At 31.4% G+C, this 54,282-nt stretch carries 55 protein-coding genes, 3 tRNA genes, 1 pseudogene and 1 riboswitch; of the genes and pseudogenes, 28 read left to right on the forward strand and 31 right to left on the reverse strand.

Annotated features, from left to right (window positions below; genetic code table 11):
- Window positions 1-2: 2 nt before the first annotated feature.
- The 4 genes from HXZ69_RS04170 to dnaE all read right to left on the reverse strand — a co-directional run bounded on the left by HXZ69_RS04170 (window position 3) and on the right by dnaE (window position 5,164).
- Window positions 3-76, reverse strand: a tRNA-Asp gene (locus HXZ69_RS04170).
- A gap of 57 nt (window positions 77-133) precedes the next feature.
- Window positions 134-207, reverse strand: a tRNA-Asp gene (locus tag HXZ69_RS04175).
- A gap of 127 nt (window positions 208-334) precedes the next feature.
- Window positions 335-652, reverse strand: coding sequence for a thioredoxin (gene trxA, locus HXZ69_RS04180; protein ID WP_038331009.1), 318 nt, complete (start codon window positions 650-652; stop codon window positions 335-337).
- Between the two features lie 111 nt (window positions 653-763).
- Window positions 764-5,164, reverse strand: coding sequence for a DNA polymerase III subunit alpha (dnaE, locus tag HXZ69_RS04185; protein WP_286495125.1), 4,401 nt, complete (start codon window positions 5,162-5,164; stop codon window positions 764-766).
- A 102-nt stretch (window positions 5,165-5,266) separates the two neighbouring features.
- On the opposite strand from dnaE, the gene HXZ69_RS04190 reads away from it, so the two are divergent.
- Entirely contained in the window at window positions 5,267-5,791 is a 525-nt protein-coding gene (locus HXZ69_RS04190) for an NADPH-dependent FMN reductase (RefSeq protein WP_115001941.1), read from the forward strand.
- 270 nt (window positions 5,792-6,061) lie between these two features.
- Window positions 6,062-6,565, forward strand: coding sequence for a hypothetical protein (locus HXZ69_RS04195; protein WP_038331001.1), 504 nt, complete (start codon window positions 6,062-6,064; stop codon window positions 6,563-6,565).
- Between the two features lie 15 nt (window positions 6,566-6,580).
- Here HXZ69_RS04195 and HXZ69_RS04200 read toward each other — a convergent pair whose 3' ends face one another.
- Complete coding sequence (locus HXZ69_RS04200; protein ID WP_038331000.1) at window positions 6,581-6,949, reverse strand: MerR family transcriptional regulator; 369 nt, start codon at window positions 6,947-6,949, stop codon at window positions 6,581-6,583.
- Between the two features lie 9 nt (window positions 6,950-6,958).
- Entirely contained in the window at window positions 6,959-7,909 is a 951-nt protein-coding gene (locus HXZ69_RS04205) for a M23 family metallopeptidase (protein WP_038330999.1), read from the reverse strand.
- 99 nt (window positions 7,910-8,008) lie between these two features.
- Between HXZ69_RS04205 and alaS the strand changes: the two genes are divergently transcribed.
- The 3 genes and pseudogenes from alaS (at window position 8,009) to HXZ69_RS04220 (ending at window position 12,109) form a co-directional block, all read left to right on the forward strand.
- Complete coding sequence (gene alaS / locus HXZ69_RS04210; protein WP_286495128.1) at window positions 8,009-10,618, forward strand: alanine--tRNA ligase; 2,610 nt, start codon at window positions 8,009-8,011, stop codon at window positions 10,616-10,618.
- Window positions 10,619-10,721: 103 nt separating this feature from the next.
- Window positions 10,722-11,633 (forward strand): annotated as a pseudogene (locus HXZ69_RS04215) (DMT family transporter).
- Window positions 11,634-11,713: 80 nt separating this feature from the next.
- Window positions 11,714-12,109, forward strand: a complete 396-nt coding sequence (locus tag HXZ69_RS04220) for a DUF805 domain-containing protein (RefSeq protein WP_244958051.1) — start codon at window positions 11,714-11,716, stop codon at window positions 12,107-12,109.
- Between the two features lie 15 nt (window positions 12,110-12,124).
- Here the strand turns inward: HXZ69_RS04220 and HXZ69_RS04225 are convergent, their stop codons facing one another.
- On the reverse strand, window positions 12,125-12,652 hold the full coding sequence (locus tag HXZ69_RS04225) for a hypothetical protein (RefSeq protein WP_219033790.1): 528 nt from the start codon (window positions 12,650-12,652) through the stop codon (window positions 12,125-12,127).
- 174 nt (window positions 12,653-12,826) lie between these two features.
- Here HXZ69_RS04225 and HXZ69_RS04230 point away from each other — a divergent pair, with 174 nt between their 5' ends.
- Together HXZ69_RS04230 and HXZ69_RS04235 are read left to right on the forward strand one after the other, a co-directional pair.
- Window positions 12,827-13,243, forward strand: coding sequence for a nucleoside-diphosphate kinase (locus tag HXZ69_RS04230; RefSeq protein ID WP_038330990.1), 417 nt, complete (start codon window positions 12,827-12,829; stop codon window positions 13,241-13,243).
- A 100-nt stretch (window positions 13,244-13,343) separates the two neighbouring features.
- On the forward strand, window positions 13,344-13,802 hold the full coding sequence (locus tag HXZ69_RS04235; RefSeq protein WP_180905775.1) for a copper resistance protein NlpE N-terminal domain-containing protein: 459 nt from the start codon (window positions 13,344-13,346) through the stop codon (window positions 13,800-13,802).
- A 214-nt stretch (window positions 13,803-14,016) separates the two neighbouring features.
- Here HXZ69_RS04235 and HXZ69_RS04240 read toward each other — a convergent pair whose 3' ends face one another.
- From HXZ69_RS04240 to HXZ69_RS04265, 6 genes are all read right to left on the reverse strand, one after another.
- Window positions 14,017-14,757, reverse strand: a complete 741-nt coding sequence (locus HXZ69_RS04240; protein WP_219033792.1) for an acyl-[acyl-carrier-protein] thioesterase — start codon at window positions 14,755-14,757, stop codon at window positions 14,017-14,019.
- 30 nt (window positions 14,758-14,787) lie between these two features.
- On the reverse strand, window positions 14,788-15,285 hold the full coding sequence (ribH, locus tag HXZ69_RS04245; RefSeq protein ID WP_114998794.1) for a 6,7-dimethyl-8-ribityllumazine synthase: 498 nt from the start codon (window positions 15,283-15,285) through the stop codon (window positions 14,788-14,790).
- Between the two features lie 114 nt (window positions 15,286-15,399).
- Window positions 15,400-16,107, reverse strand: coding sequence for a tetratricopeptide repeat protein (locus HXZ69_RS04250; protein WP_280045471.1), 708 nt, complete (start codon window positions 16,105-16,107; stop codon window positions 15,400-15,402).
- Window positions 16,108-16,181: 74 nt separating this feature from the next.
- On the reverse strand, window positions 16,182-16,781 hold the full coding sequence (locus tag HXZ69_RS04255) for a porin family protein (protein WP_286495129.1): 600 nt from the start codon (window positions 16,779-16,781) through the stop codon (window positions 16,182-16,184).
- A 21-nt stretch (window positions 16,782-16,802) separates the two neighbouring features.
- Complete coding sequence (locus HXZ69_RS04260) at window positions 16,803-17,573, reverse strand: ABC transporter ATP-binding protein (protein WP_280045469.1); 771 nt, start codon at window positions 17,571-17,573, stop codon at window positions 16,803-16,805.
- Entirely contained in the window at window positions 17,573-18,319 is a 747-nt protein-coding gene (locus HXZ69_RS04265; RefSeq protein WP_171622564.1) for an MlaE family ABC transporter permease, read from the reverse strand. The genes HXZ69_RS04260 and HXZ69_RS04265 overlap by 1 nt, the downstream gene beginning before the upstream one ends.
- Before the next feature lie 53 nt (window positions 18,320-18,372).
- Between HXZ69_RS04265 and HXZ69_RS04270 the strand changes: the two genes are divergently transcribed.
- The gene (locus HXZ69_RS04270; protein WP_180905771.1) at window positions 18,373-18,963 is read left to right on the forward strand and encodes a SprT-like domain-containing protein; all 591 of its coding nucleotides are present in this window, start codon (window positions 18,373-18,375) and stop codon (window positions 18,961-18,963) included.
- A 9-nt stretch (window positions 18,964-18,972) separates the two neighbouring features.
- Complete coding sequence (locus HXZ69_RS04275; RefSeq protein WP_286495130.1) at window positions 18,973-20,067, forward strand: mannose-1-phosphate guanylyltransferase; 1,095 nt, start codon at window positions 18,973-18,975, stop codon at window positions 20,065-20,067.
- A gap of 59 nt (window positions 20,068-20,126) precedes the next feature.
- On the opposite strand, the gene HXZ69_RS04280 is transcribed toward HXZ69_RS04275, so the two are convergent.
- Window positions 20,127-21,101 (reverse strand): DUF8428 domain-containing protein, encoded by a 975-nt coding sequence (locus HXZ69_RS04280; RefSeq protein ID WP_286495133.1) that lies wholly within the window; start codon window positions 21,099-21,101, stop codon window positions 20,127-20,129.
- 118 nt (window positions 21,102-21,219) lie between these two features.
- A complete protein-coding gene (locus HXZ69_RS04285; protein ID WP_286495135.1) occupies window positions 21,220-21,654 on the reverse strand; it encodes a hypothetical protein in 435 nt (144 codons plus the stop codon).
- Window positions 21,655-21,786: 132 nt separating this feature from the next.
- Between HXZ69_RS04285 and HXZ69_RS04290 the strand changes: the two genes are divergently transcribed.
- The 4 genes from HXZ69_RS04290 to HXZ69_RS04305 all read left to right on the forward strand — a co-directional run bounded on the left by HXZ69_RS04290 (window position 21,787) and on the right by HXZ69_RS04305 (window position 27,415).
- Window positions 21,787-22,641 (forward strand): glycerophosphodiester phosphodiesterase family protein, encoded by an 855-nt coding sequence (locus HXZ69_RS04290; protein WP_286495136.1) that lies wholly within the window; start codon window positions 21,787-21,789, stop codon window positions 22,639-22,641.
- Window positions 22,642-24,240, forward strand: a complete 1,599-nt coding sequence (gene bshC / locus HXZ69_RS04295; RefSeq protein ID WP_286495138.1) for a bacillithiol biosynthesis cysteine-adding enzyme BshC — start codon at window positions 22,642-22,644, stop codon at window positions 24,238-24,240.
- Window positions 24,241-24,282: 42 nt separating this feature from the next.
- Window positions 24,283-26,130, forward strand: a complete 1,848-nt coding sequence (locus HXZ69_RS04300) for a LysM peptidoglycan-binding domain-containing protein (RefSeq protein WP_114998740.1) — start codon at window positions 24,283-24,285, stop codon at window positions 26,128-26,130.
- 115 nt (window positions 26,131-26,245) lie between these two features.
- The gene (locus HXZ69_RS04305) at window positions 26,246-27,415 is read left to right on the forward strand and encodes a dicarboxylate/amino acid:cation symporter (RefSeq protein ID WP_286495141.1); all 1,170 of its coding nucleotides are present in this window, start codon (window positions 26,246-26,248) and stop codon (window positions 27,413-27,415) included.
- Window positions 27,416-27,514: 99 nt separating this feature from the next.
- Here the strand turns inward: HXZ69_RS04305 and HXZ69_RS04310 are convergent, their stop codons facing one another.
- Complete coding sequence (locus tag HXZ69_RS04310; RefSeq protein ID WP_280049370.1) at window positions 27,515-29,923, reverse strand: TonB-dependent receptor domain-containing protein; 2,409 nt, start codon at window positions 29,921-29,923, stop codon at window positions 27,515-27,517.
- 300 nt (window positions 29,924-30,223) lie between these two features.
- Between HXZ69_RS04310 and HXZ69_RS04315 the strand changes: the two genes are divergently transcribed.
- The 5 genes from HXZ69_RS04315 (at window position 30,224) to HXZ69_RS04335 (ending at window position 33,729) form a co-directional block, all read left to right on the forward strand.
- Window positions 30,224-30,988: a Rossmann-like and DUF2520 domain-containing protein gene (locus tag HXZ69_RS04315; RefSeq protein WP_114998736.1), complete on the forward strand. Its 765-nt coding sequence runs from the start codon at window positions 30,224-30,226 to the stop codon at window positions 30,986-30,988.
- A complete protein-coding gene (locus HXZ69_RS04320; RefSeq protein ID WP_114998734.1) occupies window positions 30,985-31,509 on the forward strand; it encodes a KdsC family phosphatase in 525 nt (174 codons plus the stop codon). The genes HXZ69_RS04315 and HXZ69_RS04320 overlap by 4 nt, the downstream gene beginning before the upstream one ends.
- Before the next feature lie 11 nt (window positions 31,510-31,520).
- Window positions 31,521-32,105, forward strand: a complete 585-nt coding sequence (locus tag HXZ69_RS04325) for a Maf family nucleotide pyrophosphatase (protein WP_286495145.1) — start codon at window positions 31,521-31,523, stop codon at window positions 32,103-32,105.
- A gap of 75 nt (window positions 32,106-32,180) precedes the next feature.
- Complete coding sequence (gene nadD, locus HXZ69_RS04330) at window positions 32,181-32,747, forward strand: nicotinate (nicotinamide) nucleotide adenylyltransferase (RefSeq protein WP_286495146.1); 567 nt, start codon at window positions 32,181-32,183, stop codon at window positions 32,745-32,747.
- Between the two features lie 541 nt (window positions 32,748-33,288).
- Window positions 33,289-33,729, forward strand: coding sequence for a GNAT family N-acetyltransferase (locus HXZ69_RS04335; protein WP_286495147.1), 441 nt, complete (start codon window positions 33,289-33,291; stop codon window positions 33,727-33,729).
- Here HXZ69_RS04335 and HXZ69_RS04340 read toward each other — a convergent pair.
- The 3 genes from HXZ69_RS04340 to pth are packed head-to-tail and all read right to left on the reverse strand — an operon-like array spanning window position 33,726 to window position 34,925.
- Window positions 33,726-33,956 (reverse strand): DUF3820 family protein, encoded by a 231-nt coding sequence (locus HXZ69_RS04340; RefSeq protein WP_038336390.1) that lies wholly within the window; start codon window positions 33,954-33,956, stop codon window positions 33,726-33,728. The genes HXZ69_RS04335 and HXZ69_RS04340 overlap by 4 nt on opposite strands.
- On the reverse strand, window positions 33,956-34,369 hold the full coding sequence (locus HXZ69_RS04345; RefSeq protein WP_286495149.1) for a rhodanese-like domain-containing protein: 414 nt from the start codon (window positions 34,367-34,369) through the stop codon (window positions 33,956-33,958). The genes HXZ69_RS04340 and HXZ69_RS04345 overlap by 1 nt, the downstream gene beginning before the upstream one ends.
- Window positions 34,359-34,925 (reverse strand): aminoacyl-tRNA hydrolase, encoded by a 567-nt coding sequence (pth, locus tag HXZ69_RS04350; protein ID WP_038336392.1) that lies wholly within the window; start codon window positions 34,923-34,925, stop codon window positions 34,359-34,361. Before pth ends, HXZ69_RS04345 begins: the two co-directional genes overlap by 11 nt.
- Before the next feature lie 112 nt (window positions 34,926-35,037).
- Between pth and HXZ69_RS04355 the strand changes: the two genes are divergently transcribed.
- The 3 genes from HXZ69_RS04355 to HXZ69_RS04365 all read left to right on the forward strand — a co-directional run bounded on the left by HXZ69_RS04355 (window position 35,038) and on the right by HXZ69_RS04365 (window position 38,728).
- Window positions 35,038-35,556 (forward strand): TlpA family protein disulfide reductase, encoded by a 519-nt coding sequence (locus tag HXZ69_RS04355; RefSeq protein WP_286495151.1) that lies wholly within the window; start codon window positions 35,038-35,040, stop codon window positions 35,554-35,556.
- A 188-nt stretch (window positions 35,557-35,744) separates the two neighbouring features.
- Complete coding sequence (gshB, locus tag HXZ69_RS04360) at window positions 35,745-36,725, forward strand: glutathione synthase (protein ID WP_286495152.1); 981 nt, start codon at window positions 35,745-35,747, stop codon at window positions 36,723-36,725.
- Entirely contained in the window at window positions 36,722-38,728 is a 2,007-nt protein-coding gene (locus tag HXZ69_RS04365; RefSeq protein WP_286495153.1) for a flavohemoglobin expression-modulating QEGLA motif protein, read from the forward strand. The genes gshB and HXZ69_RS04365 overlap by 4 nt, the downstream gene beginning before the upstream one ends.
- 38 nt (window positions 38,729-38,766) lie before the next feature.
- Here HXZ69_RS04365 and HXZ69_RS04370 read toward each other — a convergent pair whose 3' ends face one another.
- The 5 genes from HXZ69_RS04370 to HXZ69_RS04390 all read right to left on the reverse strand — a co-directional run bounded on the left by HXZ69_RS04370 (window position 38,767) and on the right by HXZ69_RS04390 (window position 45,045).
- The gene (locus HXZ69_RS04370) at window positions 38,767-40,053 is read right to left on the reverse strand and encodes an APC family permease (RefSeq protein WP_286495154.1); all 1,287 of its coding nucleotides are present in this window, start codon (window positions 40,051-40,053) and stop codon (window positions 38,767-38,769) included.
- A 69-nt stretch (window positions 40,054-40,122) separates the two neighbouring features.
- A complete protein-coding gene (locus HXZ69_RS04375) occupies window positions 40,123-42,510 on the reverse strand; it encodes a TonB-dependent receptor plug domain-containing protein (RefSeq protein WP_286495155.1) in 2,388 nt (795 codons plus the stop codon).
- Window positions 42,511-42,563: 53 nt separating this feature from the next.
- A riboswitch (SAM riboswitch) is annotated at window positions 42,564-42,667 on the reverse strand.
- Between the two features lie 58 nt (window positions 42,668-42,725).
- Window positions 42,726-43,325 carry an aminotransferase class IV gene (locus HXZ69_RS04380; protein WP_286495156.1) on the reverse strand — a complete coding sequence of 200 codons (600 nt, stop codon included), beginning with the start codon at window positions 43,323-43,325 and terminating at the stop codon, window positions 42,726-42,728.
- The gene (locus tag HXZ69_RS04385; protein ID WP_286495157.1) at window positions 43,309-44,268 is read right to left on the reverse strand and encodes an aminodeoxychorismate synthase component I; all 960 of its coding nucleotides are present in this window, start codon (window positions 44,266-44,268) and stop codon (window positions 43,309-43,311) included. The genes HXZ69_RS04380 and HXZ69_RS04385 overlap by 17 nt, the downstream gene beginning before the upstream one ends.
- A 15-nt stretch (window positions 44,269-44,283) precedes the next feature.
- Window positions 44,284-45,045 carry a DUF2189 domain-containing protein gene (locus tag HXZ69_RS04390; protein ID WP_286495158.1) on the reverse strand — a complete coding sequence of 254 codons (762 nt, stop codon included), beginning with the start codon at window positions 45,043-45,045 and terminating at the stop codon, window positions 44,284-44,286.
- 73 nt (window positions 45,046-45,118) lie between these two features.
- Between HXZ69_RS04390 and HXZ69_RS04395 the strand changes: the two genes are divergently transcribed.
- Together HXZ69_RS04395 and HXZ69_RS04400 are read left to right on the forward strand one after the other, a co-directional pair.
- Window positions 45,119-45,691, forward strand: coding sequence for a nitroreductase family protein (locus HXZ69_RS04395; protein ID WP_286495159.1), 573 nt, complete (start codon window positions 45,119-45,121; stop codon window positions 45,689-45,691).
- 111 nt (window positions 45,692-45,802) lie between these two features.
- Window positions 45,803-46,636, forward strand: a complete 834-nt coding sequence (locus tag HXZ69_RS04400; protein WP_286495160.1) for an alpha/beta hydrolase — start codon at window positions 45,803-45,805, stop codon at window positions 46,634-46,636.
- Between the two features lie 50 nt (window positions 46,637-46,686).
- Here the strand turns inward: HXZ69_RS04400 and HXZ69_RS04405 are convergent, their stop codons facing one another.
- Together HXZ69_RS04405 and HXZ69_RS04410 are read right to left on the reverse strand one after the other, a co-directional pair.
- Entirely contained in the window at window positions 46,687-47,184 is a 498-nt protein-coding gene (locus HXZ69_RS04405) for a GNAT family N-acetyltransferase (protein WP_171622578.1), read from the reverse strand.
- Between the two features lie 32 nt (window positions 47,185-47,216).
- Window positions 47,217-47,678, reverse strand: a complete 462-nt coding sequence (locus HXZ69_RS04410) for a DinB family protein (RefSeq protein WP_038336414.1) — start codon at window positions 47,676-47,678, stop codon at window positions 47,217-47,219.
- Between the two features lie 134 nt (window positions 47,679-47,812).
- On the opposite strand from HXZ69_RS04410, the gene HXZ69_RS04415 reads away from it, so the two are divergent.
- The 3 genes from HXZ69_RS04415 to HXZ69_RS04425 all read left to right on the forward strand — a co-directional run bounded on the left by HXZ69_RS04415 (window position 47,813) and on the right by HXZ69_RS04425 (window position 50,099).
- Window positions 47,813-48,913: an Mrp/NBP35 family ATP-binding protein gene (locus HXZ69_RS04415; RefSeq protein ID WP_114998705.1), complete on the forward strand. Its 1,101-nt coding sequence runs from the start codon at window positions 47,813-47,815 to the stop codon at window positions 48,911-48,913.
- A 15-nt stretch (window positions 48,914-48,928) separates the two neighbouring features.
- Window positions 48,929-49,219, forward strand: coding sequence for a NifU family protein (locus HXZ69_RS04420; protein ID WP_114998704.1), 291 nt, complete (start codon window positions 48,929-48,931; stop codon window positions 49,217-49,219).
- Window positions 49,220-49,328: 109 nt separating this feature from the next.
- Window positions 49,329-50,099, forward strand: a complete 771-nt coding sequence (locus HXZ69_RS04425; protein WP_286495162.1) for a DUF3108 domain-containing protein — start codon at window positions 49,329-49,331, stop codon at window positions 50,097-50,099.
- 53 nt (window positions 50,100-50,152) lie between these two features.
- Here the strand turns inward: HXZ69_RS04425 and aat are convergent, their stop codons facing one another.
- Both aat and HXZ69_RS04435 read right to left on the reverse strand, forming a co-directional pair.
- A complete protein-coding gene (aat, locus tag HXZ69_RS04430; protein ID WP_286495163.1) occupies window positions 50,153-50,785 on the reverse strand; it encodes a leucyl/phenylalanyl-tRNA--protein transferase in 633 nt (210 codons plus the stop codon).
- 82 nt (window positions 50,786-50,867) lie between these two features.
- The gene (locus HXZ69_RS04435) at window positions 50,868-51,239 is read right to left on the reverse strand and encodes a DUF3127 domain-containing protein (RefSeq protein WP_019976879.1); all 372 of its coding nucleotides are present in this window, start codon (window positions 51,237-51,239) and stop codon (window positions 50,868-50,870) included.
- Between the two features lie 117 nt (window positions 51,240-51,356).
- Here HXZ69_RS04435 and HXZ69_RS04440 point away from each other — a divergent pair.
- Window positions 51,357-51,438 (forward strand) — tRNA-Leu (locus HXZ69_RS04440).
- Between the two features lie 341 nt (window positions 51,439-51,779).
- Here the strand turns inward: HXZ69_RS04440 and HXZ69_RS04445 are convergent.
- Genes HXZ69_RS04445 through HXZ69_RS04455 form a run of 3 tightly spaced genes read right to left on the reverse strand, consistent with a single transcriptional unit; the run spans window position 51,780 to window position 53,343 of the window.
- Entirely contained in the window at window positions 51,780-52,532 is a 753-nt protein-coding gene (locus HXZ69_RS04445) for a hypothetical protein (RefSeq protein ID WP_286495164.1), read from the reverse strand.
- On the reverse strand, window positions 52,519-52,977 hold the full coding sequence (locus HXZ69_RS04450) for a hypothetical protein (RefSeq protein ID WP_286495165.1): 459 nt from the start codon (window positions 52,975-52,977) through the stop codon (window positions 52,519-52,521). Before HXZ69_RS04450 ends, HXZ69_RS04445 begins: the two co-directional genes overlap by 14 nt.
- 3 nt (window positions 52,978-52,980) lie before the next feature.
- Window positions 52,981-53,343, reverse strand: coding sequence for a hypothetical protein (locus tag HXZ69_RS04455; protein WP_286495166.1), 363 nt, complete (start codon window positions 53,341-53,343; stop codon window positions 52,981-52,983).
- Window positions 53,344-53,444: 101 nt separating this feature from the next.
- On the opposite strand from HXZ69_RS04455, the gene HXZ69_RS04460 reads away from it, so the two are divergent.
- On the forward strand, window positions 53,445-54,059 hold the full coding sequence (locus HXZ69_RS04460; protein WP_286495167.1) for a hypothetical protein: 615 nt from the start codon (window positions 53,445-53,447) through the stop codon (window positions 54,057-54,059).
- The last annotated feature ends 223 nt before the right edge of the window (window positions 54,060-54,282 follow it).

Raw genomic sequence — 54,282 nt, forward strand, 5'->3', positions numbered from 1 at the left:
TGCGATCCGGACGGGACTCGAACCCGCGACCACTTGCGTGACAGGCAAGTATTCTAACCAACTGAACTACCGGATCAGTCTGTTTTTTTATTTATAATTTTCGATCGCACTAAAATAGAAAAAGAAATAGATGCGATCCGGACGGGACTCGAACCCGCGACCACTTGCGTGACAGGCAAGTATTCTAACCAACTGAACTACCGGATCAAAATCTGTATCGATTTCGGATTGCAAATATAGGCGGTTTTCTGATAAAACCTAAACTTTTTTCAAAAAAAATCTCGGAAATTTTGCATCCGAGATTCTTTTATTTCAAAATCAGCGATTTAATTTATTATAAAATCGCGTTTAATTTTTCTACTAATTGCTCTTTTGGAACAACTCCAACAACTTTGTCTACTACTTCTCCGTCTTTGAAGAATAAAATTGTAGGAATGTTGCGAATTCCATATTTTGCTGCAACTTCTTGGTTTGTGTCTACATCAACTTTACCAATAACTGCTTTTCCTTGATATTCTGTAGCAAGCTCTTCCACAACTGGACCAACCATTCTACAAGGACCACACCAAACAGCCCAAAAATCAACCATTGCTGGTTTTCCTGACTCTATAATATCTGATGCAAATGATGCGTCTGTTACTTCTAATGCCATAATCTTATATTTTTTTTATCTAATCTTAAGTTTACAAATCTACATAAAATTTTATTCTTGAAAAATTTCGTTCATATTATCTATCAATTATTCAATAGATGAAACGAATAATTAATTCAGTTTGAATGTAATTTCCTGCAATTCATCTAATTCTTTCAACAAATCTCGACAAATGTTAATTTTGATTTTACTTGCTGGTAAATCTAAATTATTCAAATAATCTTTTGGATCAATTAATTGAATTTTTAATAATTTATCTCCTTGATATTTGAACATAATATCTGATAATTTGCTAAATGTTTCTTCCGAAAATTCTGGAACTTCAATCTTCACCGTCATTTTTTCGGCTTGTTTTTCAACAATTTCATTCAACAACAAAATATTTGTGATGTTTTTATACACACGACCTTGCGTTACATTTCCTTCTTTGTCTTTGAATTCTTTTTTCGAGATATTCAATTTCAAATTCAAGAACATATTTTCCTGCATAAAGTGTCTATATTTCATATAATCGCTACCAAAAACCATGATATCCATCGAATCGGTGTAATCACTAAACGTAAAAATACCAAATTCGTTTCCATTTTTGGCAATTCTATGTTGAATATTTGACATCATTCCACAAATCGAAACTTCTTTGTTAACAAAGTTATCTTCATTCGCATTGATATCAGAAATACTACAATTTGAAGCCATTTTCAATTCATGTTTAAAATCATCCAAAGGATGCGAAGAAATATAAATTCCGACAACCTCTTTCTCTTTCGACAAACGTTGCAACATATTCCATTTCTCACAATCTGGCAACATCGGAACCACATCTTCTACAACAGAATCACCACCAAAATCGCCAAATAAAGAGGTTTGAGCAGAGTTTTTTTGCTCTTGAAAATTTGCTCCGTATTTGATTAGTTTTTCCAAATTAGTTGTCGTATTTTCGATATAAAAATAACGTCCACGATGAAATTCAAACGAATCAAAACCTCCAGCTAAAACTAAGTTTTCGATTGTTTTTTTGTTCACTGTTCGCAATTCGACACGTTTAACAAAGTCGTATATATCTTTGAACGGACCATTTGCTTCACGTTCAGAAATTATCGAGTTTACTGCGGCTTGCCCAACACCTTTTACAGCTCCCATTCCAAAACGAATCTCGTAATTTTCGTTTACATTAAATTTTGTAATGGATTCGTTGATATCTGGTCCAAGTACAGCTAATCCCATTCGCTTACACTCTTCCATAAAGAAGGTCACTTGCTTGATATCATTCATATTATTTGAAAGAACAGCCGCCATATATTCTGCTGGATAATGTGCTTTCAGATAAGCTGTTTGATACGCTACCCATGCATAACACGTCGAGTGCGATTTATTGAAGGCATAGGATGCAAAGGCTTCCCAGTCTGTCCAAACTTTTTCTAAAATCTTAGGATCATGCCCTTTTTCTGAAGCTTGCGCAACAAATTTTGGTTTCATTTTATCCAAGACAGTTTTTTGCTTTTTCCCCATTGCTTTACGCAAAACGTCGGCATCACCTTTCGAGAAACCTGCTAATTTTTGCGAAAGCAACATTACTTGCTCCTGATAAACCGTAATTCCGTAGGTTTCTGATAAATATTCTTCCATCGCATCCAAATCGTACTGAATTGGTTCTTCACCATTTTTACGGCGAACAAACGACGGAATATATTCGATAGGCCCAGGACGATAAAGGGCATTCATGGCAATTAAATCCGCGAAAACTGTCGGACGTAAATCCTTCATGTATTTTTGCATTCCGGGTGACTCGTATTGGAAAACCCCAACCGTTTCGCCACGCTGGAAAAGCTCATATGTTTTTTCGTCGTCAATCGGAATTTCATCCGGATTGATTTCGATTCCTGTTCTCGCTTTTACTAATTTGATGGTATCTTTAATCAAGGTTAAGGTTTTCAACCCCAAAAAGTCCATCTTCAATAATCCGGCACTTTCTGCAACCGAGTTATCAAACTGCGTTACATATAAATCTGAATCTTTAGCTGTTGTTACAGGTACGAAATTCGTAATATCATCTGGCGTAATAATTACCCCACACGCGTGAATTCCCGTGTTACGAACAGAACCTTCTAAGATTTTTGCTTGCTGAATAGTTTCCGCAGCTAAATCGTCTCCATTCGATAAACGTTTTAATTCGCTTACAGCATCAAACTCTTCTGGTTTTAAGGCTCCTTTTAATGCAGCTTCATCTAAATTGAAGATTTTAGATAACTTCATATTCGGAATCAAACCTGCAACACGGTTCGCATCAAACAATGGTAAATCCAATACACGCGCCGTATCTTTAATCGAAGATTTCGCCGCCATTGTACCATAAGTGATGATTTGCGCTACTTGATTTGCTCCATATTTATCAATCACATAATCCATTACCAACGATCGACCTTCGTCATCAAAGTCGATATCGATATCGGGCATAGATACACGATCAGGATTTAGGAATCGCTCAAAAAGTAAATCGTACTGAATTGGATCTAAATTGGTAATCCATAAACAATAAGCAACTGCTGATCCTGCCGCCGAACCACGACCTGGACCAACCGATACGCCCATTTTACGCGCCGCAGCAATAAAATCTTGTACAATCAAGAAATAACCAGGATAACCTGTTTTTTCAATTGTGGCTAATTCGAAATCCAAACGTTCTTTAATTTCGTCTGTCAATTCTGGATAACGAATTTTTGCACCTTCGTAGGTTAAATGTTTTAAATAAGCATTCTCACCTCTTTTCCCTCCATCTTCATCATCTTCTGCGTGATGAAATTCTTCGGGAATATCAAATTTTGGAAGTAATACATCTCGATAAAGCGTGTATTCTTCTATTTTATCAACAATTTCTTGAATATTAATAATTGCTTCGGGAATGTCTTGAAACAATTGTTTCATTTCTGCTTCCGACTTAAAATAATATTCTTGATTTGGCAAACCAAAACGGAATCCACGACCACGACCAATTGGCGTTGATTGTTTTTCTGCATCGCGCACACACAACAAAATATCGTGTGCATTCGAATCGTCTTGATTGATATAATACGTATTATTTGTCGCAACAACTTTTACATTGTGTTTACGCGCAAACGCAAGCAAAGTCTGATTAACACGATCTTCATCTTCTTGTCCGTGGCGCATCAATTCGATGTAAAAATCATCACCAAACTGCTCTTTCCACCAAAGTAAAGCTTCTTCGGCTTGCTTTTCACCAAGATTCAAAATTTTGTTTGGAACTTCACCTTGTAAGTTTCCAGACAAAACAATTAAATCTTCTTTATATTCTTCAATAATCGCTTTATCAATTCGAGGCACGTAGTAAAACCCATCAGTATAAGCCTTCGATGCCATTTTTGCTAAATGATGATAACCATTTTTGTTCTTTGCAAAAATTACAATTTGATAGCCATTATCCTTTTTTGTTTTGTCTAAATGATTTTCACAAACAAAGAATTCGGAACCAATAATAGGTTTTAAGATAACTTCCGTTGGTTCTGCTCCGTCAGCAATTAACTCTTCATTCTTTACTTTTGCAGCTTTATTATGATTTTGTACTTCTGCATTAAAATGAAAAGCTCCCATCATATTTCCATGATCGGTAATTGCAACTGCAGTCATTTTATTTTTTGCCGCAGCACTCACCAAATCGTTTACAGAAATAGTCGATTGAAGAATTGAAAATTGTGTGTGATTATGTAAATGTGCAAATTTTGCTTTCTCGAATTGTGCTAAAACTTCTTCCGAAATATCAATAACCTCATCTCCTCCATCTTCTTTGGCTTTAATTTTCGCAATTTCTTGTGAAGCTTTTTTAAGATTTACGTGATTTAGTCCAACTGGCTGAATATTTGTTTCATTAATTGCATTAAATCGAACAAAATATTCATCTTCAACTTCTAACTCGTTTTTTGTAAAAATACCTTTACGAATCAACTCGAAAAAACAACGCGTAGTTGCCTCCACATCGGCAGTTGCGTTATGCGCTTCGCCAAACGAAACACCAAAAAGATATTGATGCAATTCCGTTAACGTTGGTAATTTGTAACGACCTCCACGACCTCCAGGAAGTTTCAATAACTCAGCAGTCACCTCGGTACAGGTATCCAAAACAGGTTTTTCGGCTAAATTATTTTCATAATTCAGACGATAAAATTCGGCTCCCATAATGTTAATATCGAAACCTAAATTTTGTCCAACAATAAATTTAGCTTTACCTAAAGCTTCGTTGAATTTATCTAAAACTTCTTTTAATGGAACACCTTTTTCGGTTGCTAAATCAGTTGAAATTCCGTGAATACGTTCAGAATCATACGGAATATCAAAACCATCTGGACGCACCAAATAATCTTGATGTTCAATAATTTGCCCCATTTCATCGTGCAATTGCCAAGCGATTTGTATACAACGCGGCCAGTTGTCGGAGTCAGAAATCGGCGCATTCCAATCTTTCGGAAGACCAGTTGTCTCTGTATCGTATATTAAGTACATTGAGTTTTCGTTTGAATCTGTAAATTTACGAAATCTTAGCAGAAGATTTTCTTAAGATAAGTTAAGAATAATTATCTATTTTAGATGTTCAAATCAACGAAAATGAAAAATATTTTCATCATTAATGGAAGCACAAGCGAAAATTCATCTAATCAAAAAATCATAGAAAATTTTATTTCTTCTACATCTCAATATTTCAAATGTACTGTTTTTGATGAATTAAAAACTCTTCCTCATTTTGATCCAGAACGTTCTATCGAAAATACGCCGCAAGAAATACTTGGTTTTAGAACTGAAATAGAAAAAGCTGATGGAATAATTATTTGTACGCCCGAATATATTTTTAGTATTCCGAGTGGATTAAAAAATGTATTAGAATGGTGCGTTTCTACAACCATTTTTGATGGAAAACCTTTAGGAATTATCACTGCGTCTGCAAATGGAGAAAAAGGACATGAAGAATTGCAATTGATAATGAAAACGTTGATGACAAACTTCAATAATGAAACAACTTTACTCATTCAAGGTGTTAAAGGAAAAGTAAATTCGGAAGGAAAAATTATTGATAAAGTAACTTTACAACAATTGGAAGAGTTCATCGTAGCTTATAACCAACTATTAACCTAAAATATGTTTTACGTTTATACTATTGCAATACCACTTTTGATTATTTTGACTTTTTATTTCGTTGAACGAAAAATATTCAAAATAAATAACCTTCTCATTTTAGTTTTTTTATTCTGGCTTTACTTGATTAGCTTATTTTTTTTACAATATTTTAAAATTTTAAATGATTTTTGGAGTTTATACTCCATTTTACTCTTCTTACTTCCAATCACTATTATTGTATTAATTATAAAAATTGTAATGATTATTCTAAATAATTTTAAAAAATAAATGAAACAAAAACTAATCTATATACTTTATTGGTCAGCAATATTTACGGTTTCAATATCAATGTTTGTGTATGGAATTGTAAAACCTACTCAATTCACAAATATGGATAACAGCATTAATAATCATCTTTCTGAAGGTCATCGATTGATGTGGAATTTTTATAGTTTTACCAAAGGGTATCCAATAATCATCGGAATTTTTGAAGTGATTGGTGCAATCACATTACTTTTTAGAAGGACAAGAATTTTTGCATGCTTGTTATTAACTACAATTTTAATCAATATTATTCTACAAGATTATTTCTATGAAATTGTTGCGCTAAATTCTTCTATTTTTTATCAAGTTTTAGTCTTTGTTATCTTAATTATTGACAAAGAAAGAGTGATTGAAATTTTTTCGAAACTATTTGAATTAAAAACTAAACTAAAACCAAACTGGATTCTAATCATTATAAGTTTTATACTTGCAATTGGCTTTAAATTTATTGAAACAAAAGTTTTATAACCAAAAAAGATGAACTTAATTCAGTTCATCTTTTTCTAAAATTTCTTCCGACTCAAAACTCATTTTAAGTTTGATGAGTTCATCTTTTATATTTTCTAATCGCTTCACAACATCTATTTCATCTGTTGTTGTCGCAATTCCTTTTTTACCAATCGCTTGTTTTGCACCTTCTAACGTATAGCCTTTTATTTTTACCAAATAATAGATATTCTTGAAACAATCAATATCATTTTTGGTAAATAATCGATTTCCTTTTTTGTTCTTTTTGGGTTGAATAATTTCAAATTCTTTCTCCCAAAATCGAATCAACGATGCATTTACATCAAAGGCTTTGGCGACTTCGCCAATCGAGTAATATAGTTTATCAGGCAGGTCTACGTTCATTATCAGCGTTTAATCCAAAGATAATGACAATTTTTTAGAGTTTTGATAAATTTTAATGAAATCGTCTGGATCTACATCATTGTAGAAATACATAATTGGATCTACAGGTTCTCCATTCTTGTGAATTTCGTAATGCAAATGCGCTCCTGTCGACAATCCAGTCGTCCCAACATAACCAATTACATCGCCTCTTTTCACTTTTTGTCCACTACGAACTTTCGCACGAGACATGTGAGCATACAAACTTTCGTAACCATTTCCGTGTTTCAAGACCACCATATTTCCGTAACCCGAATTAAATTCAGAAACTTTTACAGAACCATCTCCAGTTGCATAAATTGGTGTTCCTGTAGAAGCTGCAAAATCTAAACCTTTGTGCATTTTATTCACTTTCAAAATTGGGTGAAAACGAGATCCATAACCAGAAGCTAATCTACTTACATATTTATCTGCAACAGGTTTTAGTACTGGCATTGATGATAAATTGGCATCTTTAACACCAGCCGAACGAAATACTTCGTCCAACGATTTTGATTCAATTTCAATTTTATCAATCAATTTTTCGATATCTTCTGCTGTATAATTATCAATTTCTTTGTTTACAGAATCGATATTTTCATTGACACGCATATCATAAATTGTACGATAAATATTGCGATCTTTTTCTTCGATTTCTGTCAAAGCTTCTTCAACTTCTTTGAATTTTTTATGTAATTGCTGATTTTCATTTTCCATTCTTTCCAACTCAGCTAATAATTTGCTTTTGTCGTCTTTGAATTTCCCTGCTCTCGATGCGTATTCAGAATCATTAAAATGATAACCAATCATTCCAGCAGATATTGTCGATAGACATAAAAATAGTAATACGTATAATGCTGTTTTAGGAGTTTTTTGGACTCTTTTCTTCGCCCAACTCATTAAAAATTTCACAGAATTATACTTATAGTTTTTATTTTCCATTACTTAACCAACCTTTTATTATCTTTGTAAAACGTTTGCAAAGTAACGAATATTGTACGAGTAAACTTGTTAATCAAATGATAAAAATAATTTAATTAAATGAAATCCAAAGATATAAGAAAAGAATTTCTGCATTTTTTTGAGACAAAAGGCCACTTAATAGTAGACTCTGCGCCGATTGTTTTGAAAGACGATCCGACATTAATGTTCAATAATTCGGGGATGGCACAATTCAAAGAATATTTTTTAGGAAACGGAACTCCAAAAAGTAATCGTATCGCGGATACACAAAAATGTCTTCGTGTTTCTGGTAAACATAATGATTTGGATGATGTAGGAAAAGATACTTACCACCACACGATGTTCGAAATGTTAGGAAACTGGTCTTTTGGTGATTATTTCAAAAAAGAAGCAATCGCTTGGGCGTGGGAATTACTAACAGAAAAATACGGAATCTCTAAAGATCAAATTTATGTAACCGTTTTTGAAGGTGATAAAGGTGACGGAACATCATTAGATGAAGAAGCATTAGAACTTTGGAAACAACATATTGCTGAAGATAGAATTCTTTACGGAAATAAAAAAGATAATTTCTGGGAAATGGGTGATATCGGACCATGTGGACCATGTTCTGAAATTCATGTTGATATTCGTCCAGAAGCTGATCGTTTAGCTGTTGATGGTAAAACATTGGTTAATATGGATCATCCACAAGTTATCGAAATTTGGAACTTGGTATTTATGCAATACCAACGTAAAGCTGATGGTTCTTTAGAATCTTTACCAGCGCGACACATCGATACAGGAATGGGATTTGAGCGTTTAGCAATGGTTTTACAAGGAAAATCATCAAATTATGATACAGATGTTTTTCAACCAACAATTCAAAAATTAGAAGAAATTTCTGGTGTAAAATATGGCGCAGCAGAAAAAACAGATATCGCGATTCGTGTTGTAGTTGACCATTTACGTGCAGTTTCTTTTGCAATTGCAGACGGACAATTACCATCAAACACAGGAGCTGGATATGTAATTCGTCGTATTTTACGTCGTGCTATTTCTTACGGATATCGTTTCTTAGGTCTTAAAGAGCCTTTTATCTATAAATTATATCCAATCTTGAAAGCTGAAATGGGCGATTTCTTCCCAGAATTAGTAAAACAAGAAACAATTGTAACTGGCGTTATTCGTGAAGAAGAAGCATCTTTCTTACGTACAATTGAACAAGGATTAAATCGATTAAATCAAATCATTGAGCAATTAGGAGATTCTAAAATTGTTCCTGGTGATGTGATTTTCGAATTATATGACACGTTTGGTTTCCCTGCAGATTTATCTCGTATTGTAGCAGAAGATCACGGTTTCACAATTGACGAAGCTGGTTTTGAAGCTGAAATGGCGAAACAAAAAGAACGTTCGAAAAAAGCAACTGCTTTATTAACGGATGACTGGGTTATTTTAGATGATAAAGGAAACGAAACCTCTATCGCTTATGATAACACAGAAGCTGAAGTAAAAATTACACGTTACAGAAAAGTAAAAAATAAAAAAGGAGAATTTTTCCAATTAGTATTCAATCAAACGCCATTCTATGCAGAATCTGGAGGACAAATTGGTGATACAGGATCAATTTCTACTTTGAATGAAACAATTGAAGTTGTTGACACGAAAAAAGAAAATAACTTAGTAATTCATTTCGTTGAAACTTTACCAGAAAATGTAAACGCTACATTCAATGCGAAAGTTGACACAGAAAAACGTAATGAGACAACTAAAAATCACTCTGCAACACACTTAATGCACGAAGCTTTACGCGAAGTTTTAGGAACGCACGTAGAACAAAAAGGTTCGTATGTTGGAGACGATTATTTACGTTTTGACTTTTCTCATTTCTCTAAAATGACAGATGAAGAATTGGCTATTGTTGAGCAAAAAGTAAACGATAAAATTGCAGAAGCTTTACCATTAATCGAAAAAAGAGATTGTGATATCAACGAAGCTATTGCTGATGGAGCTATGGCTCTATTTGGTGAAAAATATGGTGATAAAGTTCGTGTCATTCGTTTCGGATCTTCAATCGAATTATGTGGTGGTACGCACGTAAAAAACACAGCAGATATTCGTTTGTTCAGAATTTTATCTGAATCTTCTACTGCTGCTGGTATTCGTCGTATCGAAGCAATTACATCAAACAAAGCAATCGAAGCATACAAAGATGCTGAGAAAAATTACAATGATGTTTTAGCTGCACTTAAAACGAAAAATGATGCGGTAAAAGCGGTTCAACATTTATTAGATGAAAATGCAGAATTGAAAAAGCAATTAGAGTCTTTTGTTGCGCAACAAGCTGCTGCTGAGAAAGCGACTTGGAAAGCTGCGATTAAAGAGATTAATGGTGTTAATTTCTTAGCGGTTAAAACGAATTTAGATACAAATGCCGCAAAACAAAATGCAATTGATTTAACAAAAGAAATCGAAAATGCATTTATCGTTGTTGGTACGAATAATGCCGTAAAACCATCGATTACAATTTCTATCGCAAAAAACCTTGTAGATGAAAAAGGTTATAACGCAGGACAAATTGTAAAAGAAATCGCGAAGCACATCAATGGCGGCGGAGGTGGACAAGCTTTCTTAGCTACAGCAGGTGGTAAAGAGGTTTCTGGATTAGATGCTGCACTAAAACAAGCAGAGGATTTTGTTAAATAATAAATCTCTATTATAATACTTTAAAAGCGACTTGGTTTATCAAGTCGCTTTTTTTTTATTTTTATAATTCTATTTTAGAATTAACACTTTTAACTTTTTTATCTTGAAAGAGATCAAATTATTGATTGCCGTTAGTATAGTTGCAATTGTTTGGGGAACAACTTTCCTCGGAATTCGTATAGCTGTAGAAACTATTCCTGGTTGGTTTGTTGTTGAAATTCGTCAATTTTTGGCAGGACTAATTATGCTAATTATTTTACTATCTAAAAAGGAATTAAAATAGATTGGCTGGAAAAATTTGTCTTATCAACTTATATTTTCAAGTTTGATGTTAATCGCTGCAAATGGATTAACTACTGTTGCCGAAGAAAATTTATCGAGTAGTTTAGCTGCATTAATCAGCGCAACCTCTCCTATTTTAGTCTTTTCAGGAAGTATTTTTATTGGTTTACAAAAATTTAGTTACCGCGGATTATTAGGTGTTTTACTTTGTTTTTGCGGCGTAATATTTATTTTTTGGGATGGAATTAAAGAATTAGCAAATCCAGAATATAGAACCGGAATTATTTTACTTTTTTGTGCGATTACAGGTTGGGCAACAGGAACTATTTTCACCAAGAAAATGAATATTCAATCTAAAAATATTTCTCTCAATCTTTTTTACCAATTTATATTTGCTGGAATTGTTCAAATTATTTTTGCATTCGCTTTTACTAAAAATTATAATTTCGAGAATTGGAGTACAAAAAGTATTTCTGCCATGCTTTATTTAGCTGTTTTTGGTTCTGTGATTACGTTTTTCTCTTTTCATTATGCATTGACCAAAATTTCCCCTATACAAGTTTCTATTCTTTCTTATTTCAATACGATTATTGCAATTATTTTGGGTTGGTTAGTTCTTGACGAGCAGATTTCATCAAAGTTTATTGTCGCTACTATTCTAATTATTCTTGGTGTTTTTATTATTAACTATAAGCCAGAAATGTTCAAAACTAAACGTTTAAAAGCAGATTAAGAGTTGCGTAATAAAATTTATTTTAATATTTTTAACATAATTTAACAACTTAATCTATGATTGAAATATACAAACGAGTAATGTTTGACAATTACGCCAATTTCTCGGGAAGAGCCCGCAGAAGCGAATTTTGGTATACAACTTTAATTAATACTATATTTTTTATAATATCTTTCATTTGTTTATTTAAATTTATAAATATATCAGACATAGTTTCATATACTATTGGAGGAATAATAGTTTTATTTTTTTTTATAACTCTTATACCAAGATTAGCTTTAATAAGTAGAAGATTGCATGACACAGGAAAAAGTGGATGGTTCTATTTATTAACTTTTATACCTGGAGGAAATCTTATTTTATTAATATTTTTTATTATGGATAGTCAACCAGGTTCTAATCAATGGGGACCAAACCCAAAAGAAACTGATGATTCTATCAACGAAATAGGAAACGATTTAATCGAAAGATATTAAAATTAAAAAGCGAGATTAATTCTCGCTTTTTAATTGGATCAATTTTATCCATTGTTTTAGATTATATCGTCTAAAAATTCCGAAATAACGTTGATTAAAAGAGTTCACCCAAATCGAATTGTCTTCACAGTAAATCACAACTGTTTCGATATAATCTCTTCTTCGGTAATTGTATTTGTAAAAAATATTTCGTTCCGAATATTCAAAAAGAAACAAACCTTCTTCGTCCAATGATTGCGTAAAATTATGTTGACGCTGTGCTAATTCTTTGATTAAATTAATATTCTCACTCAACGATTTTGATGTTTTAATTTCTACAAAAAATCTGTCTTTAATTGTCGTTATTATTCGGATTCCAAAAATTAAAATCATTGAAATAAAAACAATATTCATTTCACTTGATGCATAAATAAAGAATAAAACAAGTGCAAACATCAGCCCAAAATCTAAATAATTCCACATTTCGAAAGGTAGAAAATATTTATCACCAACCTTTTTGAGTTTTGTTTTATGATGAAATGTGGAAAGATCATTTGTATTCATAAGTTTTAGATTTCTCTTAAAAATAAGAAATATTATCGAATTGAAACAATCTTAAATGAATAACAATTAACTATTTTTATTAAAATAAGAAATTTTAATTATAAAACAAAAACATTCGAATCATTTTTGTAATTTTGCACCTCAAAAAATAAGTAATAAATACAATTCAATAAAATGGCAAACATTACATTTACAATGATTAAGCCTGATGCAGTTGCAAAAGGACACATCGGAGATATTTTAAAAGACATTACTGACGCTGGTTTCAAAATTAAAGCGGCTAAAATGACTCAATTAGCAAAACAAGATGCTGAAGCATTTTACGCTATCCACGCAGAGCGTCCTTTCTTCAAGGATTTAGTAGAATTCATGACTTCTGGACCAATCGTTGCTGCAGTTTTAGAAAAAGACAACGCAGTTGCTGATTTCCGTACTTTAATCGGTGCTACTAACCCAGCTGAGGCTGCAGAAGGTACAATCCGTGCTAAATATGCTGAATCTATCGATGCTAACGCTGTTCACGGTTCTGATTCTGACGAAAATGCTGCTATTGAAGCTGCTTTCCACTTTGCTGCGAAAGAAATTTTCTAATCGAATAAGATTACAAAACATTATACAAATCCTTCTGAAAATATTCGGAAGGATTTTTTTTGGCTCAAAATTTACTTACCTTTAAATCAAATTCTAAAAAATGAAAAAAATAATTTTAGCCACATTTACAATCGCAGCTTTTGTTGTGTCAAGTTGTAAAAGCGAAACAGAACCTGTAAAAAATGATGTAGAAAATGTAGAAGATTCAGTAAAAGTTGAAGCAAAAACTGCCGAAGAATCTATTCAATACGAAGGAGCTTACAAAGGAATTTTGCCTTGTTATGAGAAAGATTGCAAAGAGGTTGAAATGGAAATAAAATTATTACCAAACAAAGGATATGTCTATTCTACAAAACGTCTGGGGTTAGATAAAATGGCAATTATGACAACTGGAACTTTTCAGTTTAAAGAAGATGGAAATACAATTGTTTTTCCTGAAATTGCCAATGTTCCGAATGCTTTTTTGGTTGAAGAGGGAAAAATTACTCAGTTAAATAAAAATCAGAAGAAAATAGAATCGGCCGATTCTGCTAAATTTGTTTTGACAAAAGAAAAATAGATAAAAAAAGGTTTCGATATGAAACCTTTTTTTATTGTAATAATTTTAGATTCTTTGATAAACTCAGAATAATTGTTTTCAAAACTCTGATAAAGTAAATGTCATTCCGACGAAAGGAGGAATCTGAGATTCTTCATTCCACTTACGTTGCATTCTGACTTATTATCCATAAGTCATGTTGAACTCATTTCTACATCGCATTATACAAAGTATTTTACCTCAACTCCAATCGACAAACGAAGTTTACTTTTTCTTGATTAACAACTTTAAACTGAATTAAATTCTTAGTTTCTAATTTCTGAATTTCTATTTTGTCATGTAAACTTAATTCTTTCAAGAAATTCATATCAATCGCTTTGATACGATGTTTGAATATTATTTCAGGATCAATAGTATTCAAACACCAATCCAAATATTTGGTATTATTTGCGTGTTTTACGATATCTAAATCAGAAAACTGAACTTTATATTGAATAACTTCTGTTGGTTCAAAATCGATGTTTAAAATCGAATTCTCGACTTCCGTTGGTTTCAGATCAGGAAAACGTTCAATGTGAGATGAATCAATTTGAAGAATATCAGGACGACGTTTTTCTGTATTGAAAACCGCCCACAAACTTGAAGCTCCAATTAATTTTTTTCCATTTTTCTCGATTGTAAAATCACGAATAGATTTTGCACCTTTCAATACTTCAATCCAAGTTTTTACATCAACAAAATCTGTCCAAGAAGGTAATTCATCAATCTCAATTCGAAGTCGATTCATTACCCAAGATTGATTAAATTCTTGTAAATCAAAGAAACCTAAACCTCCTTTTATCGCGTGTTCTGAAGCAGTTAATTGAAAAAGATTTGCCATTTCAGACAATTTCATCTTACCTGTCGGATCACATTGAGAAAAATAAATCTCCCAATTTTTCGTATAAATTGATTTAAAATCTTCTGCTATTGGCATCGATAAAGTTTTGAATCTATCATTCTAAAATTATTTACCTAATTTCTTTTTCATATCCGCCATCATAACCGCAGCTACACCAGCTTCAACTCCTTTATTTCCATGTTTTCCGCCAGAACGATCAATTGATTGCTGTTCATTTTCGTCTGTTAAAACACAAAAAATAATTGGCATATTGTGTTTGATATTCAAATCTTTTACACCTTGTGTCACACCTTGACAAACATAATCAAAATGCGCTGTTGCTCCACGAATCACACATCCAACAACGATAATTCCGTCCAAATTTGGATGGGTTTGCGCCACTTTATCTGCTCCATAAATCAATTCAAAACTACCAGGAACTTGATATAATGTAACATCGTCAGGATTTGCACCCAAATCAATCAATGTGTCTTTTGCTCCATCGCGCAAATTAAATGTGATATGATTATTCCATTCAGATGTAATGATTGCAAACTTAGAGCCCGCTACATTTGGTAATTCTGCTTTATTATATTGAGATAAATTTTTATTTTCTGTTGCCATTTTGTTTAAAATTTGAATGGTAAAATTACAAAAATGATTTAGGATAAACTTTGATTTGAGTCAATAAAAAAAGCCGAACAACTTGTTCGGCTTTTAATTATCTTTTGAAGTGAATTATTTCGCAGTTTCAGAAGCGTATTTTAAACGCTCAATAAACTTCGCAGTTTCACCATTATTCGCATTTGGATATTTATCCTCTAAAGCTTGAAAATATTTTAAAGCATCAGCATCTTTACCTAATTCCATTGCAATTTCACCTGCCTTTGTGTAGTAAGTTGATTGTAAAGTTTCAACTTCTGTCGCTTCAGCAGCTTTTACATAGTAAGGTAAACCTTCTTCCAATTTGTTAGAAGCAACTAATGCATTTCCTAACATACCATATTTTTGCGCTAACATTACATTGTCATCAGTGTCAAAATCTTCTAATAATTTTACAGCAGATGCGTAATCTCCTAATTTATAATAAGAACTTGCCGCTTTGAAACGTGCTAAATTACCCGCATCAGTATTTCCATATTCATCAACAATTTGTTGTAAACCTTGGAAGCTTCCTGCGCTACCATTAAGAGCGACGTTAATAGAATCTTGATCGAAAAGACGTTCTGCTTGAACCATTTCTTTGAAAGCGTCATCCGATTTAGGTTCTACGACTAATTTTAAGTAAGCAAAATAACCTAAAACAGCTACAATAATTACTCCTAAACCAATACCAATTGCTTTAGCATATTTTTCAACAAAGAACTCTACGTTGAAAGCTGTTCTATCTAATTTTTCTACGAATTGCTCTGTTGCGAATTCTTCTTTTTTATTATTTTTTGCCATTTTAATAATTTACGAGGTTGCAAAAATACAATTTGGAACAAATATATCCAATAAATTTATTTACAAACAACCTTTTAGAATAAATATGCTACTGATAAGTTCAACATTTGTGGACGATTTTCTGTTCTATATTGTCCTTTTGATCCATTCAAAATGTCAGATCCAACTTTTCCTAAACCGAATTCGTAACGTAAATCGAATAATAATTTAGAAACTTCCACACCTGCACCAATTTGCATTCCGACATTAAATTCGTCTTGTTTTGCAGTTGTAAAATCTTTTACAGATAATTTATCATCAAAATAGTATGAGAAAACTGGTCCTGCTTGAACGTGTCCGATTCCTAAAAATCTTTTTCCAACATTTACAGGAATATCTAAACGTTTTTTAGTTACATCAAGATTTTGTCCATCAACATCATATTCGTTTTTGAATTGCGTATACAATAACTCTGGCTGAATGTAAATTCCTGCTAAAGAAACGCGCGCTAAAGCACCCGCTTGAAATCCAGCAGAAGCTTTTCCATCTCTCTTGAAAATATTTCCATCATCTTCCCAAACTTTTCCTTTATCTGTATTGAAAACAGCTCCACCTTTGATACCAAAATCGATATTTTGTGCTGTAGCAAAATTTGCAGCTAAACCTACAATTGCAGTTAAAATTAATTTTTTCATAGAATTTTTATTTTTATTGATTTATTGTTGCTCTTTTAATAAGGCTTCTCTTAATTTCTTGAAAAGATTTGACGAATATACAAAATCAATTACATTTGGATTATCAGCCACCAAAATCTCCTCTTTTGTACCTTCCCATTCCAAGAAACCATTTTTTAAGAAAACAATATGATCTCCAATTTCCATCACCGAGTTCATATCGTGTGTATTTACAACGGTTGTTGTGTTATATTCTTTTGTGATATCATAAATTAATTGGTCGATAACTAAAGCCGTTTTTGGGTCAAGACCAGAGTTTGGTTCATCAGCAAATAAATATTTTGGATTATTTACAATCGCACGCGCAATTGCCACACGTTTTTGCATTCCTCCAGATATTTCTGACGGATATTTTTTAAGTGCTGTACGAGCTATTTCTACACGGTCTAACACTTCACGTGCACGTTTTTCGGCATCTGCATTTGACATATCCGAAAACATTTGCAATGGAAATTTTACATTTTCGACAATATTCATCGTATCATACAAAGCCGAACCTTGAAAAACTACTCCAATTTCTGAACGTAAACGTTGTTTTTCTTTGTAATCAAACTCGATCATATTATCTCCTTCGTACAAAATTTGACCTGAAGTTGGCGTTAATAATCCAATCAAATTTTTCAAAAAAACAGTTTTTCCAGAACCACTTTGACCAATAATTAAACTAACTTTTCCTTTCTCGAAAGTGACAGAAAAACCTTTCAGTACTTCTACTGCATCAAATGATTTTCTGATATCTTTTACTTCAATCATTAGCTCAAAATTGTTTGTGTTAATATTAAATTGATCACAATAATTGCTACTGATGTCCATACAACAGCTGTTGTTGCAGAACGACCAACTTCTAACGAACCTCCTTTTACTTTATAACCATAATATGCCGGAATTGTTGCGATAACAAACGCGAATACCATTGTTTTAAGGAATGTATAGACAAACAATTTTGTTGCCATATTCATTTGTAAACCTGTAATAAAATCGGCCGCTGACCATAGTTTTGTAAAAACACCAATGTAGTAACCTCCTAATAATCCAAATCCAATAGAAATCATAACCAATAAAGGATTGAAAAATACACAGGCGATAATTTTTGGTAAAATCAAGAAGTTTGCAGAATTGATTCCCATAACATCTAACGCATCAATTTGTTCGGTAACACGCATGGTTCCAATACTCGAAGCGATGTACGAACCTACTTTACCAACTAAAATTAGCGACATAATGGTTGGAGCAAACTCTAATACCAAAACCACTTTGGTTGCATAACCAATGTAGGCATCTGGAACAGGAATAGAAGCTCCTTGAAAGTTTTGTGCCATTTGTATTGCTACAACTGCACCCATAAATGTTGAGATAAAGGTTACAATCCCTAAAGAGTTGACACCTAAATCATATATTTCTCTAACGGTCAATTTCCAGAAAACGCTCAATTTTTGAGGTTTGCTAAATACTTTACCCATAAGCATAAAGTATGACCCTAAATTTTCGATTAGTTTCATTACGACAAAATTAATATTTTTATTGGAAAGGCTTTTTATTTATCTTGCACAATGTGAATTTAGAACATTTAACTTCTTATCTCCCTCATAATGCAGACTTGTATGTAAAAAAGTGGTTAGAAAATCATTTTATAACGTTAAAAATTACAAGAAGACGTGAAACTAAATTGGGAGATTATCGCAAATTAGTCGAAAATAATCGTCATCAAATTACAGTGAATGGCGACTTAAATCAGTATGCTTTCTTTTTTGTTTTTACACATGAAGTGGCGCATCTCAAAACTTTTGTTCAGTTTGATTCTCGTAAAATAAATCCGCATGGAAAAGAATGGAAAACCATTTTTGGGCATTTATTATTAGAATCTCTTCACATTTATCCCGAAGAATTGCAACCGTATATTCTTCATCATGCCAAACATCCAAAGGCAAGTTTAGGAGCGGATATTAATATCTCAAAATATATTATAGATGATAAAAATCCTGCTCAAATTTATCTTGAAGATTTGGAGGATGGCACAATATTTTCGATTGGAAAAAGAATCTTTAAAAAAGAATCTAAACGAAAATTAAGGTATCTTTGTTTAGAGTTGAAAACCAAGAAAAAATATTTGATAAACGCAACTGCAACTGTAAATAAACTTTAAAAGACAATCATGAATAATAAAGATAACTACGCTGTTATCCTTGCCAGTGGTACAGGAGTGAGATTATGGCCTTTGAGTACAATTAAGAAACCAAAACAATTTCATGATTTATTAGGAATAGGAAAAACTTTTATTCAATTAACGTATAATCGCCTTAAAAAAATCGTTCCGCAAGAAAATATTTTCATTGTAACTATTCAAGATTATAAAGAGATTGTAAAAGAACAATTACCAGATTTTGAGGATAAAAATTTTATCATCGAACCAAGAGTCATGAATACCGCAGCTTGTAATTTATTGGCCGCAATGACAATCCAACAAGTTAATCCAAATGCAAAATTGATTATTTCTCCTTCAGATCATTTTATTTTTGATGAAGATGAATTTGTAGAAAAAGTAAATCTTGCTTTCGAGGATGCTGACAACGATCGATTGATTACTTTGGGAGTAGCTCCAACGCGTCCAGATGTTAATTACAGTTATATTCAGTTCATCGAAAATACAACACCTATAAAAAAAGTAAAATCTTATATCGATAAACCTGATTTAGAATTTGCTGAATCTTTTATAACGAGTGGTGAATTTATTTGGAATACAGGAATCCTTGTTTGGTCTGTAGATAGTATTGTAAAAGCTTTTCAACAACATTTACCTTCGATGAAAGAAACTTTAAAAAAATATTTTGATCTTGATCGTTCTTTACAAAATACAGAAACTTTAAAACCTATTTACACAACGTTAGACGTAACTTCTATCAACAAAGGAATTTTAGAACAAGCGGATAATGTTTATGTCATTCCAACAACTTTTGGCTGGAGTGATATTGGAACTTGGTCTGCAATCAACGAAAAGTATAAATATACAGGTGAAGATCAGGACGAAAATCACAATACATTATTATGTAAACATTTTTCTGGTTACAACGCCAAAAATAATTTTATTTATTCTACGCAAGATAAAGCTATTATTATTGATGGATTAGACAGTTATGTGGTTATTAATTCGGAGAAAGGATTACTCATTTGTCCTCGAAGCAATGTACAGTTTATAAAAACTTATGTGAGCGATTTAAAATTACAGAAAAACGGAGAAAAATATTGTTAATAAAAAAAACTCTTCAAGAATCTTGAAGAGTTTTTTTTATGTATTTATAATTTTAATATTTATCGAAGTGTAATCACATTTTGACCAACTTTGTATCCATTTTGGTAAATATCAATCTTATATTCTCCTTTTGGAAAATCATAATCAATCCAGTCAAAATTAACTCTTGAGCCAGACATATTATTGTAATTAACTTTTACGCGATCAGAATATTCTACAGAAGATCCTGAACGTAAAGTTGTTTCACCAGCATCAGCACCTTTAAATTTTCCTATCTCGCCACTTGGTTTGTAAATAGAAACATACAATTCTTTGGTTTCAGAAGTTGCATTCAAGTTTTTATCCAAATCGAAAGATACTCTAACCTTATCAATTCTTCTTGCTCGTGTTGTTTCCACTTCTTTTCCGCTCGATTTTACTCGCAAACCTTTAATCGTATAATTTGAAATTGATAAAGTAGAATTTGTCTCTTTGATTAAATTCTGATGATTTTCTTTTTCAGTACTCAAGTTTGATTCAACCGTTTTTTTCTGCTCATTCAAATGAGAATTTTCCGAAGTTAACTCTGTATTTTTGTTTGTCAGCTTTTTATTTTCGTCTTTCAAGCGAACAATTTCTTCTTTATAAACTTTAATATCTGCTTGTAAAGAAGTAATCAATCGTTTAGCACGCTGCAATTCTCCATTTGTAATGCCTTCTTTATTTAAGATTGATTGAATTTCTTTTTGTTTCTCCAAAATCAATCGATCTTGATAACTTAAAGAAGAATCTTTTTTTACAACACGAGTTTTAGCATCATCAAAATCAGATCTAATTATACGTAATTCTTGTTTCAGAATTTCTCTAGATCGTTCCAAATCATTGATATCACTTTGCATTTCTATCGAAGATTTTGCATTTGCTTCTTTAGAATATACAATATACCCAATAGCTAATAACAGGGCTACTGCTAAAACAGCAATAATAATATTCTTTACGAATTCATTTTTATATTTAGTATTTTTAGAAGGTTCAAGATCTTTGTATTCAGTCATTTTAATTATTTCGAGGAAAAATTATTAAATCAAAAATTAAACCAATTTTATAATAATCAATAACTAATATTAAATTTAACATTTATAAATTGTAATAAACTTGATAAATAAAGACTCTTTAATCGTTTGTCTCTTTTTTAATGTCTTTAGAAGCTTCGTCTAATTTATTTTCGGCTTTTGTTTTTAACTCATCTGCTTTTTCTTCCAATTCTGTTTTCTCTTCTTTAAAAGTTTCTTTCAAATCCGAAACTTTCTCTTTCACAAAAGCACTTGTTTCTTTCATTTGCTTTTCCGCAATATCCTTTACATTGTTATAATCTTGTTTCGATCTTTCTTTAAAATCTTTAGCGGCTTCTTTCGATTGCTCTTTCAAATCACCTGAAGCATCTTTTAAATTATTGATTGTTTTACGCGCAAAATCCGATGCGTCATCTGCAATCAATGTTCCTGCTTTTTTTACAGTTGCCGAAACATCGTCAAATTTATCACCTGCAACATCAATCGCAGTTTCCGTTTTTCCTAAAATTCTTTTCAAAAAAGTTCTAAGTCCCATAATAATTTATTTTGTTGAATATTTTCAGTTTAAATTTACAGCTTCATTCGCAATTTTAGGATGAATTAATTTAATTTTTTATTTAAAAATATGAATTTCAATTATTTTAAACGATATTATCTCGGAATTTTAATGTTCAGTTTACTGACTATTTTTAGTTGTAATCCGAAGAAAAATCAATCCGAAACACATCAAAATACTTCATTCGAAGAAATATCCTTCAAATATTCGACCAAAAATAAAAACTTTGTCAGCGCGCATCGTGGAGGAAGTGGAATACATGGTTTTCCCGAAAATTGTGTCGAAACTTTTGAACATCTTTATCAAAAAGGAATACAAATTTTTGAGATTGATGTTGCCGAAACAAAGGATAATCAACTTATTTTAATGCACGATAATTCGTTGCAACGAACAAGCACAGGGCGACAAGATGTCAATCAAGTTGACTTAAAAACCATTAAGGAATACTTTTTGGTAGATGATTTTGGACAACAAACGTCATACAAAATTCCGACTTTTGCAGAAGCACTAAATTGGGGAAAAAGTAAACCAATTTATTTTATGGTTGACATCAAAAAAAGTGTTGATTACCGTGATATTGTAAAGACAATAGAACAAGCTAACATGCAAAAACAGGTTGTTTTGGTGACGTATACAATTGGTCAAGCGAAAAAGTTGCATCAACTTGTGCCAGATATGTTATTGTCTGTTTCGATGCGAAACGAACGAGAATTTAATGAAATGATGAACAGCGGAATCCCGACAGACAAAATGGTTGCATTTACGGGAACTCGACGCAATGATAAATCATTTATAAATAAAATTCATGACAAGGATATTTTGGTCATTTTTGGAACATTAGGAAACTTAGACAAAAGTGCTTCGGCGAGAAATGGACAACTTTACCGCGATTTAGAAAAAGATGGTGTCGACATTTTTGCAACGGACAGAGCAATGGATGTACATCAAACGATTAATAAAAATTAAATGGAAACAATATCACTTAAGGATTCAAATTATTTCTCAAAATTGATGTTAAATTATATCAATCAAGATGAGAATTTGAAAGACTTCTACAACCTATTTCCAACCAAAGAAAACTATATAAAACAAGCGAAAAATAAGCTTGAACATTATAAAAATAGAGAAATTCTTGTTGACCAAATTTCGAAACAATTGAGTCATTTAGATTTATCGGAAAAGCAACAAAATAATCTACAAAAATTAAGAGAAAAGAATACAGTAACAATTACGACTGGACACCAGTTAAATTTATTTACAGGTCCAATCTTCTTTTTTTATAAGATTTTGCAAGTCATCAAAGCATGCGAGGAATTAAATAATGAACAAAGTGAAATCAATTTTGTTCCGATGTTTTGGATGGCGACAGAAGATCACGATTTCGAAGAAATTAATCATTTCAAATTTGGAGATCGAATTATTCATTGGGAAAAAGAGTTTGGCGGACCTGTTGGACGTTTATCAACAGATGGTTTACAAAAAGTTTTTGATTCATTTTTGTCATTAATTCCAAATGGAAAAAAGAAAACGGAACTACAGAATTTGATTGAATCTTCTTATTTGTCGAATGATAATTTGACCGATGCAACACGAAAACTGGTTCATTTATTATTCAAAGATTTTGGATTGCTGATGATTGATGGAGATGATAAAGAATTAAAAAAACTAATGATTCCAACTTTTGAGGAAGAATTATTTCAGTCAACATCATTTAAAAAAGTGATTCCTCAGAATGAGAAATTAGAACAATTGGGGTATTCGATTCAAGTGAATCCTCGTGAAATAAATTTATTTTATATCAATCAAGATAATTCGCGCGAACGAGTTGTTGAAAAAAATGGAACGTATTTTGTCAATAACACATCAATCAAATTTTCGAAAGAAGAAATTGTTGCCGATTTACGTCAAAATCCGGATAAATTTAGTCCAAATGTGATTTTGAGACCTTTGTACCAAGAAACAATTTTACCAAATGTTGCCTATGTTGGCGGCGGAGGCGAAATAGCTTACTGGTTACAATTGAAAGAAATGTTCAATCAATTTGAAGTTGATTTTCCACTTTTAGTTTTGAGAAATTCATTGTTAATCCGAACTGAAAAACAATACGAAAAACAACAAAAATTAGATTTATCAAACGAAGATTTATTTTCGAATAGTTTAGCAATCACAAAAAAACGTTCGATAAATTCGTCAGAAATTGCTCCAAAACTTCCTGAACTGGAAGAAGAATTAAAAAGCATTTTTGAACGTTTGGAACATTTGAGTTCGTTAACAGAATCTTCTTTTGCCGATATGATACAAGCGCAGCGTACAAAACAATTGAAAGGTTTTGAGAAAATAAAACAACGTTTGGTGCATGCAGAAGTGAAAAAAAATGAAGATTTATTGAAGAGAATCGAGCAATTATTAAATGATCTTTCTCAACAAAATGGTTTGCAAGAACGTGTGAAAAATTTTGCTGATTTTGATTACATTAATATTCAGTATTTCATTGATTTTATTGAAGATAGTCTTCGACCTTTTGAATTTGAGTTCATCATAAATACATTGAAAGAGGAACTCTAAACAAAACATAATTTGTATATTTGACCACGAAAATTCATCTAAATGAAAAAAATATTAGCTTTATTGTTATTTGTTGGTGCATCAGCACTTTATGCTCAACAAAAAACGCATACAGTTCAAGCAAAAGAAACCGTTTACGGAATTTCGAAGCAATATGGTGTTTCGCAAGAAGAATTGTATAAAGCCAATCCTAAAATTGAAAAAAATGGGATTCATCCAGGTGATTTGATTGTGATTCCAGGTAAAGGAACTACGACAACCAAACCAACTGAAACCAATACACAAACGACTACGTCAAACGTAAAAATTTCGGACGATAATTATCAATATATTACAATTGAGCCGAAAGAAACGGTTTACAATTTGACAAAAAAATATAAAATTTCGGAAGAAACATTGAACTCATTAAACCCTCAAATCAAAGAAAGAGGTTTAGAAATTGGTGACGTAATCAAGCTTCCAAAAGATGTGACAAATAAAGTTTTTTCTGTTCCAAAAGGAACGCATTTAATCAAAAAAGGAGAAACTTTATACACTTTAGCAAAACAGTATAATGTAAGTGTTGACGATTTATATGCAGAAAATCCAGCTTTACAAACAGGTGTAAAAGAAGGAATGGTGATAACGATTCCTAAAAAATCTGGTTCTGTTGTAATCGAAGAAAACACGATCAACTATGTTGTTCAGAATGGAGATTCGGCTTACGGAATTTTAGAAAAATACAACACGAATTTAGATGAGTTATTGCGTTTAAATCCTGATTTAATCAATGGTTTAAAAGCTGGAATGACACTTAAAATTCCATTGCAAAAAAATGCTAAAATCATCAAATACGGAACTGCAGGAAAGTTGAAACGTGCTAATGACAATGAAATTAATGTTGCTATTATGCTACCTTTTGATGTTGCAAATAATCCGCAATTAAAAAATTCGCAAGCAATGCAATTTTTTACTGGAGCTAAATTAGCGTTGACTCATTTGGCGAAAAAAGGTAAAAATGTAAATGTGAAAGTGATCGATACGAAAAACGGAAACTTGCAAGATATTTTATCAACAACAGATTTTAGTAAAACGGATGCTGTTATCGGCCCGTTGAACACGTCTGATATTACAGAAGTTGCCAACTTCTTCAGTAATTCTGGTATCGCTGTGATTTCGCCTTATGCAAATGACGATTCGTTAAATTCTTTCAATGATTTATTGATTTCTAATCCAAAAGATGAAGTAATTGCAGATCAAATCATCGAAGAAATTGGGAAAAACTTTGCTGGAGAACAAGTTTATTTATTAACAAATCGTGACGATCAAGAGTTAGCAAGTTATACGAAAAAACAATTAGAAAAACAGTTGAAAGCAAATGTTGTCATTGTAGATAGTGTTGCAAAAATTGTTCAACCACACGATAAAGTTAACGGTGAAGATTATTATACGCCAATTATTACGGTTTTAGTTGGTGATGATGATAATTTGGGAAAACAATATTTAGAAAAATTAAAAACATTTAACAAAGACAATATCAAAGCTTACGGAATAAAATCGGTTTCGGTTTATGATGTTTATAACGCAGATAATGCAAAAAATATCGATGCATTCCGCGAATTTGGTTTTGTGTTTAGTACTGCGCGTTTAATCAATACAAGAGATACGGAAGTGCAAAGTGTGATCAAAGATTTCAAAGAAGTTTATTGTGAATTTCCGACGCGTTACGAGCAATTAGGTTACGATGTAACGTATGATATTGTGGACAGAATGAATAATAAAGGTGATGTTACCAACAATATTACGACAGAAAACACACGTTTGGCGTCAAAATTTGCTTACAAAAAAATAAGCGGAAGTAAAGCTTATACGAACGATGCGAGCCGAATTGTACGTTTACCTAAAAAATAATTTTATCAAAAATTATATACCAAAAAGCGATGCTAAATTTTAGTATCGCTTTTTTCTTTTTATCAACATTTAGAATTAAAACCTTGAATTGAACGGATTTTTTCTAAATTTGACTATGCACAAACTTAAAGACAATTTACTCGTAAAAGTTATTCTAGCCATTGTACTCGGAATTGTACTCGGTGGAATTATCCCAGAAGCTGTTGGTCGTATTTTTATGACTTTCAATGATTTTTTTAGCGAATTACTTAACTTTTTAATCCCATTAATCATTGTTGGATTAATCGTTCCATCAATTGGAAGATTAGGACAAACAGCCGGAAAATTATTATTAGCAACCGTTTTAATTGCTTACGGATCAACCATTTTTTCAGGATTACTAGGCTACTCAGCGAGTATGTCTATTTTTCCACAATTATTAGAACATCAAACTGGGCAAATTAATTTAGCAGAAAAAGCCAAAGAATTTACACCATACTTTTCGATAGAGTTTCCTCCGTTATTTGATGTAATGCCAGCTTTGGTATTTTCATTTCTTTTCGGAATTGGATTATCACGATTAAAAGATTCGACTTTTGGAAAATTTGCAGATGATTTCGAAGAAATTATTACGTATTTAATTCAAAATTTAATCATTCCATTATTACCAATTTTCATTTTCGGAATCTTCTTGAACATGTCATATTCAGGACAAGTTGTAACAATTATGAACGTATTCCTTAAAATAATTGGTGTAATTTTCGTGCTTCATGTTTTCTTATTAGTGCTTCAATTTACAATTGCTGGAATTATTACAAAAAAAAATCCATTTACCATGATGAAATTGATGTTACCAGCTTATTTCACAGCATTAGGAACACAATCTTCTGCTGCAACAATACCTATAACAATTGCGCAAGTAAAGAAAATTGGTGTTCGTGACGAAATTGCTAATTTCGCTGTGCCGTTGTGTGCGACAATTCATTTATCTGGTTCGATGTTAAAAATCGTTTGTTGTTGTTTAGCATTGATGTTAATCCAAGGAATGGAAATTGATTTTGTTCAATTTTTAGGATTTATCATGATGCTTGGAATTGCAATGGTTGCAGCTCCTGGAGTTCCTGGTGGAGCGATTATGGCAGCAATTGGTATTATTGCTTCTATGTTAGGATTTAATGCAGAAAATCAAGCTTTGATGATTGCACTTTATATCGCAATGGATAGTTTTGGAACAGCAGGAAATGTAACTGGAGACGGTGCAATTGCTGTAACGTTGAATAAATTATTCAAGAAAGAAGTTCAATAAAAAATAAAATATTAATTCAAAAAAAAAGAGTTCCAAAAAATATTGGAACTCTTTTTCGTTTTAAGAATATTTAAATAAATGAAGAATACATTTTATTAATTAGAAACCAACTCCTCCTGATTGCTCAGATTTGTTTTGTTGAGCTTCTGCACGATTTCGTACTTTTCCACCGAAATTATACGTAAATCCGATGTTCATTGTATGTGCTTCCCAACGGAATTTTCCTGTTGCTCTATCTGGATTATACATTTCTAAACGTCCATAAAATGTTCTGAAAATATCACTTACACGTGCACTCAAACTTGCTTTTCCTCCCATAAATGTGTAACGCGCTCCTAAATCCATACGCCACATATCGCGCATTTCTCCTTGGATAAATTTGTATTTCCCTTGATACATAAAGAAATGTTGTAAACTGATAGCTTTCGAAACTTTGAATGTATTATTCATACGAGCTGTTAAACGATTTGCATCAATCTCGACAAAGTATGGAACTTTAACCCCATTTTCTTCTTTCTCTTGTTGAACAACCATTGTGTTATGTGTATAATCTCCACTGATATTAGATGACCACCATTTTGTTGGCACAAGATTAAATGCTAATTCAAAACCATATGCATCTACTTTATCATAGTTTAGATAATTCTGAATATATGCTCCATAAACTTCTTCGTTTCGTAAAACATTTCTAAAAATATTGTCTTTAATATGTCTGTAAAACACATTCGCAGAAATAGAATTTTTACCAATTCGTTGTAAATATCCAACTTCGAAATTATCTGTATATTCTGGTCTTAATGCTGGATTTCCGATACTTGACATCATTGGTGTCGACCATTCTGGCACTGGAGATAATTGCCCAATTCCTGGGCGATCAATTCTACGGCTATAATTTAATGACACTTGTCCTTTTTCGGTAACATCATATGTTAAGAAAGCTGATGGAAAGAAATCTAATTTATCTTGTTCAATTTTTCCTTCTTCATTTACATTAACAACGAAATCTCCTTTGTCTCTAAACTGTTCTGCACGTAAGCCTAACTGCATTCCAAATTTCCCAAATTTTTGACCATAATTTACATATGCAGAAAAGAAATCTCGTGTAAAATTAAAATCTGTACTTGGATTGTATGTTTCACCTTTTACAATTATTCTTCGGTCTGTTAATAAAATATTATCGTTATCTTCTCTTCTAAATTGTAATCCAGCCTCTATTTTTCCACCATCTTTGATTTGATTCGTATAATCTAAATTAACACGAATGTTATTTGTTCTATCATCACGATCTTCATAATATTTTACTTCATCTGGATAAAAATTATGCATGTTTCGTAAATCTACACTTTTAGCTCTAGAGAAAAATGCGTCCAAAACAATGTTGTGATCTGCTTTATCAAAATCACGTTTGAAATTCAAACTATAATCTTGACTTCTCCAATCTCCATCAAAATTCGAATTATTGGGATAAAACTCTTGTGTTTTGGTATTCACCATATCCGATCCAATTAATCCATTTCCTTTTCCAAACCATTGATTTGTATAAATCGTCAAAGCTGTTTTGTCGTTGATGAACCAATCGAAACCAATTTTACCTGCTTGGCTTTCGTCATTGTTTAAAATATCAATTGCACTTTTGAAATTTGTGTCAAAATTATTTAAAGAGCCATGAAATTCACTTGGACGTTTATTGTAACTATAATTTCCGAAAAAATTGAAAGAACCTGTATTTACATTTGCTGTTAACGAATTATTGAAACGACTTTTCTTCCCTTGCTCATAACCTGTACTCAATGCAACATTGTATCCTTTTTTCTTTCCTTTTACCATCACTATATTGATGATTCCAGATTTTCCGTCCGCCTCATATTTTGCAGAAGGATTAGTAATAATTTCTACACGCTGAATTTGATTCGAAGGAATTTGCTTCAATACTTGCGATGCTGATAAAGATGAAGGCTTTCCATCAATATAAATTTTCACATTTTCATTTCCACGTAACGATAATTCTCCTGTTTGTTGATCAACATTTACAGACGGAATGTTATTCAAAACCGCAGCAGCATCCGCTCCAGAAGAAATTAAATCATTTCCTACTTCTACAACACGTTTGTCTATTTCGTTACGATATTGAGAAACTTCTGCACGAACGAAAGCACCTTTCAATTCTACAGTTTCAGTTTTAGCAGTTTCTAAAATGATGTTACCTAAATTTAACTCACCTCCTTTTACTTCTGCAGTTGTTACAGATTGTTGATAACCAAATTCTGTAATCACCAAACGATAACTTCCGTCTTCTAAATCTGGAATCTCGAATGTTCCGTCTGCGTTCGCATACACTTCATCGAATAATTCTTTTGAATCTGCTTTATAAATCTGAATCGCAGCCATACCAACCGCTTCATTTTTTGCATTTTCAATCTTTCCTTTCACAGGATGTTGTTCCTGCGAGAATCCGTAAATAGAGCAAACGGAGAAAAGAATAGCTAAAGTAAATTTGTTTAATTTCATAGTTAATATTTTTTAACAGTACTATGTTTTACATAATACATAGTAAGAGTTGTCCGTACTTTTTCCTAATTAGACGTTTTAAAAAATGTTTTGTTACAAAATTTTTAAACTTTTTTTTAAATTTTAAAGTACTATGTTTTACATAATAGGTAAACCCAATTGTTGGATGATTTTATTAATAAGACGCAACAACTTCAAAAATGTTACAAGAATTTTTAATTTTTTTTTAAAATTTTTTTCCTCGGCTGAAAAACTTACATTTATCATTCAATTAATATTAATCAAAAAATTGCTAAAACATTGAGTTCAATTGTCATATTAGGTGCAGGAAATGTTGCGTTTCACTTAACTCGTGCATTAATCGAAAACACTTGCAATGTTCGACAAATTTTCAATAGAACATTAGAACATGCTAGAGAAATCGGAGAAGCAAATAGAATTTCGTATACTGATAAAATTTCTGAAATAGAAAAAGCAGACATTTATATTATTGCAAGTGCCGATTCTGGAATCGAAGAATTCTCTCATTATATTCCGTATGATGATGTTTTGGTTGTTCATACTTCTGGATCGTCTCCTATGTCTGTTCTGAAAGGCGATTACCGAAAAGGCGTTTTTTATCCATTGCAAACTTTTTCGAAAGAAAGAACAATGCGTTATGATAATATTCCATTTTTCATCGAAGCAGAAAATCCTGAAGATTTGAAAAAATTGAATGAATTAGGAAATCGTATTTCAAACGAAGTTCACAAACTAAATTTTGCAAGTAGAATGCAAGTTCATATGACAGGTGTTTGGGCAAATAATTTTGTCAATCATTTATATTATATCGCTGGAAATATTTGTGAACAAAACAATGTTCCGTTCGATGTTTTGTTGCCTCTTATACAAGAAACAGCAAATAAAGTGATCGAAATGAGTCCTAAAGATGCGCAAACTGGTCCAGCAAAACGTGGAGATCAAGTCATTATTGATCGTCATTTAGAGGCCTTACAAGATGATTCGAGATTATTACAGATTTACCAAATATTGACAGATTCAATCAAACGAGTTTACGAAAAATGATAAGTTATAAAGAAAAACTAAATAACATTAAAACCGTTATTTTAGATGTAGATGGAGTTTTGACAGATGGAAATTTAATTTTATTACCAACTGGCGAAATGGTGAGAACAATGAATACGCGTGATGGTTATGCGATGCAATTAGCCATCAAACAAGGAATTCGTATTGCGGTGATTACAGGCGGAAGAGATGAAGCTGTTGTAAATCGTTTAAAATATTTAGGCTTAACTGATATTTATGTAAACAAACGTGATAAAGTAGAAGCTTTCGAAGATTTACTTTTTTCTTATGGATTAGATCCTGATGAAATTGCTTATATGGGCGATGATTATCCAGATTTAGCTGTGATGAATTTAGTTGGATTATCAGCTTGTCCTAACGATGCTTGTATGGATGTACGCAAAGCTTCAGAATATATTTCGCCAGAAAATGGAGGGAAAGGTTGCGTTCGCGATTTATTAGAACAAATTTTGAAAGTTCAAAACAAGTGGTATAATGCAGAAGAAATTGCTTCTGTATAAAAGAATTTGAAATGTTATTAACAGTAAAACTAAAAGATACCAATATCATTTTGGCATCACAATCGCCAAGAAGAAAAGAACTTTTAGCTGGATTAGGATTGCAATTTTCGACAATTTCATTGGATATTGACGAAACATTTGATCGCAACGAATTCAAGAAAGAACAAATCACCGAATATCTTTCCGCTAAAAAAGCAAAAGCTTATACAGATATTCAACCAAATGATTTGATTATTACGTCGGATACAACTGTTTGGGTGGATGATGATTCGTTAGAAAAAGCTTCGAATAGAGAAGAAGCGTACGAAATGATTAAAAAATTAAGCGGAAAAACACATTCTGTTTATACATCAGTTACAATTCGTTCTTTAGAAAAAGAAGTTACTTTTTCAGACGAAACGCAAGTTACTTTCGCAGATTTAACAGATGAAGAAATTTATTTCTACATTGATAATTACAAACCTTTCGATAAAGCGGGCGCTTATGGAGTTCAGGAATGGATTGGTTACATTGGTGTGGAGAATATGAATGGAAGTTATTTCAATGTAATGGGACTTCCAACGCACAAACTATATAAAGAATTAGTAAAATTCTAAACATATAATCCAGCTCCGGCTGGATTTTTTTATTCTACAATTATCGTATTTTTGTTTTTCTAAAAAATCAATTTTATGAAGGTCGGTTTATATTTTGGATCATTCAATCCTATTCATGTCGGACATTTAATTATTGCCAATCATTTTCAACAATTCACCGATTTAGATCAGGTTTGGTTTGTGGTTTCGCCTCAAAATCCATTGAAGAAAAAAAGTTCTTTAGCAAATGAATATGATCGATTAGAAATGGTAGAATTAGCGATTAAAGATTATCCTAATCTTCGTGCTTCTAACATCGAATTTACGTTACCGAAACCTTCTTACACGATTGATACCTTAATTCATCTGAACGAAAAATTTCCTGAGCATGACTTTGCGTTGATTATGGGTTCTGATAATTTGGATGGAATTTCGAAATGGAAAAACGCTGAGATTTTAATGCGCGATTATCAATTGTATGTTTATCCGCGTCCTGGTTATTCGCAAAAAGAAAATTTGGATAATGTAGAAATGGTTGAAGCGCCTTTGATGGAAATTTCTTCTACATTTATTCGAAATGCAATAAAAGATGAAAAAAATATAAAACCTATGTTACCTCCAAAAGTTTGGGAATATTTGGATGGAAGTAATTTGTATGGATGATTTTAATTTGGAAATTTGAAGATTATGATTTGGATTAATTTTAGTAATTTGGTATAAAACTATATGTCTAAATTCATTTCGATTTTATTACTCATATTTTTATCATCTTGTCAAACTCAAGATAAATTATATTATAATTTTTATAAACTCAATACAAATTCATTTGAAAAAAACGCATCAAGTAAATATCAAAATATAATTTATATTCGTTCATTTTATAATAATGTAGTTAAAAAAAAGGTAAATGGATTTAAAAGTCTTACCTATAATTATTCAACAAAAGAAAAAACATACATTAAAACAGAAAAATATAATCGAAAAAAATTTGAAACTTCTAATATTGAATTAACAAATTTCAAAGAATTTGACTTCATATTAGAAAATTATTTAAATGGGAATATTGAATATTTGCAATCTTTACAAGATTCTTTTATTAGTGCTGAGATGGGATCTTACTTCTATATTTTTGATTTTGGAAATAAAAAAGTCTTCAAAATAAATGCAATAATTTTTGACTCCAACAATAATTTAATTCAACACCATGACAAAACAAGCTACTATAAATAATTTAGAAGAATTAGTTCATTTATTTGATGCGTATCGTCAATTTTATGATAAGGAATCTGATGTAAAAGCAGCGGAAAAATTTCTAGAAGCAAGAATTGTAAATGACGAATCGGTTATCTTTTTAGCCTATAATAAAGACGAAAAAGCAGTTGGTTTCGTACAATTATTTCCTTCATTTTCATCTACTCGAATGAAACGTTTCTGGATTTTGAATGATTTATTTGTTTCACCAGAATTTCGCGGACAAGGTTTTTCAAGAGAATTGATAGAAGAAGCAAAAAATCTGTGTCGCAAAACAGATGCTTGTGCAATGTTGTTAGAAACAAGTGTTACGAATGATATTGGAAATTCATTATATCCAAGTGCTGGATTTCAATTGCGTGATGATGCAAATTTTTATGAATGGGAAGTTTAACCAAATTGACGTTTCAATTCGTAGATAATATCTTCTAAACCATTTAATTTTATTTCATAAACAGTTGATAAAAGAATTCCTAATTTCCCTTTCGGAAAACCACCTTTACCAACAAACCATTCCAAATAAGAAACAGGTAAATCGCACAACAATCGCCCTTCGTATTTACCGAAAGGCATTTTAGTTGTGACAATTTCTTTTAATATTTCGGGACGAAATCCTTCCATTATTTTGTTACAGTTCCTTTGTACGTTGACATTCCATCTTTAAAATTCTTCGCATTTTTGAAACCTTTTTCTTGCATTTTTTCTGTTGCTAATTTTGCTCTAACACCAGATTTGCAATAAATGAAATAATTCTTTTTTATATCTAATTTCTGAATTTCTTCTTCGAAATTTGGATTTTTCACATCTATATTTACCGCTCCAGGAACATGACCTTCAGCAAACTCTTCAGGTGTACGAACGTCTAACAAAACATTCTTTTTACTCTTGAAATTAATTTCATTTACATTGTCTAATGTCGAAGTTATTTCTTCTATTTTCGCTTCTTTTCCTTCTGAGCTTGACGAATTGCTTGCACAAGAACCTAAAAAAAGTGTTCCTGCAATCATTGCAACTCCTAAAATTTTATTTACCATTATATTGATTCATTGTATTACCTAATCCTTGAAAAATAAACGACAAAACTGCATCAGCAGCCAAATTCAATCGTTCATTCATTTTTTCATTTTCTTCTGCCGACCAATCACCTAACACATAATCCACTTGTTTTCCTTCCGAAAATTCGTTTCCTACACCAAAGCGTAATCGCGCATAATTTTGTCCGCCAACTTTATTTTGAATATCCTTCAAACCATTGTGTCCACCATCGCTACCTTTTCCACGCATACGAATTGTTCCGAAAGGCAAGTTCAAATCATCTGTAATGACAAAAATATTTTCTAACGAAATATTTTCTTTTTTCATCCAAAAACGAACCGCATCTCCACTCAAATTCATGTATGTATTTGGTTTTAACAACGTAACTGGACGCGCTTTATATTTAAACTGTGCTACTTCACCAAAATTTGATGGTGAAAATTTAGCATCAACTTTTTTAGCAACTTCTTCAACAACCTTGAAACCAATATTATGACGAGTATTTTCGTATTGAGCACCAATATTACCAAGCCCAATAATCAGATATTTTTGCATGAAACAAAATTACATCTTTTTGCAATGATTAGAAATAAATATTTACCTTTGCTTTAAAGTCTACTGAATTGGTATAGATTTTGTAAATACATGAAATCGATAAAAAATTATCATGAGAAAAATAATTAGCGTTTTAATATTATTTGTTGGAATTAATGCATTTTCGCAAAACATTCCGTCAGTAATGAAAACTGAATTTCCTGCAACAGCTTTGCAAGATAGCGTAGTTGATTTAGAAGGAAATTCGGCGACCATCGAAAAAGTTTTTTCGAACTATAAAGGAAAAATTGTCTTGTTGGATTTATGGGCAACTTGGTGTGGAGATTGTATCAAAAACATGCCAGCTTTGAAATCTTTGCACGAAAAAAATCCTGACGTAACCTTTGTTTACCTTTCAATGGACAAGAATGAGGAAGCTTGGAAAAATGGTATTAAAAAATATCAGATTGAAGGTCAACACTTTTACTTAGGAAACAACTGGAAAGGCAATTTTGGCACAGGGATTGATTTAAATTGGATACCAAGATATTTGGTTCTTGATCAAAATGGAAAAATTGCAGATTATTACAGCGTAAAAGCTGATGATCCTAAAGTTCAAGAAACAATTGATCGTTTAAGAAATAAGAAATAAATAGTTTATAGTTTACCAACCAAATGGTGATTGAAATTAAAAAATCAATCACCATTTTCTTTTATTAATCATTAGAAATCAATATCTTTCATAGAATAAAAATAAATATTCTATAATTTTTTATAGATCATTTTTTGTATCAAACTTTTAGTTATTATTGCATTGATTTTAATACCCTTTTTATTTATATGAAAATATGCTTCGTAATGTATCCTTGGGACAAGGTTGAACCAGGAAAAGACACCACTATGCGAATTATTAAAGAATGCGTAGATCGTGGATTTGAAGTATCCTATTTAACAAAAAAAGATATCTCTATTGCCAAAGGCAAAGTTGTAGGAAACTGCAAAAAGATGATAACTACAGAAACAAATGATTGTGTTGAGTTTTATCACACCATGAAATTTGAAAGTAGTATAAAAGATTTGACCGAATTTGATATAATTTTTATGAGAGCCGACCCACCAATTGATCCGCTTTTGTTGAATATGTTAGAATTAATCGAAGATAAAGTTTTCTTCGTCAATAAAATTTCGGGATTACGTAAAGCAAATAATAAAATATACGCCGCATCTTTTGATGATGGTCAAGAAACAATTGTTCCTCAAACACTTATTACAAAAGATATTGATTTGATAAAATCGTTTGTAGAAGAAAATAATTTCGAGAAATTTATCATCAAACCTTTAGACGGAATGGGTGGTAAAGGTGTTATACTTTTCGAACGAAAAAATATTGGTAACTTAAGCTCGATTTGCGATTTTTATATCAATCATACCGGATATTCTCAGCCTATTATTTGTCAAAATTATATAGAAGGTGCAGAAAAAGGTGATGTTCGCGCTATTGTGATTAATGGTGAACCGATTGGTGCAATTATGCGTGTTCCTGCAGAAGGTGACCACCGTTCTAATATTTCGGCTGGTGGTTCTGCGATTAGACACGAAATGAGTGAACATGAGTTAGATTTATGCCGTAAAATAGGAAAACAATTAAATGAAGATGGAATTTATTTTTGCGGAATTGATTTGATTAACGGAAAAATGGTTGAGCTAAATGTCGTAAGTCCTGGAGGAATTGTTCCTCACAATAATGTAAACAATAACAACGAAATTCAGAAACAAATCGTATCGATGTTATTGGAGAAATATAAAGAATTTAAAGCATGAAATCCATAAGTATACAGCAAATTTTAGATAATATTGAGAACGAAATTGTATTTGAAGCTTATGCAGAAGACGAATCATTCAAAATAAAAATTGACGAATACATTCCTTACGTTTGTGCAGCTATTCACGATGGTGGACAAATGCGTGACGATATTCGCGAAAAATGTTTATTGAGTAATTATGAGCGTTGGTATGAAGAAGATCCACATACTGCTGAGTTTGTTGAGACTTTTCCAATCTTAATTCAAGGTTGCGATTCTCGATTTGAATACGATTTGAACCGTGGTCCAGAAACTGCTGTGTACGAAGAAGCTTGGGGAAAACAGGTTTGGAAAGAACCTTTGTCGGTTTCTCAAAAACAAAAAAGTATTGCAAAACATCACGCCTTTTATGAAGTTTTAGAAGCTTTAATCAACAAGCTTGAAACTAAATTTAAGTCATGTTTGGTTTATGATATTCATTCGTACAATTGGAAACGTTGGGATCGTCCGGTTCCTGTCTTCAACATTGGTGCGGAGCGAATTGACAACGAACGTTACGGAAACTATGTAGAAAGTTGGCGCGATGAATTGGCGAATATTGAGTTAGAAAATATTCACAATTATTCAGCGATTAACGATGTATTTTATGGACGCGGTTATTTGTTAGAATTTGTTACAAATCGATTCAAAAATACGTTGGTTTTAGCGACAGAAGTTTCAAAAATTTATTGTGATGAATTAACAGGAGAATCTTTTCCAGAAATTATTAACCAAATTAAAGAAGGTTTTAAATCAGCGATTCTTAACCACGCTTATGAGTTTGTAAAAACGGAAACAACGTACAAAGTAGGTTCTAAGCAAGTAAATATTTTGCACAATGAATTAGAATCTGACTTGGTTAAAATTGATAAACAATTGTGCCAATTGGTTCAGAATTTTGAATTGTTAAGTGTTATCAATCCGATCAATTTAGAATTTGAAAAGAAGAAATTTTTAGCTTCAAAATATACATACGAACCACAATTTAAATACAATCCGCTTAACATTGATCCATTCGAATTTAAACGAAAATTATCGAATATTAAAGTCGAAAAAATCAATGATATTAGTATTCAAAATATGTATGTTAACACGATTAACGCTTATTTTGATAAGGTCGATTTATTAGCCAATCTTGGTACGGATAAATTTTTATACAATTCGTTGCGTTACTTTGGCGAACCATCCAAAAAAGATATCGAAAACGCGAACTTTATCCTTTATTGTCCTGAATTTAGAATGGATAAACAAGGAAATTATACAGAGGAAGAAGTGGTTAATCTTTTTAGAAATGCTACGAATGATTATGGTTTCAAATTTGACATCGAAGTTTCGGATGATATCGCATCAAAAGCACTTGTAATCAATAGCAAGAGAAAAGTTGTGATTAAACGTGGCGTTAAGTTTGACAAACGTTTTACAAATGGTTTAATTGAGCACGAAATTGGAGTTCACATGGTGACAACCATGAATGCGTTGGATCAACCATTAAAAATCTTTAGTATTGGTTTACCTGTAAATACATTAACGCAAGAAGGTTTAGCGATTTTAAGTGAATATTATTCTGATTCTATTAATCATAGCCGACTAAGAGAACTTGGTTTACGCGTTATGGCAGTTCATATGTTGACAAATGGAAAATCATTCAACGAAACATTTATGACCTTGATGGAAGAATACAAAATGCAACCAGAAGATGCATTTTATCTGACAACTCGCGTTTATCGTGGTGGTGGTTTTACAAAAGATGCACTTTACTTGAAAGGTTTGAAAACAATTTTGAATTATGTCGATCAAGGACGTTCTTTGGATAATTTATTGATTGGAAAAACTTCAGTTGAATACATTGATACAATTGACGAATTAGTTGAACGTAAAATGATTAATAAACCAAAATATCATACCAAAATTTTCAAAAAACATCTTGAAAATCCAGAAATCAACCCTATTTTACAATATATTTTTAACGGAATAAAAGATTAAAAAATAAAAACCCACTCAAATTTGAGTGGGTTTTGTGATTAATTCTCTTTCTCAATTCTTTTATCAAAATAGAATAATACAATTCCTAATGCAATAATACCTAAACCAAATAAACTTTCTTTTGGTTTTTGCATCAAAACGAAATAACAGATATATAAACTAAATGCTAAAAATATAGCAGGTAAGACATAAAAGAATTTACTTTTGATAATAGTTAATTGATCTTGTTTGATAAAGAAAGCTGTACAAACTGCTAATGTTGCTAATATTTGTAAAACAAACGATGTATAGGTAAAAATCACTTCAAAATCTCCTGAAAAAATTAGCAAAATACTAATTGCTGTATGCACCCAAATTGCACGAACTGGAATTCTATTTTTGTTCTCTTTCGCCATAAAATTCCACAATTTATTTTCGCGCGCTGTGGCTTGCGTCAAACGAGAACCAATCCACAAATAACCGCTAATCGTCGCAATTAATTGTAAAGCAATAAAGCAACTCACCCATTTTACATTATTTCCAAGCAGATTACCGAACGAAATATTTGCAACATTTTCTTGTCCAGCCAAAGTTCCTGCTGATGCATGTTTCAAGAAAACATAATTTAGCAAAACATAAGAAATCGTGACAAAAATAACGCCTATAAATAGTGCTTTTGGTAAGTTTTGTTTTGGTTGCTCAATTTCTTCTACGATGTATGAAGCCGAATTCCAACCTGTATAAGCAAAAGTAACATAAACCAAAGACGTCGCAAATGCAGGAAGTAACAATTCATTTTTCCAAGTCGAATCAAAAACTACCGCATTTGGCTCAACTGCTGGAGCAAAATAAAAACCTAAAACAATTAAAACAACAATAAATACAACTTTTAGAATAGTAAAAATATTCTGAAATTTACTACTCAAATTTAGACTGAATGATTGAAAAACGGCAACAATCAAAATCATGGCTATTGCAAATTCTTTTCCTAAATCAAACCCGAAAACATTCAAGTATTTTCCCATTGCCAAAGCCGCTAAAGAAATCGGCGCTGAGAAACCAACGAATAAAGAAATCCAACTTGATAAATAACCAAAAACAGGATGAAATGTGCGAGATAAGTAAATATAATCTCCTCCTGATTGTTTAAATTTTGAAGCTAACTCCGAATAAATAAATGCGCCAATCAACGCTAACAATCCTCCTATTGCCCACAATAATAAGATAGAAGTTGTATTTTTTAGATCAGAAATTTGATAACCCAAACTGGTAAAAACACCTGTTCCGATCATATTCGAAATCACTAATGCTGCTGCGGTTTTCCAACCAATTTTTGAATGTGCCATACACAAAAAAGTGCCAATTGAATGTTTGAATTTACATTAAAATTGACACTTAGAATATTTTATTATTGATTAAAATTTAAAACTTGCACGCGCAAAATAATACGCTCCTGTCATCCCCATTTGCACTGGCGCATACGGAAAAACTCCATAATAAGAATTCTCGTAAACTTGCTTGTCTGGGAAAACATCAAACAAATTATTTGCACCAATTGTAAAGTTGAAATTCTTTGTAATATCATAACCAATCGAAGCATCCGTCACCACTTTTCCCGTGTGTTCTTGGATACTTCCCCAAGGATATCCATCTTTTGTCACTTTTCCGAAATACGTGTTACGCACCATAAAATTGAATCCAGAAATTGCATAATTCAATCCTAAAGTTACTTTTGTTTTTGGACTTAATGATTCGATAATATTGACTTGATCAGAGCCAAAAAATTCTTCCGTTGGAATTGTTAAAGCTGTTGGAAAATGATAACCGACAATCTTTGTTTCATTGATATTTCCTGATAAACTTGCATTCAATTTTCCTCGACCTAAACGTGTATCATAGGAAATCACTAAATCCAAACCTTTGGTTTCTGTATCAATTGCATTCGTAAAAATACGCGCTGTCGCTACATTATATTTTTCTAAAGCAGGATCTGTGATATCAGAAGTTAAGACAATTCGGTCATCAACTTTTATAAAATATCCATCCAATGTGATGAATAATTTTGAAGTCGGACGAAATGTTAAACCTAAACTTGCATTGATTGATTTTTCTTCTTTCAATTTATCCAAACCAATTTCTCTCGACAATTCAGACTCATTTTGGATAATTCCTTTTGTAACCAAAACTTGATCTCCATTATCATTCAAGAATAAATCAGTATATGAATTACTAAAGTATTTTTGTTGTAAAGAAGGCGCTCTAAATCCTGTTGAAATTGCTCCACGAACCGAATATCCTTTTGCGTATTCATATCGCATCGCTAATTTTCCGTTGATTGTACTTCCAAAATCTGAGTAATTTTCGAAACGTCCAGCCAAATCAGCCGTAAAATCTCCAAATTTCAATTCTCCATCTACATAAGCCGCAACTGAATGACGATCACCTTTTACAGCATTTAATGGAGAAAATCCTACAAAAGATTCAGATCCAGAACCTGTGTAAGAAGCTTCATCTCCTGCTTCGATTTTATATTGTTCAAAACGATATTCTCCTCCAAACGCTAAGCTAACATTTTGATTGATTCGTTTCGAAAAATCTAAATTGACTGTATTTTGTAAAAATTGATGTTTCCCTGCATAAAAATCGGTTGGAGAATTTAAACCTAATGATTGATTAATTGAATTTTCTAAATCATATTTGAATGAATTTAAACCAAAAGTATTACTCAAGTCAACTTTCCATCCATCATATGAATAACGTAATCCTGTCGAATTTGAATAATCATTTACATTAGATTTTAACGTTGCTTGAAAACCATTTGGATAAATTTTTAACGCATCTTCAGACAATTCGCTTGGCAATCTTCTAAAACCGAATCCATTTCCTTGGCGTAATGAAACGCCTCCAAATGAATAAAAATCTAATCGATCATTAATCGCCGTTTCAGCATTTACAAAAAATTGTTGATTTTTGATTGCCGCATCTCCAATTTGAAATCTAAAATCTTTTCTCGAAAGTCCTAAAGCAGCAATTTTAGCATCATCCGCAGCTCTTGCTGCATCTGGATCATCTGCAAAATCGTAGGCGAAATTATCTCCAAAAATATCTAAATTATGATCTTTTGAACGATTCGTTTTCTTGCGCTCACTTACAACCGCCGAAAAAACAATTGAACCTGATTGTCCTAATTTCGTTCCATAACTTCCGTTAAAATTATACGTTTCACCATCATTTCGAGAAGTCTGACCATACGTCAAAGACGCGTCACCTCCTGGTTTAGATTTCAAAACAATATTTACAACTCCCGCAATCGCATCAGAGCCATATTGCGCAGCCGCACCATCACGTAAAACTTCAATTTTATCGATCGCCGAAATCGGAATTGCACCTAAATCTGTTCCTACAGAACCATTCCCTACCGTATTTTGGTAATTCACCAACGAAGTTGTGTGACGACGTTTTCCATTAATCAAAACCAAAACCTGATCTGGTCCCATTCCGCGCAACGTCACAGGATCGATATGCTCCGTTCCATCGGCAGATGATTGACGAACCGAATTAAAAGAAGGAATAACCACATTCAAAATATCATTTACACTCAATTGAGGAGAAGACGTTTTCAATTTCTCAACATCGATAATATCGACAGGAACTGACGAATTAACCACCGTTCTTTCTGATGTACGACCACCGATTAAAATAACTTCGTTAAGATTTGTTTCCTCCTTTTCAACTTCTTGAGCGAAAAGTGTAGATGCGCAAATAAATGCGAATGAAGCAAGTAAAAATTTGTTTCTTTTCATTTTTAATTTTCATAAAACTTTCAAGAAACCAACAGATAAAAGTGAAATACTTTTACTCATCTTTCCCTCTAATAGGTTGGATTTAGCACCTTAGATTATAAGTCATCTGGTTGCTAAGGTTTCACAGGGCCAATCCCTCCACCTTTCTTGATAAGTTATGCAAAGGTAATGTTAAAAAATGAAAATGCAAATAATACTCTATCATTTTTATAGAGTTATTGAATTAACAATGAAATATCTAACTCTTGACTTTCGTCCAAATTCATCATTGCATTGATTCGTTTGAATGATTTGAAGTTAACTAGATCTGAAACCTTTATATTTTTCTGAATGATTTCGCCTGATTGCAACAAAGCTTCTCTCATTGTTCCTTTCAACAAAAAACTTCGCGGCGTGATCCATTGAGAACCGTCAAAAAAAACAATATTCGAATAAATACAATCGGTAATATAATTTGATTTCACCAAGACCAAATCATCTGTTTTTGATTCTTTTAAATACTCATCAAAAAACCAACGATCTAAATATTTGTAGGAATAATCAATTTTATTTTCGATCTCAAAAAGTTGAATACTTTCAATTGGTTTGATTTGATACGGTTGAAATTCTACCGATTGAATTTCTCGATCATAAACAATTCTAACTTTATATTTTTCATCCGTTAAATCTGTTGGAAACTTAATAATTTCGTTCAATAAAATCGGATTGATTTCAGTAAAATTATCATTTCTTGTTCGATCAAATCTCGCTTGATGAAATTCTAAATTTCGAAGTTGTTTATTCACACAACAAATCGATTCAATAAATTGGAACATATACTTTCTGAATTAATTCTTCGTATTCTGCTTTCGCTTTGCTTTTTGCCGTTATTCCTCCTCCACTCTTGAAAAACAATTCGCCTTGATTATTTTCAATAAAACGAATCATCACAGCACTATCAAGATTTTTTCCATCAAAAACACCAAAAACTCCTGTATAAAAATTACGATGATACTTTTCTGCTTCTAAAATAATTTCGACGGTTTTCTTTTTGGGAGCACCGCAAATAGAACCTGCAGGTAAAAGTTGATCGAAAATCGTTCCTAAGTTTTGGTAATAATCATCGTTCAAATCACCTTTTATCTCAGAACTCACTTGCAAAAGTGTTGCATCATTTGTCTTCACCTCATCCATGTAGCGATAATTTGTTACCTCAACATTTTCTGAAACAAGACTCAAATCATTTCTAATTAAATCGACAATTGTAGCATGTTCGGCAGCTTCTTTTTCATCATTCAAAATAAGTTGCTTCGCATTTAGAATCGAGGCATCAATGGTTCCTTTCATTGGATTTGAAAAGATTTTTTGAGCTTCAATTTTCACAAAACGTTCGGGAGAAAAACAAACAAATTCGTCTTTATATTTCAATTTATATTTTGTTTCAGAAAACTGAAAAATATCATTCAAAGACAAATCAGTTTCAATTTTTGTTGGAAGCGTTAAATTCGTTAAATATGAATTTCCAAACAAAATATTATCGTGAACATAATTGAATTTTGGCAAATATTCGTCAAAGGAAATCGGGAATTTATTGAATTTAAAATCTTTCTGAAAAGATTCTTTTTTTGTTGAATCTACTTCAAATTTTATCTCATCAGGTAATTCATTTAACGGAATTACTTCTCCATTTTCTTTCAAAAAATCGATCATAAAAAAAAAGGGAACTTTTGCAGCTCCCAATTCATTCATTTTCGTAAAAATCGAATGCTTTGCTAACATTCGATAAAATTAATATTATTCTTGGTTTGTACCAAGTAGATCAATTTCTGTTTTTTCATCATCTGTCAAAATCATATCTTTTAACATAAAATAAACCATCATATAGCCAATTGGATAAGTTGCTAACACACCCACATAACAAGCAATAGCTCCTATTGAAGCAACCAGACTAACAACAATAGCTATTAGAATCATCCACCAAAAATTCTTTTTTACGATTGCATAAGAAGTTTTCATTGCGTCAATAGCGCTCATATTTCCATAATGAATAAGATACGGAGCCAGATAAATACACGCTTGTAAGAACAATAAAAATACTGTCGCCACTAAGATGTATAACATACCAAAAAGCGATGAACCAATCATTAATGCTGAGTTTACATTTTCGGGATCATTAAACATAAGTGGTAAAAAAGAAAAAATAATGTATGGTAACATTACAACTATTGCAACTCCCATTACGATAAGTGTTAAAAGGAAATAGCTTCCTATATTTTTGAAACCTCCAAAAAAGTCACCTAGTTCTAATGACATTTTGTTTTCGGCACGTTCTGCTCCAATCATAAATCCCATTATAAGTGGATACATCACAAAAAGCAATCCGATTATAGTGAAGGAAGTAAACATATAAACAATAGCTGCAACAAGAGCATAAATAACAAATGGCTGCCAATTATTTTGGAAAAGTTCTAATGATTGATTGAAATATTTTCCGATATCAAATTGGAATTTATTGTTTTTGTAATACTCAATTTTGTTGTAATCTAATGTTTTCATCTTAACGTTGGTTTAATTGAAATTAATGTAAATTTGCTTGATTAGTAGAATAAAAATTAATAATTGTTACAACATGAATGCAAACGATTTATTATCAATCATAAAAAATAGACGCTCTATATTTCCTCCGCAATACAATCAAGAAGAAATTACGCGCGAAGAATTGAATCAAATTTTTGAGGCAGCAAATTGGGCGCCATCTCATAAAAAAACAGAACCTTGGCGTTTTGTTGTTTTAGAAGGACCTGCAAAAGACCGTTTCCGCGAATACGTAAAGCGTGTTTATGTGCAAGGAACGCCAACAGATCAATTGAGCGACAGAAAAATAAATGCATTAATTGAGAAATGTGATAAGTCGAATAAAATTGTATTAATCAATTTTATCAACACAGAAAAAAATCCTGAATGGGAAGAATTAGCTGCAACTTCTATGGCTGTTCAGAATATGTGGTTAATGGCAAGTGCGCTAAAGATTGGTGCATATTGGTCTTCTCCAGCAAACATTATCGCCAATGTTGATGAGTTTACAACTATGGAAGAAGGCGAAAAATGTGTTGGTGTTTTCTATATGGGAAAAATTGAAGGAGATTCTCCAGAAGCTGTTCGTCAACCAATCGAAAATAAAGTGAGATTTTTAGAGTATTAAAAACTCTTTAGAAAATAATTTGAAAAAGACTACTAATTTTTTAGTGGTCTTTTTTATTAAATAGAAAATCAACTCTTTATGATTTTTGTATATTTGACTAAATACTTTAATATGAAATACATGAAATCTATTTTTAACTACTTATTAGTTGTAATCTCTATTAGTTTTTTTACATCTTGCAAAAACTCTAATCTGCCTGTTTACAACGATCCAATCCCGAAACACGAAACATTTACAATTGATTCTAAAATTCTAAATGAAAAACGAGTTATTAATGTTTGGGTTCCAAAAGAATATTCGACTTCTCAGGATTCGTTATCCGTTTTGTATATGCCTGATGGCGGAACAAAAGAAGATTTTCCACATATTGCAAACACATTAGATAGTTTGATTACTTCGAAAAAAATAAAACCAGTTATTTTGGTTGGAATAGAAAATATACAACGTCGCAAAGATTTGAGTCCACCAACTGAAAATGAAGAAGATAAAAAAATAGCCGATGTTGTGGGAGGTTCTAATCAATTTAGAAGCTTTGTCAAGGATGAGTTATTTCCTGAAATCACGAAAAAGTATCGCACTAAAAATAATAAAGGAATTATTGGCGAATCGTTGGCTGGATTATTTATCATGGAAACTTTTCTGAAACAACCAGAAATGTTTGATTATTATATTGCAATTGATCCTTCACTTTGGTGGAACGATCACAAAATGTTATTGAATTCAAAAAATGATTTAGCTAAATTTCCTTCAACTCCAAAAAAGTTATGGTTTGCAGGATCTGGAGCAAGTGATATTTTACCTTATACAGATGATTTGAAGAATATTTTGACGCAAGAAAAACTTCCAAATCTACAATGGAATTATTCTCCAGAACCGAAAGAAGAACATGCTACAATTTACAGAGCAACTAAAGAAAAAGCATTGATTTGGAGTATTGGTAAATAAAATTTATCTGATAAATAAAAAACCCTCACTTCAAATGAAGTGAGGGTTTTTTATGCGATTCGTTTTCCTAAAATAGTTAAACTTCTTTCTATTCCGTCTAAAATTGCAATATTGGGATAATTTCCCCAATCTTCGAAACCAAAATGCTTGAATAATTTCAAGCTCGGTTCATTATGCGAAAAAATAAAACCTAAAATCGTTTTGATTCCAAATTCTGGTGCTTTCGTAATGCTATATTCCAACACTTGTTTTCCTAAACCTTTTCCACGTTGCATAGCATCTAAATAAATGCTAATTTCTACAGTTGCATCATAAGCTGGTCTTCCATAAAAAGATTGAAAACTTACCCAACCTACAATGTCTTTCGATTCATTTTCTACAACCCAAAGTGGTCTTTTTTCAGGTGAATGTTCTTCGAACCATTTTACTTTACTTTCAACTGAAACTGGTTCGGTATCGGCAGTTACTAATCGCGAAGCTATTGTAGAATTATAAATTTCTGTTATTTTTTCTAAATCGCTTCGTTTAGCATCTCTGTATGTTAACATCTAAATTTTTAAATTTTATTCTCTGTTTGATTTTAAAAAGGAATATTCTTTTTCATCGCCATCATATAGCCCAAATGCATTGCTTCGTGAATATTGTTGTACAAAATTGCATCTTCAATCGATTCTAACGTCATACCAAAACTTGTTTTATATGATCGATAATACGATAGTTTTTCCGAACGATAATCCTTGAACATCTGCATTGGTGTACTTTCCAACATTTCCTTCAATTCTGTCACATCTTCTTCCGTTACTTCCGTATTTCCGATTGTTCCTTTTTTATACTTCTGAATAAACTGAATATCGACCAACATCCTATTATCGGTTAAATAATAATGGATCAATTGTTGTGTTGCCAAAACGTGAGCCGCATTCCAAAACAAATTGTTTTTATAGCCAACAGGTATATAAAGTAGTTGCTTTAGAGAGTGTTGTTCAAGCTCATCAATAATCTGTTTTCTTATATTCGTCAGATAAATAATATGCTCTTCCATAGTCAGATTTAAAGTTTAAATATACATCAAATTAAGTCTATTTATCAAATTATAAAGCAAAACAATTAAAATCACGTTTTTAGATTATTTAAAGTCTTTGATTCTTCGTAATTTTGTCTCATTAAAATTAAAAGATGGCTTACACAAGAGATCAAATATATCAAGTATTAGAAGAATTAGGTATTCGCAATTGGATGCGTAACGCTCAAGTGATGGGAAATGATATTATATTGGATATTGTTTCTCCTTCGCCTGCAATGCACGAACGCAAGCGTTTGGAAATTGCGTTGAAAAATGCATTTAAAGAAAATTTACCTGAGTCAAATCTTAAACTTAACATTTCTGTTGAAGTTGAAGAAAAAAATCCGAACGAAATCAAAGGTTCTGAATTGCCAGGTGTTAAAAATATTATCGCTGTAGCATCAGGTAAAGGTGGTGTTGGTAAATCTACTGTTTCATCAAACTTAGCAATAAGTTTAGCAAACATGGGATTCAAGGTAGGTTTATTAGATGCTGATATCTACGGACCTTCTATGCCAATTATGTTCGATTGTCAAGATGCTCGTCCATATTCTGTAGAAGTTAATGGAAAAACGAAAATAAAACCAGTAGAAGCTTACGGAATTAAATTATTATCAATTGGATTCTTTGCTGATACAGATCAAGCAATTGTTTGGAGAGGACCGATGGCTGCAAAAGCATTGAATCAAATGATTCGTGATGCACATTGGGGAGAATTAGATTTCTTATTAATCGACTTACCTCCAGGAACAGGTGACATTCATTTATCTATCGTTCAACAAGTTCCAATTACAGGAGCTGTTGTAGTTTCTACGCCTCAAAATATTGCATTAGCAGATGCAAAAAAAGGAGTTGGAATGTTCCAAATGGAAGCGATTAATGTTCCAGTTTTAGGAATTGTAGAAAATATGGCGTATTTTACACCAGAAGAATTACCTAACAACAAATATTATATCTTTGGACAAAATGGTGCAAAGAACTTAGCAGAACAAATTGGTGTTCCTTTCTTAGGCGAAATTCCAATTGTACAATCTATTCGCGAAGCTGCTGACGTTGGTCGTCCAGCTGCAATGCAAGAAGATACTGTTGTAGCTAATGTTTACAAAGAAATTGCACGTAACGCAGTACAAAGTTTAGTAGAACGTAACAATACTTTGCCTCCAACAGAAGCCGTTCGTATTACAACGATGGCAGGTTGTTCGGCAAAAAATTAAAAAAAGTAAAAGATCATGACTCCAGAAGAAAAATATTCAGAAGTTGAAAAGGCCTTAACTGAAATTAGACCATTCTTAAATTCAGATGGAGGCGATATCGAATTAGTATCTGTAGAAGATAATATTGTAAAAGTTCGCCTTACAGGTGCATGTATAGCATGTTCTGTCAACCAAATGACCTTAAAGTCTGGTGTTGAAATGACCATCAAAAAATATGTTCCAGAAATAGTTTCGGTTATCAATGTTTCAGATTTTGAAACTTCAACTGAAGCAGATCAAATATCTTCCTTAAAAGAAGAAAATTAGAATATCATTAGATTCTCATAAATTAAAACGCCTTTATATCAATTTATAAAGGCGTTTTATTATTTTTGGCAAACAATTTGAATCTTAACCTCAAAACCAAAAATTCAAAATGAAAAAATATATTTTATTTTTTACTTTTATTGTCCTTTCATTTGCATTGCCTTTAAATGCTCAAAACAACTACAAAGTTGGCGAAAATCTAAAATTTAGAGTTCATTATTCTGGATTGAATGCAGGTTTTGCTTCAATTGATGTAAGAGAAGCTACATTGAACGGAAAAAGCCATTATCACATCGTAGGAAAAGGAACTTCTACTGGTGCGGTACGTGCTTTTTTTAAGGTAGATGATAATTACGAATCGTATATTGATAAAACAGATTTGAAACCGACAAAATTTGTTCGAAATATTGTAGAAGGAAGTTACAAACGTCATCAAATCTATTATTTTGATCACGCCAATAGAAAAGCAAAAGTTGAAAATAAACGAGATGGAAAAGTAACAACAGAAACAATTCCGTACGATGCACAAGATTTACTTTCTGCTTTTTACAGCTTACGTAATGCCAATCATTCCACTCTTAAAACAGGAAATTATTTGAACGAAAATATTTTTCTTGGTGACGAAACATTAAAGTTTCGATTAAAAGTTTTGGGACGTGAAACCTTAAAAACAAAATTCGGAAAAATTGCAGCAATAAAAATTCGTCCTTACGTACAATCTGGTCGCGTTTTCAAAGAATCAGAATCGGTTACGATGTGGATTTCTGACGATGATAACTTAGTTCCGCTAAAAATAAAAGCGGGTTTATTAGTTGGATCGTTAAATGCAGATCTAAATGAATATAAAAATTTAAAATATCCAATCAATTTTACAAAGTAAAGTGATTAGTAAATCATTAAAAAATCCGACAAAATTAATATTGTCGGATTTTTTTATTTCTCTAAATATTCCAAAAAAACATCACTCGGAATTTCCATTGCACCCAGACTCGCTAAATGTTCGGTATAAACTTGACAATCGATCAACTTATATTTCTTATGATATTTTGCTACAAATTGTATAAAACCAGCTTTGGAAGCATTGCTCACTTTCGCAAACATACTTTCTCCACAAAAAACATCGCCCATATCAACTCCATAAAAACCACCAACCAATTCGTCGTTTTGCCAAACTTCGATACTTTTAGCAATTCCCATTTCATGTAACGTACAATATGCTTCAATCATATCATTTGTAATCCATGTTCCGTCCTGATCTTTTCTATACGCTTGCGAACAATTTGTAATCACTTCTCGAAACGCTTTATTTTCTGAATACGTAAATATTTGATCTCGAAAAACTTTCTTCATCGATTTCGAAACATGTAAATTTTCTGGAAATAAAACAAATCGATCTTGTGGAAACCACCAAATAATTGGATCTTCTTCATTAAACCAAGGAAAAATTCCTTTCTGATAAGCCAAAATTAGGCGTTCTGGCGAAAGATCTCCTCCAACAGCTATAATTCCCTCGCTATTCACTTCATCGTAATCAGGAAAGATTAAATCAGAACTTAACCAATACATATCGTTTTGTGTATAATTTATATAAAATTAAAAAAACGTGTCCAATAAAGAACACGTTTAGTATTAATTGATGTTTTTTTCCTTAGAATGGTAAATCATCATCATCTCCATTAGAAAAAGTATCTACTGGAGGCGCTGGTGCAAAATTATCGTAACCTTGAGGTGCTTGTGCAGCTGCATTCGCCATATTCTCAATTCTCCACGCTTGGATTGTATTAAAATATCTTGCTACTCCTTCTGGATTAATCCACTCACGACCACGAATATTGATAGAAACTTTCACTTCATCACCAGGTTTGTAAGCATTCAACACATCAGTCTTATCTTGTGTAAGCTCAATTAAAATATCTTGTGGATATTGTTCTTGCGTTGTAACAACAAATTCTCTTTTCTTGAAACTTGCAGTAATATTTTGAGTTTCAAATACTTTCTTAATTCTTCCTGTAATTTCCATTTTTGTAAAAGCTTTGTACAAATTTAGAATGTAAAAAAAGATTAAAAAAATTTTATTTCGAAATTTTGTTAGAAAGAAAACTTGTGTATATTTGCAATCCAAATCGGTGAGATTTTAGCGGGCGTGGTGGAATTGGTAGACACGCTAGACTTAGGATCTAGTGCCGCAAGGTGTGGGAGTTCGAGTCTCCCCGCCCGTACAACTAAGAAAGGTAATTACTTAATAACATAGTAGTTACCTTTTTTGATTTATACAATTGCACAACTATTGCACAGTAATCTATAAAAATTATTAAATAGATTAAGTTTACAACATGCACATCTAAGTATTATAAATATAGTTAGTAATTAAGACACTACAAAATAACACTTATCACAAAACAACTATATTCTGAATAAAACAAACAGCACTATAATAGTATATAAAAGCTCAAAGTCTATAAGTAAAATTATAAAAATCGCATACCCATACCCAAAATAAAAAAGTGATTTTCTTCTCAGAAAACCACCCCCTATCATCTACATAGATGCTAATATGAATCTACTTTTTGGTAAATATTACTTTATAATTATCATATTCTTCAAAAGTAATGGGAATCAAAAGCTTTTTCATTCCTCTTTTATTTCTAACATAATAGACATGCAAAATCAACATAAAAAAGAGCGATAAAATAAAAATAAGTAGTGAATTTAAAAACGTCTCTAAGATAAAAAACGGGATTACTTTGAAAAACAGATTAACATAACTATCATTCAATATTCTATCAACTTTATAACCTTTAACCAAACCTGTTTCTAAAAAAATAAATTTCTCTGTACCTACCATATCATTTGTTTCTTTTAAGCTATCAATCAACTCATTAATATTTGAATCTTTGACATATAACTTATGATAGATTAAAGGCGAAATATACCCCTCATACTCATCATTCCTTCCAAAACTATCAGTTTCATCGGTCTCTCTACTTACAACCCCTACATAATTAGTTTTCACTATAACGTCGTTATTATATTTACTTTTAAAAATCATTTTCATTAATACTGATGCTAAAACAACTGTTATCAGACCTACTAATAAAACATTTAAAGTAACTGATCTCCTTTTAAAGTATTTGAATAACAAGAATAAAATTGGAGCTAACAATATTAATACAAACGCGTTATTAACAAAGCCATCTAAACTGTACTTGACGAAAAAAGCAAAACAAAGATTTATTATAATAATATCAAACCACATTAAAAAGATTTGATAATAACCAACTTCTATCATGCGATAATAACTAACCTCTTTCATTAATAGTATTAAATAGAATTAATAATATCAACAAAAGAAACACTATTATGCTAATAGTATTAAAATATGGCTTATATAATTTATAACCATAATTCTCTAAATCATTTTTAAACTCATCATACTTTTTATCTTTTTTAAATATGAAAAGTATTTTTTTAGATAAAACATAACTAACAAAAACTGTAAAGAAACTATGTATATTATATCTATCTATAAAATAATCAAATTTTATAGACATAAATAGCTTATAAAAAAAGGGATGTAAAAACAATGATAGAAATAAAAATAATGGAATTAATACAAAATAGCTTAATCTTGGTTCTATTTTAATACTGTTTTTCTTCTTTTTAACAACATATTTAGAACCCTTATATTCATATAAATAGTTTTTTGAAGTTTTTAACGAATCAATTTCTTTAATTGTTGTTTCTCTTAAATTTTCCATTCATCAAAATATTATATAAGTTAAAAAAGCTAATAAAGCCCCAAATAATTGAGCAGACCTATTATGCTCATTACTTGATGAAAGAAGTGAGATAGTCTCCCAAATAATCAGAAAAATCATAATAATTATTTTGTTAAATTCTGCATCAAAAATCTTTAATATTGTGAATATAAAGACTAAACTAATCATATTGCAAGTAAAGCTTAATCCAAATTGATATCCCTTAGAGGTATTATTAACAACTTTATTTTGATTAGCTTCAAAAAGTGAAATAAAAATACCAAATACAAGACCACCAAGAAGATTACTAATTAAATTCACCACATAAGTTCCCAAAAAGAGTAAAAAATAATAGATATAAATCATTTTAATATGTTTCTACAAAGTTTAATTTAATTCTGAATATTATATTACGGAAAACCGTAATTGTAACATTTTAAATATCGTTATAATTGTAAAAAATTATAATGAAACATATTATTTTATTTATATTCTTAATTAATAGCTGTGTATTCTCTCAAATTACCAAAGAACATATCTTCAAAATTGAAACTGAATACAGTATAATAAATACAAAAAATCATGAAAAATCTAAAGGTATTGATTTAACTTTCAGACATCCTAAAGATTGGATAATTAAAGAAGGATTTCGACCAAACATTATTTATTCAATTAATGATTCCGTTACAAATAGTTCGATAATGATTCAAATAACAGAAACTAAAGGATTAAAAGAACTAATAAAAACAAAAAAGGATTTAGTTGAACTTAATAAACTTTTAATCCCAAACAATACGGATTGTGTAAAACTTATAAAACAAATATCCTCAAACACTAAAAAAGAGAGATGTGAAAATATAAAAATTGAAGGACTACCGACCACAATAATGTATTTTTACAATAAACAAAGTACTCTAGGCGTTGAATTAGAACCTTATTATATTAATTATCAAATATTTTACGATTATAAGATGATAAATATAAATTTCGTATTTAATTCAATGAACACCGACGAAAGACTTGCTGAATACTTCTCTAAAAAAGTTATGGCTACCTTTGTTTTAAACAACTTATGGATTTAGCTAATAAGTAAGGCTAGAATAATCTAGCCTTTTTCTATATTTTATAAAACCTGTAAGATTAGGGTATAAACATAAATGTTAATACATATATAGTTATTACATATTAACTAATACAAATATTATTATTAATAGAAGTATAATGTTTAACCCGTAGTGCATTTAGGTAATATTAATTTTTAATTTGTTAATATTTCTATTTTGGTTTCTGTTTATTGATTGAATA

Origin of the sequence: Empedobacter sp. R132-2, assembly GCF_030324375.1 — a bacterium.
Taxonomy (GTDB): Bacteria; Bacteroidota; Bacteroidia; order Flavobacteriales; family Weeksellaceae; genus Empedobacter; species Empedobacter falsenii_B.

What these genes read in the sequence shown, in the direction of transcription:
- HXZ69_RS04450 (WP_286495165.1), bottom strand. Translation starts at nt 52,977, where the DNA reads ATGGAAAATTTAAGAGAAACAACAATTAAAGAAATTGATTCGTTAAAA.
- HXZ69_RS04410 (WP_038336414.1), bottom strand. Translation starts at nt 47,678, where the DNA reads ATGGAAGAGCATATTATTTATCTGACGAATATAAGAAAACAGATTATT.
- HXZ69_RS04340 (WP_038336390.1), bottom strand. Translation starts at nt 33,956, where the DNA reads ATGGAAGGATTTCGTCCCGAAATATTAAAAGAAATTGTCACAACTAAA.
- HXZ69_RS04365 (WP_286495153.1), top strand. Translation starts at nt 36,722, where the DNA reads ATGAAATCCATAAGTATACAGCAAATTTTAGATAATATTGAGAACGAA.
- pth (WP_038336392.1), bottom strand. Translation starts at nt 34,925, where the DNA reads ATGCAAAAATATCTGATTATTGGGCTTGGTAATATTGGTGCTCAATAC.
- HXZ69_RS04305 (WP_286495141.1), top strand. Translation starts at nt 26,246, where the DNA reads ATGCACAAACTTAAAGACAATTTACTCGTAAAAGTTATTCTAGCCATT.
- HXZ69_RS04195 (WP_038331001.1), top strand. Translation starts at nt 6,062, where the DNA reads ATGAAACAAAAACTAATCTATATACTTTATTGGTCAGCAATATTTACG.
- HXZ69_RS04405 (WP_171622578.1), bottom strand. Translation starts at nt 47,184, where the DNA reads ATGTTAACATACAGAGATGCTAAACGAAGCGATTTAGAAAAAATAACA.
- aat (WP_286495163.1), bottom strand. Translation starts at nt 50,785, where the DNA reads ATGTATTGGTTAAGTTCTGATTTAATCTTTCCTGATTACGATGAAGTG.
- HXZ69_RS04325 (WP_286495145.1), top strand. Translation starts at nt 31,521, where the DNA reads ATGTTATTAACAGTAAAACTAAAAGATACCAATATCATTTTGGCATCA.
- HXZ69_RS04300 (WP_114998740.1), top strand. Translation starts at nt 24,283, where the DNA reads ATGAAAAAAATATTAGCTTTATTGTTATTTGTTGGTGCATCAGCACTT.
- HXZ69_RS04260 (WP_280045469.1), bottom strand. Translation starts at nt 17,573, where the DNA reads ATGATTGAAGTAAAAGATATCAGAAAATCATTTGATGCAGTAGAAGTA.
- dnaE (WP_286495125.1), bottom strand. Translation starts at nt 5,164, where the DNA reads ATGTACTTAATATACGATACAGAGACAACTGGTCTTCCGAAAGATTGG.
- HXZ69_RS04455 (WP_286495166.1), bottom strand. Translation starts at nt 53,343, where the DNA reads ATGATTTATATCTATTATTTTTTACTCTTTTTGGGAACTTATGTGGTG.
- HXZ69_RS04255 (WP_286495129.1), bottom strand. Translation starts at nt 16,781, where the DNA reads ATGAAAAAATTAATTTTAACTGCAATTGTAGGTTTAGCTGCAAATTTT.
- trxA (WP_038331009.1), bottom strand. Translation starts at nt 652, where the DNA reads ATGGCATTAGAAGTAACAGACGCATCATTTGCATCAGATATTATAGAG.
- HXZ69_RS04220 (WP_244958051.1), top strand. Translation starts at nt 11,714, where the DNA reads ATGTTTGACAATTACGCCAATTTCTCGGGAAGAGCCCGCAGAAGCGAA.
- HXZ69_RS04385 (WP_286495157.1), bottom strand. Translation starts at nt 44,268, where the DNA reads ATGTTAGCAAAGCATTCGATTTTTACGAAAATGAATGAATTGGGAGCT.
- HXZ69_RS04285 (WP_286495135.1), bottom strand. Translation starts at nt 21,654, where the DNA reads ATGGGACTTAGAACTTTTTTGAAAAGAATTTTAGGAAAAACGGAAACT.
- alaS (WP_286495128.1), top strand. Translation starts at nt 8,009, where the DNA reads ATGAAATCCAAAGATATAAGAAAAGAATTTCTGCATTTTTTTGAGACA.
- HXZ69_RS04240 (WP_219033792.1), bottom strand. Translation starts at nt 14,757, where the DNA reads ATGCCAATAGCAGAAGATTTTAAATCAATTTATACGAAAAATTGGGAG.
- HXZ69_RS04335 (WP_286495147.1), top strand. Translation starts at nt 33,289, where the DNA reads ATGACAAAACAAGCTACTATAAATAATTTAGAAGAATTAGTTCATTTA.
- gshB (WP_286495152.1), top strand. Translation starts at nt 35,745, where the DNA reads ATGAAAATATGCTTCGTAATGTATCCTTGGGACAAGGTTGAACCAGGA.
- HXZ69_RS04200 (WP_038331000.1), bottom strand. Translation starts at nt 6,949, where the DNA reads ATGAACGTAGACCTGCCTGATAAACTATATTACTCGATTGGCGAAGTC.
- HXZ69_RS04420 (WP_114998704.1), top strand. Translation starts at nt 48,929, where the DNA reads ATGACTCCAGAAGAAAAATATTCAGAAGTTGAAAAGGCCTTAACTGAA.
- HXZ69_RS04230 (WP_038330990.1), top strand. Translation starts at nt 12,827, where the DNA reads ATGGCAAACATTACATTTACAATGATTAAGCCTGATGCAGTTGCAAAA.
- HXZ69_RS04250 (WP_280045471.1), bottom strand. Translation starts at nt 16,107, where the DNA reads ATGGCAAAAAATAATAAAAAAGAAGAATTCGCAACAGAGCAATTCGTA.
- HXZ69_RS04370 (WP_286495154.1), bottom strand. Translation starts at nt 40,053, where the DNA reads ATGGCACATTCAAAAATTGGTTGGAAAACCGCAGCAGCATTAGTGATT.
- HXZ69_RS04380 (WP_286495156.1), bottom strand. Translation starts at nt 43,325, where the DNA reads ATGTTCCAATTTATTGAATCGATTTGTTGTGTGAATAAACAACTTCGA.
- HXZ69_RS04290 (WP_286495136.1), top strand. Translation starts at nt 21,787, where the DNA reads ATGTTCAGTTTACTGACTATTTTTAGTTGTAATCCGAAGAAAAATCAA.
- HXZ69_RS04375 (WP_286495155.1), bottom strand. Translation starts at nt 42,510, where the DNA reads ATGAAAAGAAACAAATTTTTACTTGCTTCATTCGCATTTATTTGCGCA.
- HXZ69_RS04280 (WP_286495133.1), bottom strand. Translation starts at nt 21,101, where the DNA reads ATGACTGAATACAAAGATCTTGAACCTTCTAAAAATACTAAATATAAA.
- bshC (WP_286495138.1), top strand. Translation starts at nt 22,642, where the DNA reads ATGGAAACAATATCACTTAAGGATTCAAATTATTTCTCAAAATTGATG.
- HXZ69_RS04415 (WP_114998705.1), top strand. Translation starts at nt 47,813, where the DNA reads ATGGCTTACACAAGAGATCAAATATATCAAGTATTAGAAGAATTAGGT.
- HXZ69_RS04235 (WP_180905775.1), top strand. Translation starts at nt 13,344, where the DNA reads ATGAAAAAAATAATTTTAGCCACATTTACAATCGCAGCTTTTGTTGTG.
- HXZ69_RS04275 (WP_286495130.1), top strand. Translation starts at nt 18,973, where the DNA reads ATGAATAATAAAGATAACTACGCTGTTATCCTTGCCAGTGGTACAGGA.
- HXZ69_RS04435 (WP_019976879.1), bottom strand. Translation starts at nt 51,239, where the DNA reads ATGGAAATTACAGGAAGAATTAAGAAAGTATTTGAAACTCAAAATATT.
- HXZ69_RS04320 (WP_114998734.1), top strand. Translation starts at nt 30,985, where the DNA reads ATGATAAGTTATAAAGAAAAACTAAATAACATTAAAACCGTTATTTTA.
- HXZ69_RS04355 (WP_286495151.1), top strand. Translation starts at nt 35,038, where the DNA reads ATGAGAAAAATAATTAGCGTTTTAATATTATTTGTTGGAATTAATGCA.
- HXZ69_RS04310 (WP_280049370.1), bottom strand. Translation starts at nt 29,923, where the DNA reads ATGAAATTAAACAAATTTACTTTAGCTATTCTTTTCTCCGTTTGCTCT.
- HXZ69_RS04265 (WP_171622564.1), bottom strand. Translation starts at nt 18,319, where the DNA reads ATGAAACTAATCGAAAATTTAGGGTCATACTTTATGCTTATGGGTAAA.
- HXZ69_RS04445 (WP_286495164.1), bottom strand. Translation starts at nt 52,532, where the DNA reads ATGAAAGAGGTTAGTTATTATCGCATGATAGAAGTTGGTTATTATCAA.
- HXZ69_RS04400 (WP_286495160.1), top strand. Translation starts at nt 45,803, where the DNA reads ATGAAATACATGAAATCTATTTTTAACTACTTATTAGTTGTAATCTCT.
- HXZ69_RS04460 (WP_286495167.1), top strand. Translation starts at nt 53,445, where the DNA reads ATGAAACATATTATTTTATTTATATTCTTAATTAATAGCTGTGTATTC.
- HXZ69_RS04345 (WP_286495149.1), bottom strand. Translation starts at nt 34,369, where the DNA reads ATGGTAAATAAAATTTTAGGAGTTGCAATGATTGCAGGAACACTTTTT.
- ribH (WP_114998794.1), bottom strand. Translation starts at nt 15,285, where the DNA reads ATGGCAACAGAAAATAAAAATTTATCTCAATATAATAAAGCAGAATTA.
- HXZ69_RS04190 (WP_115001941.1), top strand. Translation starts at nt 5,267, where the DNA reads ATGAAAAATATTTTCATCATTAATGGAAGCACAAGCGAAAATTCATCT.
- HXZ69_RS04425 (WP_286495162.1), top strand. Translation starts at nt 49,329, where the DNA reads ATGAAAAAATATATTTTATTTTTTACTTTTATTGTCCTTTCATTTGCA.
- nadD (WP_286495146.1), top strand. Translation starts at nt 32,181, where the DNA reads ATGAAGGTCGGTTTATATTTTGGATCATTCAATCCTATTCATGTCGGA.
- HXZ69_RS04395 (WP_286495159.1), top strand. Translation starts at nt 45,119, where the DNA reads ATGAATGCAAACGATTTATTATCAATCATAAAAAATAGACGCTCTATA.
- HXZ69_RS04205 (WP_038330999.1), bottom strand. Translation starts at nt 7,909, where the DNA reads ATGGAAAATAAAAACTATAAGTATAATTCTGTGAAATTTTTAATGAGT.
- HXZ69_RS04390 (WP_286495158.1), bottom strand. Translation starts at nt 45,045, where the DNA reads ATGAAAACATTAGATTACAACAAAATTGAGTATTACAAAAACAATAAA.
- HXZ69_RS04225 (WP_219033790.1), bottom strand. Translation starts at nt 12,652, where the DNA reads ATGAATACAAATGATCTTTCCACATTTCATCATAAAACAAAACTCAAA.